Source organism: Sphingomonas sp. EU05-FHT14C10 (assembly GCF_058790595.1).
In genome coordinates this window covers 1-56,878 of the sequence record NZ_JBYTEN010000001.1, presented here as the reverse complement: position 1 = coordinate 56,878, position 56,878 = coordinate 1, and the positions used below count along the sequence as shown (strand labels likewise).

The 56,878-nt window shown below is 67.2% G+C and carries 49 protein-coding genes and 1 riboswitch (1 of these 50 cut by a window edge); of the genes, 12 read left to right on the top strand and 37 right to left on the bottom strand.

Annotation, left to right across the window (positions count from 1 at the left end; all coding sequences use genetic code 11):
* Nucleotides 1-18, top strand: partial view of a YbaY family lipoprotein gene (locus AC3WT0_RS00245; RefSeq protein WP_492750502.1) — the 3' end only. The gene continues 381 nt to the left of window position 1, outside the view; only the last 18 of its 399 coding nucleotides appear in the window; the start codon falls outside the window, past its left edge; its stop codon occupies nt 16-18.
* Between the two features lie 108 nt (nt 19-126).
* Here AC3WT0_RS00245 and secA read toward each other — a convergent pair whose 3' ends face one another.
* The 3 genes from secA to AC3WT0_RS00230 all read right to left on the bottom strand — a co-directional run bounded on the left by secA (nt 127) and on the right by AC3WT0_RS00230 (nt 3,852).
* The gene (gene secA, locus AC3WT0_RS00240) at nt 127-2,856 is read right to left on the bottom strand and encodes a preprotein translocase subunit SecA (protein WP_492750500.1); all 2,730 of its coding nucleotides are present in this window, start codon (nt 2,854-2,856) and stop codon (nt 127-129) included.
* A gap of 95 nt (nt 2,857-2,951) precedes the next feature.
* The gene (locus tag AC3WT0_RS00235) at nt 2,952-3,221 is read right to left on the bottom strand and encodes a hypothetical protein (protein WP_492750499.1); all 270 of its coding nucleotides are present in this window, start codon (nt 3,219-3,221) and stop codon (nt 2,952-2,954) included.
* A 64-nt stretch (nt 3,222-3,285) separates the two neighbouring features.
* Entirely contained in the window at nt 3,286-3,852 is a 567-nt protein-coding gene (locus AC3WT0_RS00230) for a TonB family protein (RefSeq protein WP_492750498.1), read from the bottom strand.
* A gap of 79 nt (nt 3,853-3,931) precedes the next feature.
* Between AC3WT0_RS00230 and argJ the strand changes: the two genes are divergently transcribed.
* Nucleotides 3,932-5,158, top strand: a complete 1,227-nt coding sequence (gene argJ / locus AC3WT0_RS00225) for a bifunctional glutamate N-acetyltransferase/amino-acid acetyltransferase ArgJ (RefSeq protein WP_492750497.1) — start codon at nt 3,932-3,934, stop codon at nt 5,156-5,158.
* A 115-nt stretch (nt 5,159-5,273) separates the two neighbouring features.
* On the opposite strand, the gene trxA is transcribed toward argJ, so the two are convergent.
* The 11 genes from trxA to AC3WT0_RS00170 all read right to left on the bottom strand — a co-directional run bounded on the left by trxA (nt 5,274) and on the right by AC3WT0_RS00170 (nt 22,823).
* The gene (trxA, locus tag AC3WT0_RS00220) at nt 5,274-5,597 is read right to left on the bottom strand and encodes a thioredoxin TrxA (RefSeq protein ID WP_492750496.1); all 324 of its coding nucleotides are present in this window, start codon (nt 5,595-5,597) and stop codon (nt 5,274-5,276) included.
* A gap of 57 nt (nt 5,598-5,654) precedes the next feature.
* Nucleotides 5,655-9,104 carry a double-strand break repair helicase AddA gene (gene addA, locus AC3WT0_RS00215; protein WP_492750493.1) on the bottom strand — a complete coding sequence of 1,150 codons (3,450 nt, stop codon included), beginning with the start codon at nt 9,102-9,104 and terminating at the stop codon, nt 5,655-5,657.
* Nucleotides 9,088-12,042, bottom strand: coding sequence for a double-strand break repair protein AddB (addB, locus tag AC3WT0_RS00210; RefSeq protein WP_492750491.1), 2,955 nt, complete (start codon nt 12,040-12,042; stop codon nt 9,088-9,090). Before addB ends, addA begins: the two co-directional genes overlap by 17 nt.
* A gap of 89 nt (nt 12,043-12,131) precedes the next feature.
* Nucleotides 12,132-12,896 carry a nucleotidyltransferase family protein gene (locus AC3WT0_RS00205; RefSeq protein ID WP_492750489.1) on the bottom strand — a complete coding sequence of 255 codons (765 nt, stop codon included), beginning with the start codon at nt 12,894-12,896 and terminating at the stop codon, nt 12,132-12,134.
* Nucleotides 12,893-13,870, bottom strand: coding sequence for an aminoglycoside phosphotransferase family protein (locus AC3WT0_RS00200; protein ID WP_492751171.1), 978 nt, complete (start codon nt 13,868-13,870; stop codon nt 12,893-12,895). The genes AC3WT0_RS00205 and AC3WT0_RS00200 overlap by 4 nt, the downstream gene beginning before the upstream one ends.
* Complete coding sequence (tsaE, locus tag AC3WT0_RS00195) at nt 13,867-14,310, bottom strand: tRNA (adenosine(37)-N6)-threonylcarbamoyltransferase complex ATPase subunit type 1 TsaE (RefSeq protein WP_492750487.1); 444 nt, start codon at nt 14,308-14,310, stop codon at nt 13,867-13,869. The genes AC3WT0_RS00200 and tsaE overlap by 4 nt, the downstream gene beginning before the upstream one ends.
* A complete protein-coding gene (locus AC3WT0_RS00190; protein WP_492750485.1) occupies nt 14,307-16,655 on the bottom strand; it encodes a PAS domain-containing sensor histidine kinase in 2,349 nt (782 codons plus the stop codon). Before AC3WT0_RS00190 ends, tsaE begins: the two co-directional genes overlap by 4 nt.
* Before the next feature lie 61 nt (nt 16,656-16,716).
* Nucleotides 16,717-19,992 carry an amidohydrolase family protein gene (locus tag AC3WT0_RS00185; RefSeq protein ID WP_492750484.1) on the bottom strand — a complete coding sequence of 1,092 codons (3,276 nt, stop codon included), beginning with the start codon at nt 19,990-19,992 and terminating at the stop codon, nt 16,717-16,719.
* Between the two features lie 151 nt (nt 19,993-20,143).
* Entirely contained in the window at nt 20,144-21,589 is a 1,446-nt protein-coding gene (gene ahcY, locus AC3WT0_RS00180; RefSeq protein ID WP_492750483.1) for an adenosylhomocysteinase, read from the bottom strand.
* A 95-nt stretch (nt 21,590-21,684) separates the two neighbouring features.
* Complete coding sequence (locus AC3WT0_RS00175; RefSeq protein ID WP_492750482.1) at nt 21,685-22,188, bottom strand: hypothetical protein; 504 nt, start codon at nt 22,186-22,188, stop codon at nt 21,685-21,687.
* A 74-nt stretch (nt 22,189-22,262) separates the two neighbouring features.
* Nucleotides 22,263-22,823, bottom strand: coding sequence for a YqgE/AlgH family protein (locus tag AC3WT0_RS00170; RefSeq protein ID WP_492750481.1), 561 nt, complete (start codon nt 22,821-22,823; stop codon nt 22,263-22,265).
* A gap of 104 nt (nt 22,824-22,927) precedes the next feature.
* Between AC3WT0_RS00170 and AC3WT0_RS00165 the strand changes: the two genes are divergently transcribed.
* The 3 genes from AC3WT0_RS00165 (at nt 22,928) to AC3WT0_RS00155 (ending at nt 25,325) form a co-directional block, all read left to right on the top strand.
* On the top strand, nt 22,928-23,410 hold the full coding sequence (locus AC3WT0_RS00165) for a peroxiredoxin (protein ID WP_492750479.1): 483 nt from the start codon (nt 22,928-22,930) through the stop codon (nt 23,408-23,410).
* A gap of 108 nt (nt 23,411-23,518) precedes the next feature.
* Nucleotides 23,519-23,830, top strand: coding sequence for a hypothetical protein (locus AC3WT0_RS00160; RefSeq protein WP_492750478.1), 312 nt, complete (start codon nt 23,519-23,521; stop codon nt 23,828-23,830).
* A gap of 40 nt (nt 23,831-23,870) precedes the next feature.
* Complete coding sequence (locus AC3WT0_RS00155; RefSeq protein ID WP_492750476.1) at nt 23,871-25,325, top strand: AMP nucleosidase; 1,455 nt, start codon at nt 23,871-23,873, stop codon at nt 25,323-25,325.
* A gap of 201 nt (nt 25,326-25,526) precedes the next feature.
* Here the strand turns inward: AC3WT0_RS00155 and AC3WT0_RS00150 are convergent, their stop codons facing one another.
* From AC3WT0_RS00150 to AC3WT0_RS00140, 3 genes are read right to left on the bottom strand one after another with little or no spacing between them, the layout of a single operon-like run.
* Entirely contained in the window at nt 25,527-27,365 is a 1,839-nt protein-coding gene (locus AC3WT0_RS00150; RefSeq protein WP_492750475.1) for a M2 family metallopeptidase, read from the bottom strand.
* Between the two features lie 60 nt (nt 27,366-27,425).
* Nucleotides 27,426-28,169 carry an alpha/beta fold hydrolase gene (locus AC3WT0_RS00145; RefSeq protein WP_492750473.1) on the bottom strand — a complete coding sequence of 248 codons (744 nt, stop codon included), beginning with the start codon at nt 28,167-28,169 and terminating at the stop codon, nt 27,426-27,428.
* Nucleotides 28,166-28,603 carry a GFA family protein gene (locus AC3WT0_RS00140; protein WP_492751170.1) on the bottom strand — a complete coding sequence of 146 codons (438 nt, stop codon included), beginning with the start codon at nt 28,601-28,603 and terminating at the stop codon, nt 28,166-28,168. The genes AC3WT0_RS00145 and AC3WT0_RS00140 overlap by 4 nt, the downstream gene beginning before the upstream one ends.
* Nucleotides 28,604-28,715: 112 nt before the next feature.
* Between AC3WT0_RS00140 and AC3WT0_RS00135 the strand changes: the two genes are divergently transcribed.
* From AC3WT0_RS00135 to AC3WT0_RS00125, 3 genes are read left to right on the top strand one after another with little or no spacing between them, the layout of a single operon-like run.
* Entirely contained in the window at nt 28,716-29,177 is a 462-nt protein-coding gene (locus AC3WT0_RS00135) for a MarR family winged helix-turn-helix transcriptional regulator (RefSeq protein ID WP_492750471.1), read from the top strand.
* On the top strand, nt 29,170-30,240 hold the full coding sequence (locus tag AC3WT0_RS00130; RefSeq protein ID WP_492750470.1) for an HlyD family secretion protein: 1,071 nt from the start codon (nt 29,170-29,172) through the stop codon (nt 30,238-30,240). The genes AC3WT0_RS00135 and AC3WT0_RS00130 overlap by 8 nt, the downstream gene beginning before the upstream one ends.
* Nucleotides 30,230-31,780, top strand: coding sequence for a DHA2 family efflux MFS transporter permease subunit (locus AC3WT0_RS00125; protein ID WP_492750469.1), 1,551 nt, complete (start codon nt 30,230-30,232; stop codon nt 31,778-31,780). The genes AC3WT0_RS00130 and AC3WT0_RS00125 overlap by 11 nt, the downstream gene beginning before the upstream one ends.
* Before the next feature lie 107 nt (nt 31,781-31,887).
* On the opposite strand, the gene AC3WT0_RS00120 is transcribed toward AC3WT0_RS00125, so the two are convergent.
* From AC3WT0_RS00120 to AC3WT0_RS00090, 7 genes are all read right to left on the bottom strand, one after another.
* Nucleotides 31,888-32,916 carry an aspartate-semialdehyde dehydrogenase gene (locus AC3WT0_RS00120; RefSeq protein ID WP_492750466.1) on the bottom strand — a complete coding sequence of 343 codons (1,029 nt, stop codon included), beginning with the start codon at nt 32,914-32,916 and terminating at the stop codon, nt 31,888-31,890.
* Nucleotides 32,917-33,000: 84 nt separating this feature from the next.
* Nucleotides 33,001-34,587 (bottom strand): aminomethyl-transferring glycine dehydrogenase subunit GcvPB, encoded by a 1,587-nt coding sequence (gene gcvPB / locus AC3WT0_RS00115; RefSeq protein WP_492750463.1) that lies wholly within the window; start codon nt 34,585-34,587, stop codon nt 33,001-33,003.
* Nucleotides 34,584-35,942 (bottom strand): aminomethyl-transferring glycine dehydrogenase subunit GcvPA, encoded by a 1,359-nt coding sequence (gcvPA, locus tag AC3WT0_RS00110; protein WP_492750461.1) that lies wholly within the window; start codon nt 35,940-35,942, stop codon nt 34,584-34,586. Before gcvPA ends, gcvPB begins: the two co-directional genes overlap by 4 nt.
* 2 nt (nt 35,943-35,944) lie before the next feature.
* The gene (locus AC3WT0_RS00105; protein ID WP_492750459.1) at nt 35,945-36,706 is read right to left on the bottom strand and encodes a class I SAM-dependent methyltransferase; all 762 of its coding nucleotides are present in this window, start codon (nt 36,704-36,706) and stop codon (nt 35,945-35,947) included.
* Between the two features lie 20 nt (nt 36,707-36,726).
* A complete protein-coding gene (gene gcvH / locus AC3WT0_RS00100) occupies nt 36,727-37,110 on the bottom strand; it encodes a glycine cleavage system protein GcvH (RefSeq protein ID WP_492750457.1) in 384 nt (127 codons plus the stop codon).
* Complete coding sequence (gene gcvT, locus AC3WT0_RS00095; RefSeq protein WP_492750454.1) at nt 37,110-38,237, bottom strand: glycine cleavage system aminomethyltransferase GcvT; 1,128 nt, start codon at nt 38,235-38,237, stop codon at nt 37,110-37,112. The genes gcvH and gcvT overlap by 1 nt, the downstream gene beginning before the upstream one ends.
* 166 nt (nt 38,238-38,403) lie before the next feature.
* Nucleotides 38,404-38,506: riboswitch (glycine riboswitch) on the bottom strand.
* Between the two features lie 87 nt (nt 38,507-38,593).
* Nucleotides 38,594-39,253, bottom strand: a complete 660-nt coding sequence (locus AC3WT0_RS00090; RefSeq protein ID WP_492750452.1) for a hypothetical protein — start codon at nt 39,251-39,253, stop codon at nt 38,594-38,596.
* 94 nt (nt 39,254-39,347) lie between these two features.
* Here AC3WT0_RS00090 and ispH point away from each other — a divergent pair, with 94 nt between their 5' ends.
* From ispH to AC3WT0_RS00070, 4 genes are all read left to right on the top strand, one after another.
* Complete coding sequence (ispH, locus tag AC3WT0_RS00085; protein WP_492751168.1) at nt 39,348-40,304, top strand: 4-hydroxy-3-methylbut-2-enyl diphosphate reductase; 957 nt, start codon at nt 39,348-39,350, stop codon at nt 40,302-40,304.
* A gap of 15 nt (nt 40,305-40,319) precedes the next feature.
* Entirely contained in the window at nt 40,320-41,276 is a 957-nt protein-coding gene (gene thrB, locus AC3WT0_RS00080; RefSeq protein WP_492750451.1) for a homoserine kinase, read from the top strand.
* Entirely contained in the window at nt 41,273-41,725 is a 453-nt protein-coding gene (rnhA, locus tag AC3WT0_RS00075) for a ribonuclease HI (protein WP_492750449.1), read from the top strand. Before thrB ends, rnhA begins: the two co-directional genes overlap by 4 nt.
* Nucleotides 41,726-41,826: 101 nt before the next feature.
* Nucleotides 41,827-43,668, top strand: a complete 1,842-nt coding sequence (locus tag AC3WT0_RS00070) for a CHASE3 domain-containing protein (protein WP_492750447.1) — start codon at nt 41,827-41,829, stop codon at nt 43,666-43,668.
* On the opposite strand, the gene mobA is transcribed toward AC3WT0_RS00070, so the two are convergent.
* The 13 genes from mobA to pyrH all read right to left on the bottom strand — a co-directional run bounded on the left by mobA (nt 43,665) and on the right by pyrH (nt 56,714).
* Nucleotides 43,665-44,186, bottom strand: a complete 522-nt coding sequence (gene mobA, locus AC3WT0_RS00065; RefSeq protein ID WP_492750445.1) for a molybdenum cofactor guanylyltransferase — start codon at nt 44,184-44,186, stop codon at nt 43,665-43,667. The genes AC3WT0_RS00070 and mobA overlap by 4 nt on opposite strands.
* Nucleotides 44,183-44,965: a formate dehydrogenase accessory sulfurtransferase FdhD gene (fdhD, locus tag AC3WT0_RS00060; protein WP_492751167.1), complete on the bottom strand. Its 783-nt coding sequence runs from the start codon at nt 44,963-44,965 to the stop codon at nt 44,183-44,185. Before fdhD ends, mobA begins: the two co-directional genes overlap by 4 nt.
* A 10-nt stretch (nt 44,966-44,975) precedes the next feature.
* Nucleotides 44,976-47,261, bottom strand: a complete 2,286-nt coding sequence (locus tag AC3WT0_RS00055; protein ID WP_492750444.1) for an FdhF/YdeP family oxidoreductase — start codon at nt 47,259-47,261, stop codon at nt 44,976-44,978.
* A gap of 215 nt (nt 47,262-47,476) precedes the next feature.
* A complete protein-coding gene (gene rpmE, locus AC3WT0_RS00050) occupies nt 47,477-47,707 on the bottom strand; it encodes a 50S ribosomal protein L31 (RefSeq protein WP_492750443.1) in 231 nt (76 codons plus the stop codon).
* A gap of 90 nt (nt 47,708-47,797) precedes the next feature.
* Nucleotides 47,798-48,277, bottom strand: coding sequence for a 3-hydroxyacyl-ACP dehydratase FabZ (fabZ, locus tag AC3WT0_RS00045; protein WP_492750441.1), 480 nt, complete (start codon nt 48,275-48,277; stop codon nt 47,798-47,800).
* Nucleotides 48,274-48,882 carry an OmpH family outer membrane protein gene (locus AC3WT0_RS00040; protein WP_492750439.1) on the bottom strand — a complete coding sequence of 203 codons (609 nt, stop codon included), beginning with the start codon at nt 48,880-48,882 and terminating at the stop codon, nt 48,274-48,276. The genes fabZ and AC3WT0_RS00040 overlap by 4 nt, the downstream gene beginning before the upstream one ends.
* Complete coding sequence (bamA, locus tag AC3WT0_RS00035) at nt 48,882-51,527, bottom strand: outer membrane protein assembly factor BamA (RefSeq protein WP_492750438.1); 2,646 nt, start codon at nt 51,525-51,527, stop codon at nt 48,882-48,884. Before bamA ends, AC3WT0_RS00040 begins: the two co-directional genes overlap by 1 nt.
* A 77-nt stretch (nt 51,528-51,604) precedes the next feature.
* Entirely contained in the window at nt 51,605-52,738 is a 1,134-nt protein-coding gene (rseP, locus tag AC3WT0_RS00030; RefSeq protein WP_492750436.1) for an RIP metalloprotease RseP, read from the bottom strand.
* Complete coding sequence (locus AC3WT0_RS00025; protein WP_492750435.1) at nt 52,735-53,898, bottom strand: 1-deoxy-D-xylulose-5-phosphate reductoisomerase; 1,164 nt, start codon at nt 53,896-53,898, stop codon at nt 52,735-52,737. The genes rseP and AC3WT0_RS00025 overlap by 4 nt, the downstream gene beginning before the upstream one ends.
* Entirely contained in the window at nt 53,895-54,686 is a 792-nt protein-coding gene (locus AC3WT0_RS00020; protein ID WP_492750433.1) for a phosphatidate cytidylyltransferase, read from the bottom strand. The genes AC3WT0_RS00025 and AC3WT0_RS00020 overlap by 4 nt, the downstream gene beginning before the upstream one ends.
* Nucleotides 54,683-55,429, bottom strand: coding sequence for an isoprenyl transferase (locus AC3WT0_RS00015; protein WP_492750432.1), 747 nt, complete (start codon nt 55,427-55,429; stop codon nt 54,683-54,685). The genes AC3WT0_RS00020 and AC3WT0_RS00015 overlap by 4 nt, the downstream gene beginning before the upstream one ends.
* Entirely contained in the window at nt 55,426-55,983 is a 558-nt protein-coding gene (frr, locus tag AC3WT0_RS00010; RefSeq protein WP_492750431.1) for a ribosome recycling factor, read from the bottom strand. The genes AC3WT0_RS00015 and frr overlap by 4 nt, the downstream gene beginning before the upstream one ends.
* A gap of 2 nt (nt 55,984-55,985) precedes the next feature.
* Nucleotides 55,986-56,714 (bottom strand): UMP kinase, encoded by a 729-nt coding sequence (pyrH, locus tag AC3WT0_RS00005; RefSeq protein ID WP_492750429.1) that lies wholly within the window; start codon nt 56,712-56,714, stop codon nt 55,986-55,988.
* Nucleotides 56,715-56,878: the final 164 nt, after the last annotated feature.

The following is a 56,878-nucleotide window of genomic DNA, read 5'->3' as shown; positions in this document are numbered from 1 at the left end:
GTCCGCGCGGGGGGCTAGCCCACCGCCTTCGACGTCATTGCGAGCGGCGCGAAGCAATTCAGGCCGGTGACCGGCACCTGCTGGATTGGTTCGTCGCTGCGCGCCTCGCAATGACGGGGGCAGGCCTCAGAGCGCGCCGTGGCAGTGCTTGTATTTCTGGCCCGAGCCGCAAGGGCAAGGCTGGTTGCGGCCGACGCGGCCGACCCATTCGGCGGGATCGCTGCCGAAATCGTCGGGCATCGCCGGCTGCGCGATCTGCAGCGGCGGCAGGCGCGTGGTAATGAAGCCCGACCCGGCATCGATGTCGTTGGTGTTGTCCTCGCCCGTCAGCGGATCGAAATGCGTGGTGAAGATATCGGGCATCTCGGGCAGCGGCGGGGGCGCCATAAACTGCGCATTGGCGACGACGCGCGTCACATCCTCGCGGATCGCCTCGATCATGCGCTCGAACAGCGCGAAGGCTTCCTGCTTATACTCGTTGATCGGCGTCTTCTGCGCATAGGCGCGCAGATGGATGACCTGACGCAGCGCATCGAGCGTCGACAGATGTTCCTTCCAGTGATGGTCGAGATTCTGGAGCAGGATGCTCTTTTCGACCTGGAGCCAGGTGTCCGGATCGAGCGAATCCGCCTTTTCCTTGATGAGCGCGTCGGCGGCGGCGGACAGGCGCTCGTCGAGAATCTCGGGCGAGACCTGATCCTCCTGCACCCAATCCTCGATCGGCGCATCGACGCCGAGGACATCCTTCGCACGCTGCTTGAGGCCGGCGACGTTCCACTGCTCGGGATAGCTGTTGGGCGGGCAGGCCTCGCCGACCAGCGCGTTCACCGTCTCGAGACGCATGTCGCTGACGACATCGTCGATCACGTCGGCATCCATGATGTCGGCGCGCTGCTCGTAGATCACCTTGCGCTGATCGTTCATCACGTCGTCATATTCGACGACCTGCTTGCGGATGTCGTAGTTGCGCGCCTCGACCTTCTTCTGCGCGGTCTCGATCGCCTTGGAGAGCCAGCGCGAGCCGATCGCCTCGCCGTCCGCAAGGTTCTTGTTCATCATCTTGGCGAACATCGTGTCCGGCCCGAAGATGCGCAGCAGATCGTCGTCGAGCGACAGGTAGAAGCGGCTGAGGCCGGGATCGCCCTGGCGGCCCGAACGGCCGCGCAGCTGGTTGTCGATGCGGCGGCTCTCGTGGCGTTCGGTCGCCAGCACAAACAGGCCGCCGGCGGCGCGGACTTGTTCGCGTTCGGCGCTGACCTCGGCCTCGATGCGCGCGATCGCGGCCTCGCGCTCGGGGCCTTCAGGCATGTCGCGAAGCTCGTCGGAGACGCGGAACTCGACATTGCCGCCAAGTTGGATGTCGGTGCCGCGGCCCGCCATGTTGGTGGCGATCGTCACCGCGCCGAGGCGGCCGGCCTGCGCCACGATATGCGCTTCCTTTTCATGGAAGCGGGCGTTGAGCACTTCGTGGCGGACGTTGAGCTGGCGAAGGAACTGCGACAGAAGCTCGGATTTCTCGATCGAGACGGTGCCGACCAGCACGGGCTGGCCCTTGGCCGAATGTTCTTCGATCGACTTCGCAATAGCGCCGAACTTGTCATTGATATTCTTGTAGAACTGATCTTCCTCGTCCACGCGCTGCACGGGCAGGTTGGTGGGAATGGTGACCACGTTCATCTTGTAGATGTCAAAGAATTCCGCCGCCTCGGTCGCCGCGGTGCCGGTCATGCCGCCGAGCTTGGGATACATGCGGAAATAATTCTGGAAGGTGATCGAGGCGAGCGTCTGGTTCTCCGGCTCGATATTCACCGCTTCCTTGGCCTCGACGGCCTGGTGCAGGCCGTCGGACCAACGACGCCCGTCCATCATGCGGCCGGTGAACTCGTCGATGATGACGACCTTACCTTCCTTCACGATATAATCGATGTCGCGCTTGAACATCACGTTCGCGCGGAGCGCCTGATTGAGGTGGTGGACCACCTGCGTATTCTCGAAATCGTAGAGATTGGCGCCTTCGAGCAACCCCGCGCCTTCGAGCAGGCGCTCGGCCTTTTCGGTGCCGTCCTCGGTCAGCGTCACGCTGCGCTGCTTTTCGTCCACCTCATAATCGACGGGGACGAGCTGCTTCACGATCGCGTCGACCTGCTTGTACAGCTCGGACTTGTCGTCGGTCGGACCCGAGATGATCAGCGGGGTGCGCGCCTCGTCGATCAGAATCGAATCGACCTCGTCGACGATCGCATAGGCGAAGGGGCGCTGCACCATCTGGGCGCGGTCATATTTCATGTTGTCGCGCAGATAGTCGAAGCCGAACTCGTTGTTCGTGCCGTAGGTGATGTCGGCGGCATAGGCCGCGCGGCGCTGATCGTCGGTGAGGTTGGGGACGATCACGCCCGTGGTGAGGCCGAGGAAGCGATAGACCTGACCCATCCAGTCGGCGTCGCGGCGGGCGAGATAGTCGTTCACGGTGACGACATGGACGCCAGTGCCGGGCAGCGCGTTGAGATAGGTGGCGAGCGTGGCGACCAGCGTCTTGCCTTCACCCGTGCGCATCTCGGCGATCTCGCCGCGATGGAGCACGATGCCGCCGATCATCTGGACGTCGTAATGGCGCTGGCCGAGCACGCGCCTGGCGGCTTCGCGCACGGTCGCGAAGGCCTCGGGAAGGAGGCTGTCGAGCTTCTCGCCGGCCGCGAGGCGTTCACGGAACAGCACCGTCTGGTTGACGAGCTGAGCGTCGTCCATCGCCGAGAGGGTCGGCTCGAAGCCGGCGATCTTGCTGACGATCGAGTTGAGCGATTTGACGTAACGGTCGTTGGACGAACCGAAAATGGCCTTGGCAATGCCGCCGAGCATGGGATTTTCCTGAAGATTATGGTTGCGCGCCCGGATGCCGGGCGCCGGATATGGGTCAGCTGGCCCAGCGCACCGCCGGGCGGAGAAACGCGATCCTATTCGCGGCGACGGCCGGCGAAGATCGGTTCAGCGGACGCGAGGACGAACCCGCGCGCCTCGCCCATCGCGGCAAGCGCGGCAAGCGCGGCGAGCGCAGGCAGGCCCTGCGCGGGCCGTGCGGTGACGAGCGTGACGACCTGTTCGGCAACGGCGACGGCCTGTTGCCCCGCCGCGACCTGCTGCGCCGGTGCCTCTACCGCGCGCACGCTGGAAATCGCGCCGGTCAGCGCGCTCAGCAGGGCGGAGAGGAAAAGCAGCATGTTCATCGTCGCACCGCATTTAGTAACGCCCGCGCGCCGCGTCCATCCAGAACCGACATCGGCAACGGCGTTAACGACCAAATGGCCAGACTTCGGGCAATTGCCAGCGGATACGGCGCGTCGAATAGCTCGGCACCGGGCAGCCGCGTGCGTCGCGCGCGGGCGTGAAGCGAGCGCGCTCGCGAAGGATGTTGCAGCTCGCGGCGTTGAGCGAGGCCGAGGCGCTTGGGGTGACCACGGTGCATTGATCGACATGGCCATCGAGGGCGACCCGATAGCGAATGACAACCAGCCCCTGTTCGTTCTTGCGAAGCGCCTCGGCAGGATAATCGTCTGTGGTGAACCAGGTTGCCGCATCGCCCTCTGCCGCCGCGGCCACCACTTCCGGACCTGGCGTGCGGCATGCCGGATCGAGGCTTGCGGTATCGAACGCGGGTGCAGCGGCGGGCGAAGGCTTAACCGACGGCGCAGCGGTGGGCATCGGGTCCATTTTCGGCGCTGCAGGCGCGCGGCGGAAATCGGGAATCGCGATATCCGGGACGGAGATATGCGACGACCAGATGAGGATGAGGCCGAGCGCGAAAAGCAGCGCGGCGACCAGCAATGTGCGCCAGGATTCAAGTAAATAGCCCCACATGGCGGCGAACCTCGCACGCCCACTGGAATGTGCAACGAAAATACGCACCCGTGGAGGAAAAGCGGCTATAGCGCCGCGCATGTCGACCAGCATTTCCCCCCTCGCCCGCCCCTTTCCCGCACTGCCCGCCATCGACGGCGTGACCGCGCATGTGGCGCGGGCGCGCTACAAGCCCTGGGATCGATGCGACCTGACCTATGTCACGCTCGATCCGGGCACGGCGGTGGCGGGCGTGCTGACGCGAAGCGCCTGCCCCTCGCCCGAGGTCGAATGGTGCCGCCAGGCGCTGGTGCTCGGCCGTGCCCGTGCGCTGGTGGTCAACGCGGGCAACAGCAACGCCTTCACCGGGCATCGCGGGCGCGCGGCGGTCGAGGCGATCGCGGCGCGCACGGCGGCGCATCTCGATTGCGAGCCTTCGGACATCTTCGTCGCCTCGACGGGCGTGATCGGCGTGCCGCTGCCCATCGACAAGGCCGAGGCGGGGCTGGATGCGGCCTTCGCCGCGCCGAGCTGTAGCTGGGAAGATGCGGCGGCGACGATCATGACCACCGACACCTTCGCCAAGGGCGCGGCCGCGACGGCGATCGTCGGCGGCAAGACGGTGACGATCGCCGGGATCATCAAGGGTTCGGGGATGATCGCGCCTGATATGGCGACGATGCTGGGCTTCATTTTCACCGATGCGGCGGTGGAGCCGGGCTTCCTCCAGCAAGTGCTGGCGGCCGCGAACCGGCGCAGCTTTTCGTGCATCACGGTGGACGGCGACACATCGACATCGGACACGGTGCTGGCCTTCGCGACCGGCAAGGCGGGCAACAGTCCCCTCGCCTCGCATGACGATGCCGGGGCGGATGCCTTTGCGGCGGCGCTCGGGCAGGTCTGCCTCGAGCTGGCCCAGCTTGTCGTGCGCGACGGCGAAGGGGCGACCAAGTTCATCGAGATCGCCGTGACCGGCGCAGCATCGGACGGCAGCGCGCACCGCGTCGCCATGTCGATCGCCAATTCACCGCTGGTGAAGACCGCCATCGCCGGCGAGGACGCCAATTGGGGCCGCGTGGTGATGGCAGTGGGCAAGGCCGGCGAGCCGGCGGACCGCGACCGGCTGTCGATCCGCTTCGGCGCGACGCAGGTGGCGCGCGACGGGCTTGCGGTCGAGGGCTATGACGAGGCGCCGGTCGCGGCGCATCTGAAGGGCCAGGATATCGAGGTCGGCGCCGACCTGGGGATTGGCGAGGGCCGCGCCACGGTTTGGACGTGCGATCTGACGCACGGCTATATCTCGATCAACGCCGACTATCGGAGCTGATCGGGCGCTTTTCCGATATCTTCATTGCGAGGAGGCGGAGCCGACGAAGCAATCCAGCCCGATGCCGGGCATTCTGGATTGCTTCGCTGCGCTCGCAATGACGGCGGGCCGGCGCTTAGGCCAGTTCGCCTTCCAGCCAGCCCTTGAGCTGGCTCTTGGGGGCTGCGCCGACCTTGGTGGCGGCGGGGCTGCCATTCTTGAACAGGATCATCGTCGGGATGCCGCGCACGCCATAGCGCGCCGGGGCATCGGGATTGTCGTCGATGTTGAGCTTGGCGATCGTCACCTTCTCGCCCAGTTCCTCCGACAGCTCCTCGAGCGACGGGCCGATCATCTTGCACGGGCCGCACCATTCCGCCCAGAAATCGACGAGAACGGGGCCTTCCGATGCGATCACGTCATCGTGAAAGCTGGTGTCGGTGATTTTCTTGGTCGCCATGTGTCTGCACTCCAGAATCAACTTTGATCGTGAACGTAGGATCGACGGGCGCGTTCCTCAACTCCCTGTCGCATAGCTTTGCTCGCGCGCCGGCAAGTCGGGCTTGTGGCGCGCCAATGTCCCGGCATCGAGCACGATGAGGCGCGGGCCGGAGGTGTAGAGCAAGCCGGCCTCGACCGCGCGATCGGGGAAGATGACGCGCAGCGCGGCGGCATAAGCCCCCATCTGCTTCAGATGGTAAGGCGGAACGGCATCCACCGATGCGGGTACGCGCCGGCCGGTCTTGAAATCGATGATCGTCACCTTGCCCGGCTCGATCAGCAGGCGATCGACGGTGCCGGCGACGACCGCGCCACCCACGACCGCCGCGATCGGCGCCTCGGCAAGCGCATCGGGGCCGAATATCCGGGCGTGAGCGGGATCGGCGATGACGGCGATGGCGGCATCGACGATTGCGGCGCGATCGGCAGGATCGCCGACGCCGCCGCTTGTCTCCAGCCAGCGCAGCGCGGCTTCGCGCCGTCGGTCAGGCGCGATCGCGGGCAGGCGTTCGAACAGCGCGTGGAGCAGCTTGCCGCGTTCGGCGGCAGCGCGCATCGCCGGGCCGGGCGGCGGCTCCGCGACCAGATCCTCGCCGATCGCCGAGGGGGCAAGCGGGCGCGGCGGGCGCGATTCCTGCGGCGCGGGCGCATGAAGCCAGTCCGGGATCGCCGCATCGTCGATGCTCGCCGTCGCAGCGCTGCGGCGCGGCGCTTTCCGGCCGGGCGGACCGGTGCCGGTGAAATGGCGAACGCTCGTCCAGTCGGGGTCGGCTTCCTGCCCGGCATCGAGGCGGATCAGCGCGCGCTCGACGGCGGCATACCAGCTCTTCTGAGGCGCCACGCCTTTGGCGCGCGGGCCGAGCGCGCCGCCGATGACCAGCCTCTCCTCGGCGCGGGTGAGCGCGACGTAGAGCAGCCGCCAATGCTCGGCGAGTTCGCGCGCCTCGGCCTCGGCCATGACATCGGCGAGGCTGCCCGTCGCCTCGGCCTTGCGCGGGCGGATGATGGGAACGGCATCGCCTTCGGGATCGGGCGCCCAGCGCAGGCCACGCGGCGGGCTGTTCGCCGGATCGACCGTCGCGTCGGCGAGGATGACGAGGGGAGCCTGCAGCCCCTTGGCCCCGTGCGCGGTCATCACGCGCACCGAATCGAGCGGGCGCGAGGAATCGCGCACGACCTCGACATCGCCGCGATCGAACCAGTCGACGAAGCGCTGGAGCGTCGCACTCGATTCGCCTTCGAACTGGAGCGCGACGTTGAGCAGTTCCTCGATCGGGTCGCGCGCTTCCTCGCCCAGCCGGCGGAGCAGCTTGCGCCGCCCGTCGAGCGCGCCGGAAAGCAGGCCTTCGAGGAAGCGGTAAGGCGCGACGAGATCGGCAGCGGCGAGGATTGCGCGCAGTTCGGCCAGCGTGGCATCGATGCCCGGGCGGCGGCGGATATGCTCCCACAACCCGACATGCTCGTCGCGCAGGCCATGTTCGAGCAACTGATCCTGCGTCCAGCCGATGAGCGGCGAGACGAGCAGCGCCGCAAGATTGAGGTCGTCGCCGGGCTGGAGCGCGAAGCGCGCGGCGGCGAGGAGATCCTGCACCGCCAGCGGCTTGCCGAGCAGCAGCCGATCGACGCCCGCGACGGGAACCCCCTCGGCATGGAGGCGCGCGACGAGCAGCGCGGCGAGATCGCCGCGGCGGCGGACGAGGATCATCACATCCTGCGGCTCAAGCGGGCGGCCCTTGCTTTCGAGCCAGAGCGGGGCATCGAGCCAGGCGCGGATCTGCCTGGCGAGCCGGGCCGCGAAGGCGCGCGTGGCGTCGTCGAGCCATTCCTCCTCGCCTTCCTCCGCGCCTTCGGAATTGGCGGCGGAGACGGGCGCCCAGAGCGTCACCGAACCCGGACCGTCGAGCGCGCTGCTGTGCGGCTCGACGGCGATCGCCTCACCCAGCGCCTCGTCGCCAAGCTCGCCGATCAGCGTATCGACCAGTTCGAGCACCGGGCGCGTCGAGCGGAAGGAACGATTGAGCGACAGGCTGTTGAGCGGGCGTTCCTCGGCGGCGAGCGCGGCGAAGCGCGCGCGGGCGGCGGCGAAGAAGATCGGATCGGTGCCCTGAAAGCCGAAGATCGCCTGCTTGTAATCGCCGACCGAGAAGAGCGTGCGGTTGCGATCGCCCTTCGCGCCGGAGCCGGCGAAGAATTCGTCGGCGAGCGCCGCGACGATCGCCCATTGCTGGGCGTTGGTATCCTGCGCCTCATCGACGAGGATATGATCGGTCGCGCGATCGAGCTTGTAGCGGATCCACTCGCTGATGCCGGGCTGGCCGAGCAGCGCGACGGTGGCGCGGATCAGATCGTCGAAATCGACGACGCCGGCGCGGCGCTTCGCCTCGGCATAATCGGCGGCGAAACGGCGGCCGACGGTGAGCGCGGCGGCGAAGAGATCGGCGAGCCGGGCGCGGGCGCGCCAGCCGAGCAGGTCGCGCGCGCGTTCGCCGACGCGCATCACGGCATCGGCATAGCCGGGGTCGATGGCTTCGAGCTTGGGTGAAATCTTGCGCGGATCGCCGGTCGCGGTGAAGGCGAGCGCGGCGATTATGTCGAGATCGGCGGCGCGTCGGGCGACATCGCCGATGATCCAGCATGCGACCTTGTCGGCCGAATCCAGCCCGGTCTTCGTCGCCCATTCGGCATTGGTGGCGGCGGCGCGGCGGAGCGAGGCGATGTCGAAGCGGTCGTCGGCGCATTCGCGCGCGATCGCAGCCTCGATATCGCCTTCGGGCAGATCGAGTGCGGTGCCGAGCGTGGCCCGGAGATCGGTGGGGAGCGTCGCCATCGCCTCGGGCGCGCGGGCGCAGCGCATCAGATAGCTTTCTGCGCCGTCCTCGCCGAGACGCAGGCTGAGCGCCTGGAAGGCGGCGACCAGTTCGGCGTCGCTCCGCTCTTCCGCCCCGGCGGCGAGATCGGCGAGGACGCGACGGGCGAGCAAGGCCTCCTCGCGCGCTTCCATCGGGCGGAAGCCGGGGATCAGCCCCGCCTCGATCGGGAAGCCGGCCAGCAATGTCTGGCAGAAGGCGTGGATCGTCTGGATGCGCAGGCCGCCGCCCGCCGCGTCGAGCACGCGCGCGAACAGGGTGCGCGCGCGCGCCAGCGTGTCGGGATCGTCATGCTCCTCGCCGAGTGCGAGCAGTTCCTTCCTGAGCGCGGGTTCGTCGAGGCGGACCCACTGGGCGAGCCGGGCATGGACGCGATCGGCCATTTCGGCCGCGCCCGCCTTGGTGAAGGTGAGGCAGAGGATCGTCGCGGGATCGAAGCCGGGGCGGAGCAGCAGGCGCAGCACGCGCGCGGTGAGCACATGCGTCTTGCCCGTGCCCGCGGAAGCCGAGAGCCAGACATGCGCGCCGGGATCGGACGCCGAAAGCTGCTCGTCGGCGAGGCGCTCGAGCGGCCTGAAACCCTCAGTCGCCACGGCCATACCATTCGCCAAGGCGCATCAGCTGATCGTAATCGGCATAAGGCGCATATTCGGGATTGAGCTTTGCAATGAAGGGCGCTTCGCCGGTCAGCCATTTCGCAGCGGCCTCGGCGAAGACATCGCCTGCGATGCGGGTGAAATCATCGGTGACGATCCGCCCGCGCGCGCCTGCGGGGTCGGTCGGCCTCGCCACCAGCCCGAAGCCGCCGTCACGGTTGCGGCCGAGCGACCAATATTCGAACTCGCCCGCCCTGCCGCTGACGCCCTTGAAGCCGCCGCGTTCGGCGATCAGGCCGAGCAGGCCGAGCTGCTGCGCATAGCCGCCCGCAACCTGCGCGGCGCTTGGCGCCTTTCCGGTCTTGTAGTCGACGATGACGAGGGCGCCGCCGGCGAGGCGATCGATCCGGTCGGCGCGGCCGCCGAGCGTGACGCCGGCGATTTCGGCGCTGCCCCAGGCCTCGACGGCGACGGGGCGGCGGCCGGCGGCCATGCCTTCGGCTATCGTCGCCGCGATCCAGTCGATGGCTTCGAGCAGGCGCGGCCCCCAGAGCGCGCGCATCATCGGATGCGTGCCGGGCTGGCGCAGCATCTCCTCGGCGCGCGGGCGGAGCTTTGCGGGATCGAAACCGTCGTCGCGCGCCCATGCCTCAAGCACCGCGTGGACAGCGGTGCCGCGCCAGGCGGCGGTGGGATCCTCGTCGATCGCCGAGAACTGCGACAGCTTCAGCACCGAGCGCGCGTAGAAGGCATAGGGATCGGCCTTGAGGCGATCGACTTCGGTGACCGAGATCGACCGGGGGCGGACGGCGACGGGCGGGACCGGCGCGGGGCGCGGTGCGGGAGCATAATCGGCGGGCCGATCGATCATGCGCGCCCAGTTTGCGAGATGCGTGGCGCTCATCCGCCGCCACTGCGCATCGCCGATCATCGCCTGCAGGCGGAGCCACAGGCGCGAGGCGATCGCGGGCGCGCTGGCGTCGCGCCGCGCGCGGGTGATGAGCACCTGCGGCGCGCCGAGCGCACTGGCGAAATCATGCGCGGCAAGCCCGATCCGCGTTTCCAGCCCCGGCAGGCCGAGCGCGGCGCGGATGCTGGGCGCGAGCCAGGGATCGGGTGCAGGCAACCCCGGCCAGACGCCTTCGTTGAGGCCGCCGAGGATCATCAGATCGGCCTGCTGGAGACGCGCCTCGAGCAGACCGAGGATCGTAACGCGCGGATGGCCGCCCTGCGGCGGTCGCACCGGGATTTCGCGCGCGAGGCTGGCGATGAGCGTCGGCAGCCCTTCAAGGTCGGAATTGCCCGGCCCTTCCCCGGCATTGGCCTCGACGGCCGCGAGAAGATCGGCGGCGGCGCGGCCCGAGGCGCGCGCCCAGCCTTCGTCGCCGGCAAGCGCAGTCACCGCCTCGCGGATCGCGGCGATCTGGCCGCCAAGCGCTGCGGGCGCGGTTTCGAGCGGGGCGAGCAGCGGGCGGACGCCCTGCCACCAGCGTTCGGCCCTGGCGCGGTGCGGGCGTTCGCGCTTGTCGCCGCCGGCGAGATAGGCGTCGATCCCGGCCAGCCCCGGCGCGGGGCGCGGGCCGCGCAAGGCGCGATCGAGCAGGCGGGCGCCCTCGAGCCAGTCGAGCCGTTCGGCGCCGGCGCGGACAAGCGGATGTTTGAGGAGCGCGAGCAGCGGCACCGGCGCGAAACGTTCGGCCATCGCCTCGGCGACGGCGATGAGCAGCGCCCCGGGGGGCGTGAGCGACAGCGGCTCGCCCGCGCTGTCGTCGGCCGCGATGCCCCAACGCATCAGGTGCGCGGAGACGCGGCGCGCGAGACCGCGATCGGGGGTGACGAGCGCGGCGGTGCGGGCGGGCGTCTCGACCGCCTCGCGCAGCGCAATGGCGATCGCCTGCGCTTCTTCGGCCGGGGTCGCGACTTCGAGCGTGGCGACGCCGGCGAGGCTGCGCTCGGATGCATCGAGGCCGGCCCAGCGCTTCGTGCTTTCGGCAGGGGCAAGCGCGTTGCCGATCGCCCGGCTGCGCGCGGCGGCGGCGTCATGCCCCCCGCCCCAGCGCCAGCGCTCGACCTCGCCGCGTGCGATCCCCATGCGATTCAGCAGCAGCTTCAGATGATATTGGGGGTGGCTTTCGATCGCGCGCTCGCGCCGGCCGCTCCCATCGGGCTCGTGCGGACCGAGCGCTGCCCAGTCCTCATCGGGCATGTCGAGATCGAGCGCGGAGAAGACGACCAGCCCCTGCGGCAGATCGGCGATCGTGCGCAGCAGCCCGGCAACGGCAGGCGCCGTGGTGGCAACGCCGGCGGCGACGACGAATCCGGCGGGCGGCTCGGCCTTCCAGCGCGCGGCGGCGCGATCCAGCAGGCGGTTGCGGCGGTCGCTGAGATCGATCCGGCCCAATGCGGCCAGCTCCGCCGGCCAGTCCTCGATGATCAGCTTGAGCTCGTCGAGCGAGCGCCGCCAGTGGGCGGAGAGTTCGTCGGCCACCGGCAGATCGCGCAGGCGATGCGGCGCGACCTGTTCGACATTGAGCTGATCGAGCACGCGCGCGAGATCGGCGGCGAGACGGACGGCCTCCGCCGCATCGATCGGCGAACCCGCGCGCACACGGCGTTGCTGGATTGCGCGCGCAAGCCGCATCCGCCGCGCCATCGGATCGATCGCCGGGGCGATCGGCGCCTGATCGATGGGATCGAGCGCGACGCCGAGCCGGTCATCGAGCTCGACATCGCCGATGGGCACGAGGCGCGGGAGCAGCAACCCGCCCTCGGCGCGGCGCACGAAAGCCTCGGTGATCGCGCGCACCGCACGGTTGGTGGGGAGCAGCACGGTGCCGCGCGCCATCTCCATCGCATCGGGAAAGCGCGCGAGCAGCCCGGCGACGAGCGCATCCGCGAAGGCGCGGTGCGGCGGTATCGTGAAGACGGCGGGAGACGGCACGGGCGCAGTCTAGAGTTTGATTCACCGGCGTGGAAGCGGCACGGGCCGAACCTGATCCAGTTTAGCCGGATCAAGCCCTGACCCGGCAGCTATTCGTTCGCCAGGATCGCCTCGGTCTTGCGCACCGCGGGCGGCGTGCCGACGTCGAACCACAGGCCCTGATGGACGAAGCCGTAGGCGCGGCCCGCTTCGATCGCCTTGTTCCACAAGATGTTGGTCGAGAAAGCGCCGTCGGGCGCATCGGCGAACAGGCGGTGCGAGATGAGCTGGATGCCGGTATAGACGAAAGGCGCGACCTTGCCGGCCCGCCGCCGGCTCAGCCGCCCCAGCGCATCCATGTGGAAATCGCCGCGCCCGTCATGGCAATTGGCGCGCGCCAGCGGGACGAGGAGAAGCAGCGCGTCCATCGTCGCATCGTCCCAGCGCGCGGCGAGCATGCGCAGCGTGTCGCCCGGGCCGTCGACCCACAGATTGTCGCTGTTGACGACGAGGATCGGATCCTCGTCGAGCAGCGGCAGCGCCTTCCTGAGCCCGCCGCCGGTTTCGAGCAGCGCAGCGCGTTCGTCGGAAATGTCGATCTGCAGACCGTCGGTGCGTTTGCGCAGATGCGCCTCGATCGCGTCGGCCAGATAATGGACATTGACCACGGCGCGGCTCACGCCGGCCGCGCGCAGGCGATCGAGCGCATGATCGATGAGCGGCTTGCCCGCCACCTCGACCATCGGCTTGGGGCGCGTCGCGGTGAGCGGGCGCATCCGCTTGCCCAGCCCCGCCGCCATCACCATCGCCACGTTAAGCGGCGGGCAAACGGTATCGAGCCGGATTTCGAGCGGCTTGCGTATCCCGCCAATCATGTCAGGCGGGCGCCCGCGCGCTTTCCGTCCGGAATGTTGGCGTCGAACCACGCTCTGACCGGCGCGAGCGCCGGATGCGCCAGATCGCGTTCCAGATAGGTCCAGACGCGCGGCAGGAAGGACAGATAGCGTTCCTTGCCGTCGCGCTTCCAGAGGCGGGTGAAGATGCCGACGATCTTGGCGTTGCGCTGCGCACCGAGCAGCGCATAGGCGGCCTCGAAATCGCCGGTGGGCTGCGCCTTCTCGACATAGCGGGCGAGCATTTCCGCCTCGATCGCCTGCGGCACGTCGCGCCGCGCATCCTGCAGCAGCGAGACGAGGTCGTAGGCCGGGTGGCCGGCGAGCGCGTCCTGAAAATCGAGCAGGCCGAGCGCCGCCGATCCTTCGCGGCCGGGGATCAGCATGATATTCTCGGCATGATAGTCGCGCAGCACCGTCACGCTCCGCGCGCTTTCGGGATAGAGCGGCGCCAGCACGTCGTCCCACGCCGCTTCGTAGCCTGCCGCGTCGACGTCGAGCCCGGCGGCGGGGGCGAACCATTCGGTCAGCAGCTTCGCCTCGCGCAGATATTCGGAACGGCCATAGGGCGGCAGATCGGCGGCATGATGGCGGTGGAGCGCGACGAGCAGATCGACGGCGGCAGCGTAGATGTCATGCTCGCGCGCCGGCGTCTCGTCGACGGTCTCGCGCATCCGCGCGTCCCCGAAATCCTCGATCAGCACCAGCCCGTTGACCAGATCGGCGGCAAGCGTGCGCGGCGCGGAAAAGCCGATCTCGTCGAGATGCTTCGCGATCTTGAGGAACGGCCGGGGATCCTCGTGCGGCGGCGGCGCATCCATCAGCACGGCGCGGCGATCGCCATCGACGATGCGGAAATAGCGGCGGAAGCTCGCATCGCCGGCAAGCGGGAGAATACGGGCGTCTGGCCAGCCGGCGGCGGCGAGGAAATCGGCCGCGGCGGCTGGAGGAATCATTTGGGCGGCCATCGATCCCCCCAAGCCGCCGGCACCGCCGCTGTCAAGCGCCGGCCGCCCGAGGCGTCGGGTTCGAGCGTCAGGATGAGCGCGTCCGCCCAGAGCTGATCACCCATGCGTTCAGGCCATTCGATCAGCAGCGCGCTGTCGGTCCGCGCTTCGTCGAGCCCCAGCTCGTAAAGCTCGTCGGGATCCTCGATCCGGTAGAGATCGGCGTGGAGGACGGGCAGGCGCACCATCGGTGGATCATAGGGTTGGACGATCGCGAAAGTGGGGCTCGGCGCCTCGCCTTCGAGGCCGAGCGCGGCAAGGATGCCACGCGCCAGCGTCGTCTTGCCCGCGCCGAGATCGCCCTTGAGCGCGATAACGTCGCCGATGCGGAGCAGCCCCGCGATCCGCTGCCCCAGCGCGCGCGCCTCGGCTTCATCGGCGAGGATCATCGCGGCAGCTCGACGGAGACCGCCGTCCCCTGCCCCGGTTCGGACAGCAGGCTGAGCGTGCCGCCATGCGCCTCGACGAACTGGCGCGCGAGCGGGAGACCGAGCCCGAGCGACGGCGATTCGTCGCGATCGCCGTCGGCGCGCGAGAAGCGATCGAAGGCGCGCGCCTGCGCCTTGGCGTCCATGCCCGGGCCATTGTCCGACACGACAAGCCGCGCCGCACCATCCTCGCCGTCGGCGAAGAGGAGCACGCGCCCTTCGACCGGCGTATAGCCGATCGCATTGCGCAGCAGATGATCGAGCACCTGCCGCAGGCGGCGCGCGTCCCCCTGCACGCTGCCGACCGATGGCGCGATCTGGACGTCGAAATCGATGCGCTTCTCTGCGACCAGCGTCGCAACCCCCGCCGCTGCGTCAGCCGCGAGCTTGGCGAGATCGACGGCCTTGCGCTCCAGCGGCAGCCCGCTCACCTCGCTCTGGGTGAGGTCGAGCACGTCGTCGATCAGGGTGCCGAGACGCGCGACCGATTCGAGGATCGCGCCGACATAGTCCTTTGCCGTCGGCTCGAGCTTGCCGGCATAGCCGCCCGCCAGCATCTCGGCGAAACCGCCGATCGAGGTGAGCGGCGTGCGCAGCTCGTAGCTCATATTCGCGACGAAGGCGGTCTTGACGCGGTCGGCGGCCTCGAGCGCCTCGTTGCGGTCGCGCAGCGCGCTTTCGATGCGCCGGCTGTCGCTGATGTCGAGCATCGTGAACAGCGCGTTGCCATCGGGCAGCGGCACCGCCGCGAACTCGAAATGCCGCCCGTCCTTGAGCGCGACGCGGCCGCTGCGCTGCTTGCGCTCGACCGTCGCGACGCGGACGAGCTCGCGGATCATGCCGCCGCGCGCGGGATTGGTGAGCTTGCGCGCCGCCGCCTCGGCGAGTTGATCGACGCGCGGGTGCGCGTTGAGCAGCGCCTCGTCGAAATCCCAGACCTCGCGGAACTTGTTGTTCCAGATGTGGAGCTTGCCGTCGGCGGCGAACACGCCGATCGCCTCGAACAGATTGTCGAAGGTCGCGGTGCGGACCTGGAGCAGCGTGTCGCGCGCGCTCGACAGCGCAACCTGCTCGGTGCGGTCCTCGAAGATGACGAGCAGGCCGCCATCGGGCAGCGGCTGTGCGACGACGCGGAGATGGACGCCGCCGGCGAGCAGCCAGTTTTCCTCCTGCCCATTGGCATCGGTGAACCAGCCGCGCCGTTCCTCGCGCCAGGCGCGATAGTCGCGCGCCTCGGGCAGGCGCCCGGCCTCGCGCATCCGATCGAGCAGGCGATCGAATTCGGGGCGCTCGGCGAGCCATTCGGCCTTCAGTCCGAACAGGCGCTGGAAAGGCTGGTTGGAGAAGATCAGATTGCGATCGGGACCGAACTGCGCGACCCCGGCCGACAGGCGATCGAGCGTCTCGCGCTGCGCCTCGGCGAAGCGACGGAAGGCGACGCGCGCCTGTTCGAGCTCGTCGACGTCGATCGCAAAGCCCGCAACGCCGGCATCGCCCAGCGGCACGTCGACGACCTTGAGCATCCGCCGCTCGCCGCCGATCGTCGCGGGGACCATGCGCGTCACCGGCTCGCCCGCGTCGCGCGCCGCCGCCGCCATGGCGAGCGGGCTGCGGCCGCCGGTCATCTCGACAAGCTCGAGCCCGCGCGCGACGACCTCGTCGGCATCATTCGCCTCGACCGCCTTCACATAGGCGCCGTTGACCAGCGTCAGGCGGAGGTCGGGGGCACGGTGCCACATCGGCACGGGCGAAGCCTCGATCAGCCCCGAAAGCGCCCCGAAGGCGCGCGACAGGCGCTTGGCCTCCTCGCCCAGCCGGCCGATCTCGGCCTGGCTCTCGGTCGCGTCGAAGAACCAGATGATGACCGATCCCGGCGCGCCGAGCCCGGCGGGTGCGGGCGCGCCGCGCAGCAGCAGGGTGCGCGCCGATTTCTGGGCGCGGACGCCGCGCGTGAAGGGCTTGCCCGATTTCTGCGCCGCGCCGACATCACGTGCCAGCGCGGCGGCATCCTCGGGATTGAGGCCGCCATCCGTCGAGGAAAGGTCGCTGAGGAAATTGGGCAGGCGCGCGAGACCGAGCCAGTCGCCGAGCCGCTCGGGCGCCTCGATCCGCCCGTCGGCGCGCACGACGAGGGGCAAGGCGGGCGCTGAATCGACGAGTTGGGCCAGCCGATCGGCGCGGCGCGATGCCTCATGCGCGCCACGGCGCAGGCGCAGGCCGGCGAGCAGCATCCAGCCCGCGCCGATCAGCCACAGCGCCAGCACGATGCCGACGATCAATTCTACCGAGGAAGCCGCGCCCGCCATCGGGTCAAGTGTCTAGAGCCCCACGCCCGCATATCGCAAGCGCGGGGCTTTGAATGGCCCGTCAGTCAACGTCGCGCGAGACCGGCCTGGCGACCGGCGCGGCGCCCCCGGCAGCGCCGAGTTCCCACCAATAGGGCTTGCGCTTCCAGTTGCCGGTATCGACCTCGTTCATCGTCGCGCTGTCGTAGAGGCGACCACCCAGCATCACCCGGCTGATCTTGTCCGAGTTGCGGATATCGACCGTGGGATCGGCATCGAGGACGACGAGATCGGCGAGCTTGCCGGGTTCGAGCGAGCCGACATCCTTCTCGTAGCCCAGCGAGATCGCCGATTCGATCGTGCCGGCGCGGAGCGCTTCCACTGGCGTCATGCCGCCGCGCACGAAGGACCAGAGCTCCCAGTGCGAGCCGATCCCCGATTCCTGGCCATGCGCGCCGATCGATACGGGAACGCCCGCCAGCGCCAGCTTGTGCGCTTCGCGCGCGTTGATCTGATCGACATAGTCGTCCTCGGGCGCGATCATGCGGCGCACGCTGCCCGGATCGAGGATCGAGGGCGGCTCGTGCCTGGTCAGCAGCGGATGCTTCCACACATCGGTATGCGCGCGCCAATAGGGATCGCCGGCCGGGCCACCGAAGGTGACGACCAGCGTCGGCGTGTAGGCGACCTTGCTCTGCGAGAAGAGCTCGACCACGTCCTTGTAGAGCACGCTCTGCGGGAAATTATGCTCCAGCTTGGTGTTGCCGTCGACGATGTGGGTGATGTCGAGGTTGAACAGCGAACCGCCCTCGGCGACCACCATCATATTCTCCTCGCGCGCGACGGCGAGGATCTGCTGGCGTTGGTCGCGGCGCGGCTGGTTGTAATTCTTGACGCTGTATCCGCCCTCCTGCTTCAGCCGGCGGACATGGTTGCGCGCATCGTCGATGCTGTCGATCTGCGCATAGACGCCCGGCGCCTTCGCGCCATAGACGACCTCCGCCGTCGAGAAGATGCGCGGCGCGAGGTTGAGCCCCGCCTTCTGCATGTCCGACGCGACGAAGATCTCGCCCGCGCGCGCCGAGGGGTTGTGGATGGTCGTGGTGCCGAGCGCGAGGTTTACGATCGACGACCAGTTCTGTTCGGGAACCAGCTCGTCCTCACCCTGCGGACCGTGGGCGTGGGCGTCGATCAGGCCGGGGATGATCGTCTTGCCCGCCATATCGATCGACTTGGCGCCGCCGGGAATCTCGACCTCGCCGCGCTTGCCCACCGCGATGATGCGATCGCCGCGCACCACGACGACGCCGTCGTCGATGATCCCGCCATCGGCCGACTTCATCGTGACGACGCGCGCGCCGACGAGCGCAAAGGTGCCTTTGGGCTTGTCCGCCTCGACCGTGCGTTCGAGCGAAACGCCGGTCTTCGGCGCGACGAACTTGGGCGATGCGGCGCCGTCAGCAGCCGGCGCATTGGCGAACATCGTCGCGACATCGGCGCTGTAGACGATCGGGCCGAGGCTCCAGTTGAGCGTCTTGCCGCCGTTCGACCAGTTGAAATAGTCCGCGCCGTCGCCGCTGACCCGCGTGACGGGCAGGCCGCTGCCGCGCGCGCCGGCGCCGACATCCTGCGTGCCCGGAAGCAGCGGCATCACGAAGGCTTCGTAATTCTCGCGGAAGGCGACGAAATCGCCGCGCGGCGAAACGGTGTAGCTCGTCACCAGATCGCCATTGGCATGGACGCGCTCGGCCTGGCCATTGAGATCGGTGCTGACGAGCTTGCGCCCGCCGCGGCCGCCCTTGCCCATGAACAGGCGGTCATTGTCCGCGCCGAACTGCGGATCTGACCCGCCTTTGGCGACGAGGGCGGGAGCGCCGCCGCTTGCCGCGACCTTGTAGACGCCCGGTTCGTCCTGCCATTTGCTCGTCGTCAGGCCTTCGCTCTGGCGCGCTTCGAAGACGATCGTCTTGCCGTCGGGCGAGAAGCGCGGGACGGCATAATGGCCCGGCCGGGTGGTGACCGCCTTGGCGGTGCCCCCCGTCGCCGAGACCGTCTTGACCAGCCCCGCCCCCGCATCGGTCCATTCGACGAAGACGAGCTGCTTGCCGTCGCGCGACCAGGACGGCCAGAGCTCGCGCCCTTCGCCCTTGGTCAGCCGGCGCGGCTTTCCGCTCGCCATGTCCTTCACATAAAGCTTGCCCAGGCTTTCGAAGACGACCTGCGAGCCATCGGGCGCGACGCTTGCCCAACGCGGCATCTTCGCCTCGAAACTATCGGTGCCGATCGGCGTCTTGGGCTGGGGCGGATCGATGAGCCCGCGCGTGTCGCTGACATGGAAGGGGATTTCGGCGGCGCCGGTGCCGTCGGCATTCACACGACGGATCTTGCCGCCCGCCCAGAAGACGATGCTGCGCGAATCGGGCGTCCACGACATGTTGGGATAGACGCCCTGGACCGCCCAGGTTTCCTGCATGTCCTGATCGAGCGCGTCATAGACCTTGCGCTCCTCGCCGCTCGCCAGATCCTTCACATAGAGCTTGGACTTGGCGCGTTCGCGGCGAACGAAGGCGATCTTCCTGCCGTCGGGCGACGGCGCGGGGCGCACAGCTCCGCCCGGGCCGTCGGCGATCGTCGCGACTTCGCCGGTATCGATGTCATAGCTTTCGATCGCGAACAGCGCGGTGTTGGAATCCTGCGCATATTCAAAGATCGGACCGGGCGTGATGTTGCGCGTGTAATAGATATGCTTGCCGTCGGGCGCGAAGGTCGGCTCGCCAAGCTCCTTCTGGTTCTGCTCGCTGGCGCGCTTGACCAGTACGACGCCGCCGCCGCCCGAGACGTGATAGAGCCACACCTCGCCGGTGCCGAGCGAACGGCCCGTGGTGAAATGCTTCTTGGCGACGATGTAACGGCCATCGGGGCTCCAGCTCGGCTGGTTGAGGAGGCGGAAATCCTCCTTGGTCACCTGCCGCTTGTCGGTGCCGTCGGCGTTCATGATCCAGATATTGTCGCCGCCGCCGCGATCCGAAGTGAAGGCAATCCGCCTGCCGTCAGGCGACCAGCGCGGGTGCGTGTCGAACTCGAGCCCGTCGGCGATGCGCGTGGGCGTGCCGCCCGCGATCGGCATGGTGTAGATGTCGCCGAGCAGATCGAAGACGATGGTCTTGCCGTCGGGGCTGACGTCGACATCCATCCAGGTGCCTTCGTCGGTGTCGATCTTCACGTCGCGGATGGTCTGGCCGGGAGGCGCGTTGACGTCCCACCTAGCGGATTTGGCGTCCTTCGCGGGCGCGGTCTGCGCGCCAGCCCCCGTCGCCCCGAGCACCGCCGCCAAAACCGCCGTCACCGCATAACGCATGATTGTCGCCCCTTTACCGCCCCGAGTCCGGGTTGCGACGAAAGAGCGCGCGCGGCGGGCGGCGTCAATCCTGCGCGGCGGCGACCCCAAGAAAAATGGCGCGCACCCCAAAGGGCGCGCGCCACATTTCGTTCAGAGCCGAAAAGGCCGATCAGTAGCGATAATGATCGGGCTTGAACGGGCCTTCGACCGGCACGCCGATATAGTCGGCCTGCTTCTGGGTCAGCGTGGTCAGCTTCACGCCCAGCTTCTCGAGGTGGAGCGCCGCCACCTTCTCGTCGAGATGCTTCGGGAGGACATAGACCTCGTTCTTATATTCGCCGCTCTTGGTCCACAGCTCGATCTGCGCGAGCACCTGGTTGGTGAAGCTCGACGACATCACGAACGACGGGTGGCCCGTGGCGTTGCCCAGGTTCACCAGACGGCCCTTCGACAGGATGATGATCTTCTTGCCATCGGGGAACTCGACCTCGTCGACCTGCGGCTTGATCTCGGTCCACTTGAAGTTGGACAGGGCGCCGATCTGGATCTCGCTGTCGAAGTGGCCGATGTTGCAGACGATCGCCATGTTCTTCATCGCGCGCATGTGATCGACGGTGATGATGTCGGCATTGCCCGTCGCGGTGACGAAGATGTCGGCGCGCAGCGCGGCCTCTTCCATCGTCACGACTTCATAGCCTTCCATCGCCGCCTGCAGCGCGCAGATCGGATCGACTTCGGTGACCAGCACGCGCGCCCCGCCATTGCGGAGCGAAGCGGCCGAACCCTTGCCGACATCGCCGAACCCCGCGACGACCGCGACCTTGCCGGCCAGCATCACGTCGGTGCCGCGACGGATCGCGTCGACCAGCGATTCCTTACAACCATAGAGGTTGTCGAACTTCGACTTGGTGACGCTGTCGTTCACGTTGATCGCCGGGAAAGGCAGCTTGCCCTTCTTGGCGAGCTCGTAAAGACGGTGGACGCCGGTGGTGGTCTCTTCCGACACGCCCTTGATCGCCGCGACGGTCTTGGTGAGGTAGCCCGGACGCTCTGCGAGGAACTTCTTCAGCGTCGCGGCGAAGATTTCCTCTTCCTCGTTCGACGGCGTGAACAGCGCTTCGCCAGCCTCGACGCGCGCGCCCCACAGCGCGAACATGGTGGCGTCGCCACCGTCGTCGAGGATCATGTTGCAGACCGTGTCCTGGCCCCAGTCGAAGATGCGGACGACATAGTCCCAATATTCCTCGAGCGTCTCGCCCTTGATCGCGAAGACCGGGGTGCCGCCGGCCGCGATCGCAGCAGCAGCGTGATCCTGCGTCGAGAAGATGTTGCACGAGGCCCAGCGGACTTCGGCGCCGAGCGCGGTCAGCGTCTCGATCAGCACCGCCGTCTGGATCGTCATGTGGAGCGAACCGGTGATGCGCGCGCCCTTGAGGGGCTGGGCGGCGCCATATTCGGCGCGCAGCGCCATCAGGCCGGGCATCTCGGTCTCGGCGATCTCGATTTCCTTGCGGCCGAAATCGGCGAGGTTGATGTCCTTCACGACATAGTCGTCGAACGACGCGGCGGGGGCGGTAGCCACTAGCGGTCTCCTTGGAATCCTGACCGCGATCATGGCGGCCGTTGCGCCGGCCCCTTAACCGCCCCGGCGCGCCAAGGCAAATATAAAGATATCCTTATATGTAATTTCGTGCCGGCAACGACGCTGCGTCAGCGCCGCGCGGCGATCGTCAGGCTCGATCCCCGATCACTGCAGCGGCCCTCGGGCAGCACCGGTTCGATCCGCGAGATTTCGGCGATTTCGGCGAGGCGCGCCGCCGATCCCGCCGCGCCGACCGCAGCCTTGGCGATCCAGCCGAAATCCTCGCAGGACAGCCCGTCGCTGCCCGCGCCATAGCGGTTGGCGACCGCCGTGATGTAGGAATCGAACGCATCGAGGGTCGCGCGCTGGCCACGGCCCTCGTCGAAATGCGCTTTCAGCTTGGCGTTGATCTCGAGCAGCGCGGGGCGGCTGGTCCGCACGAAATGATTATAGTCGGCAAGGAAGCTGGCGGCGTCCTTGCGACAGCGCAGCGCTGAAACCATCAACATGGTGTCCAGTTCGCGCGTCTTGGCGGCCACGACGGACGCCTCGTCCCAGCAGCGCGCCTGAAGCGGCGTCGCCGCCATCGCCAGCGCTGCGCCAGCCGCCACGAATCCCGAAAAAGTCCGCATTGCCCCACCCCCCGGCCGGATGACTCCAGCTGGCCGATGGTGCGCCGCATTCGTCTATAATCGGTTAATGGCGCTCAGGCCGCGCCCGGGCTGGCGACGAGCATGCGGCTGTCGATCCCGGCGGCGAGAAAGGCCTGCCGCCAGCGGCTCTCGACCTTCGCCTCGAACAGCAGCGCGTCGCTGGCGGGCGCGACGAACCAGCCATGGCGCGTCAGCTCCTCGTCGAGCTGGCCGGGCGACCAGCCGGCATAGCCGAGCGTGGCCAGCCAGCGCTCAGGCCCCGTTCCCTCGGCGATCGCGCGCAGCACGTCGATCGTCCCGGTCAGCGCCCATCCGCCCTCGATCCTGATCGTATCCTCGCCTTCCCAGCCATCATTATGCAGGACGAAGCCCCGCTGCGGATCGACGGGGCCGCCGAGCAGCACCGGACGATCGGGCGCGACGCCGACCGGAATCTCGAACTGCTCGAGCAGATCGTGGAAGCTGACGCGCGCGGCGAGCCTGCCGATCCCGATACCCAGCGCCCCGCCTTCGTCATGCGCGCACATCATCATCACCGAGCGCTCGAAACGCGGATCGCCGATTCCCGGCATGGCGAGCAACAGCTTGCCTACGGTTGACATGAAAGCGTCCATCGCAGCGATCATAGACCGAAGCGGCGGCGCGCGTCATGCCCGACTTGACGCGGCGCGCGCACCGCACGACCTAAGCCAGCGCAGATTTTTCAAGGAGAGACGCTATGACCATCCAGACCGGCGACCAGCTTCCCCAGACCAGCTTCGTGAAGGCGGGCGAATCCGGCCCCGAGCAGGTCGATTCGGCTGACTTCTTCAAGGGCCGCAAGGTCGCGCTCTTCTCGGTGCCCGGCGCCTTCACGCCCACCTGCTCGGCGCGCCACCTGCCGGGCTTCGTCGACAAGGCCGAGGAGCTGAAGGCCAAGGGCATCGACGAGATCGCCTGCACCGCCGTCAACGACGCTTTCGTGATGGGCGCGTGGGGCAAGAGCGCGGGCACCGAAGGCAAGGTGACGATGCTCGCCGACGGCAACGGCGCCTTCGCCAAGGCCGTGGGGCTGGAGATGGACGGATCGAAGTTCGGCCTCGGCACGCGCGGCCAGCGCTTCTCGATGATCATCGACGACGGCGTGGTGACCGCGCTCAACGTCGAAGCGCCGGGCGACTTCAACGTCAGCTCGGCCGAACATATGCTGACGCAGCTTTGATGATTTAACCGGCAGCGCGGATCGCACATTTCGTCGCGCGGGCGGGAAAGATCGGACGATATGCTCGTTGGGCCCTTGTCATGTTCGCGTGAAAGGAGAGCCCAGACCATGAACGAGGATCCGATCATTCCCGCCGCCAACCGCAGCGTGATGACCCCGCAGGAAAAGGGCGCGGCTCTGCGCGCCGACATCGTCGATCGCGCCGGCGAGCTGCGCGAACAGGCGAACGAACTGCTCCATCAGGCAGTCGATTTTGCCAGGCAGCGCCCCTATGCGACGGCCGCGATCGTCGGCGGCGTGGCGGCGACGGCGGCGGCCGCAGTCTATGGCGGAACCCGCCTCGCCGCCCACCGCACCACCGAGTTCGAGGATGACGAGCCAGACCTTGCCCAGGCGCCCGCGACTACGCCGACCGCATAGCGATCTTGTGGCTGTCATGGACGGGGGCTAGACCTCGTCCATGACAGAACAAAGCGCGGAAGCGATCCTCAACCAGCTCAACCACATCTATTCGGAGGCCGTCGCCGCGCTCCGCTCGGCGATCGAGGACTTCGTTGCGCGCGGGATCAAGCCCGATCCGGCGGCGCGGGCCAACGGCATCTTCGCCTATCCCGAGTTGCGGCTGACCTATCATGGCGATGACGGCCCCGCCCTGCCCCCGCCGCTGCGCTCCTTCGGCCGCCTGACCGCACCGGGCCGCTATGCGACGACGGTGACGCGACCCGAAATCTTCCGCGACTATCTGGTCGAGCAGCTCGACCTGCTGATCAACGATTATGGCGTGACGATCGAGGTCGGGCGCAGCCGGCAGGAAATCCCCTTCCCCTATGTGCTCGATCCCGGCCACGAGATCGCGCTGGAAAGCGTCGCGCCGACCGAGCTGGCGCGCTGGTTCCCCGCGACCGAGCTTGCCCATATCGGCGACGAGATCGCCGACGGCCTGCCCGCCGCCGACGACGCCGCCCCGCGTCCGCTCGCGCTGTTCGACGCGCTGAGGACCGATTTCTCGCTCGCCCGGCTGCGCCATTATACCGGCACCCCGCCCGAGCATGTGCAGCGCTATGTGCTGTTCACCAACTATCACCGCTATGTCGACGAATTCGTGCGCTGGGCGTGCAACGAGGTGAAGGCGGACAAGGGCTATACCGCGCTGTCGGGCGCTGGCGGGCTGTTCGTCACCGCCGATGACGCCGATCCCGATCGGGTCATCACCGACAGCGCATGGCGGCGGCACCAGATGCCCGCCTATCACCTGATCGCCCCCGGCCGCGGCGGCATCACGCTGGTCAACATCGGCGTCGGCCCGTCCAACGCCAAGACGATCACCGATCACCTCGCCGTGGTACGGCCCGAGGCGTGGCTGATGATCGGCCATTGCGGCGGGCTGCGCCCCAGCCAGCGCATCGGCGACTATGTGCTGGCCCACGCCTATCTGCGCGACGACCATATCCTCGACGACGTGCTGCCGCCCGAGATTCCGGTGCCGGCGATCGCCGAGGTCCAGCAGGCGCTGGCGCGCGCGGCGGAAACGGTTTCGGGCGAGACGCCCGACGCGCTCAAGCGCCGGCTGCGCACGGGGACGATCGTGACCACCGACGACCGCAACTGGGAACTGCGCTTCACCAAATCGGCGCTGCGCTTCTCGCTGTCGCGCGCGGTCGGCATCGACATGGAATCGGCGACGATCGCGGCGCAGGGCTATCGCTTCCGCGTGCCCTACGGCACCCTGCTCTGCGTGTCGGACAAGCCGCTCCACGGCGAGCTGAAGCTGCCCGGACAGGCCAACCGCTTCTACGAACGCGCGATCAGCGAGCATATCCGCATCGGCATCGAAGCCTGCGAGGAACTGCGCCGCGAAGGCGCCAAGCTCCACAGCCGCAAGCTCCGCGCCTTCAACGAGCCGCCGTTCAGATAAGGGCGGGCCTGCTATCTCTAAGCCGGTCTGGCGGAGAGGAAGGAAAGGGCTTCGACAGGCTCAGCCCGAACGGAGGATGGCGGGCGGTCCTGCGTTTTCTCCGTCATTGCGAGCGTAGCGAAGCAATCCAGCCGCGCGATGCCCGGGGCATCGTCTGGATTGCTTCGTCGGCTTCGCCTCCTCGCAATGACGGGCGGTCGATCAGTCGGCGGCGCTGCTGACCCAGCCGCACTGCTGCCCTTTATTCTGTTCCTTCAGCCAGGCGACAAGCGGCTGGAAGTAAGCAAGCATCGCCTTGCCGCTCATCTCGCGCGATCCGGTGAACTTCTCGAGCGCGTCGGGCCAGGGTTTTGACATGCCCATTTCCAGCATGGCGTTCAGGCGCTGGCCGACTTCCTTGTTGCCGTAGAAGGAGCAGCGGTGGAGCGGGCCCTTCCATCCCGCCTGCCGGCACGCCGCCTCGTAGAACTGGAACTGGAGGATGCGGGCGAGGAAATAGCGCGTGTAGGGCGTGTTGCCCGGAACGTGGAACTTGGCGCCCGGATCGAAGGCGGTCGCGTCGTCGCGCGGCGACGGCGGCACGATGCCCTGATATTTGAGGCGCATCGCCGTCCACGCCTTGTTGTAGTCGGCGGGCTGGATGTTGCCCGCAAACACATCCCACCGCCATTTGTCGACGAGCAGGCCGAAGGGCAGGAAGGCGACCTTGTCCATCGCCTGGCGCAGCAGCAGGCCGATATCCTTGTCGGCGCTCGGCACCCTGGCGGGATCGAGCAGGCCGATCTTCACCAGATAGTCGGGCGTGATCGACAGCGCGACGAAATCGCCGATGGCTTCGTGGAAACCATCGTTGGCGCCGCCGAGGTAGAGCGGCGGCTGCTTGTTGTAGGCGCGCTGATAATAATTGTGGCCAAGCTCGTGGTGGATGGTCGTGAAGTCGTCGGCATTGACCTTGATGCACATCTTGATGCGCAGATCGTCCTTGTTGTCGACGTCCCACGCCGAGGCATGGCAGATCACTTCGCGGTCGGCGGGCTTCAGGAACATCGAATGCTTCCAGAAGCTGTCGGGCAGCGGCGCGAAGCCGAGCGAGGAATAGAAGCCCTCGCCGGTGCGGACCATCTTCAGCGCGTCGTAATTCTTCGCCTTGAGGAGGTCGCCGACATCATAACCGATGTCGCCGGCCCCCGGCGGCGCGACGATGGGGTAGATGTTGCCCCATTCCTGCGCCCACATGTTGCCGAGCAGGTCGGCGCGGATCGGCCCGGTCCTGGGCTGGACGGCATCGCCATATTTCGCGTTGAGCCTGGCGCGCGTGTAGCAGTGGAGCTGATCGTAGAGCGGCTTCACCTCGGCCCACAGCTTGTCGGTGAGCTTCGCGAACTCCTCAGGCGACATGTCATATTGCCCGCGCCACATCGCGCCGACATCGCTGTAACCAAGTTCCTTCGCGCCCTGATTGGCGATGACGACCATGCGCGCATAATCCTGCCGCATCGGCTTGCCGACATTGTCGTGCCAGCTCGTCCACATCTCCTTCAGGTCGTCGGGATCGCGATCGGTGCCCATGGCGGCCTCGATGTCGCTGCCGCTAATCTCCTTGCCTTTGAGCGTGCCGCGGCCCTTGCCGTAGGTCGAGGCGAGGCGCGTCGTGATCTCGGCCAGTTCCTTCGCGGCGCCGGGCGTGGTCGGCGCGGGCAGCACGAGCCCGCCGCGCAGGATGTCCAGTTTGCGCTTGGTATCGAAGGACAGGCCGGGGAGCGCCTGATATTCGGCCGCCTGCTTGGCGAGACGCACCGACATGTCGGTGCCCTTTTCCGAATAGATGGCATTGATCGCGTCGGTATCGTCGGTGATGTAGGTGGAATTGATCCAGGCGACGCGGCCCGCATCGACCGAGAAATCGAACAATTCCTTTTCCGCCGAAGCGACGAAGGCATCGGCCTGGGCAACGGTAGGCGCTGCCTGCTGCTGCGCCGGCGACGAGGTGGCGAGCGCCAGCGACGCGGCGAGCGCGAGCGTCGAGATCATGGCTTTCATCTTGTTCCCCTGAAGAGTCCTTATCGTTGCGCCGGAGACTGATCGCCCCCGGCGCGACGGTCAAGCCGCGAGGAAGTCGGCGATCGCCTGTCCAAGCTCGGGCTTGACGACGGCGCTCATATGGCCGCCGGGGACGACCTGAAGCTCGGCATGGGGGAGCGCTGCGGCAAGATCGGCGGAGGAGCCGTTGTCATAATCCTCGTCGCCGGTGAGGACGAGCGTGCGCGTCTGGATCGCGCTGATTTCCTCCACGCGCGTATCGGTGAAAGTCTCGATCACGTTGAGCAGCGCGATCGGATCGCCTTTGGTCGCCTTCAGGAAATTGTCGGCATTCCATTCGGGCGTGCCGCGCTCGAACGTGCCGGGATTGCGCAGGACATGCTCGAAATGGGCGCGGCGCCGGGTCGCGCCGGTCAGCCCCTGCAGCCCCATGCCGGCGACCACGGCGCGGCGCGGCTTCGCGCCCCGGATCAGCATCCGCACCACGGTGCGGCCGCCGAGCGAATAGCCGCCGAGATCATAGTCGGTGAGGCCGAGATGCTCGATCAGCGCGAAGCCGTCGTCGGCGAGGACGTCGGGCGGGTAATGCGCGGGATCGTGCGGCTTGTCGCTATCACCATGCGCGCGGAGATCGGGCATGATCACGCGGAAGCCCCGGTCGGCGATGGCGGCGGCATGGCCGTAGCGCACCCAGTTGGTCATCGCATTCGACATGAAGCCGTGGATGAGGACGACGGGTCGGCCTTCGCCGCGTTCGTGCCAGGCCAGGCGGACGCCATCGGACGCAGTGAAATACTCGGTCACGCGGGCATCGCCCCTGTCGCCTTGACCCAGCGATCGACGAGCGCCTGATATTCGTCGCAGCGCGTGCGACCGAGGCCGCCGGTGTCGAGCCAGGCTTCGTACAGGCTTTCCGCGCCGAAATGGTGGCGCGGCACGAAACGCGACGGATCGTCGAAACTGCCGACGGTCAGGTCCATTTTGTCTCCCTCGTCATATTCGAAGGTCAGGGGCGTGCCGCAGGCGGAACAGAAGCCGCGCCGGGCGATGGGCGAGGAGGCATAGCGCTCCGGCTCCTGCGTCGTCCAGCGCAGCGATGCGCGCGCGACGTTGCGAAAGGCGATCGACACGCCCCCGGTCGCGCGCTGGCACATCCGGCAATGGCACAGATAGGCGTCGTCGCCGTCGATCTCTGCTTCGTAGCGGATGCGGCCGCACTGGCAGCCGCCGGTCATCATGGACATGCGCGTTCTCCTTGCCTGCCAGCTTATCAGGGGAAGAACGCATTTGGCGACGCCGTTACACAACCTTCACTTGATATAATATATATAGCTTATTATATTCGTCCTTGTGGGTGACAGCTTCACGTTCCTGATCGGCGACGTATCGCGCCTGATGCGGCGGCGCTTCGACGAGCGCGCACGCGCCATCGGCGTCACGCGCGCGCAGTGGAAGCTGATCTTCACCCTCTCGCGCAACGAAGGCGCCAACCAGGGAACGCTTGCCGAGCTGATCGACGTCGAGCCGATCACCATCGGCCGCATGGTCGACCGGCTTGAGGAAGCCGGCATGGTCGAGCGCCGCCCCGACCCGCGCGACCGTCGCGCCTGGCTGCTCTACCTGACCGACAAGGCCCAGCCGCTGCTGACCGAGTTGCGCCTGCTGGGCGACGCGCTGGTCGACGAGGTGATGGCCGGGATCAGCGACGAGGAGCGCGACCGCGCCACCGCCATTCTCGAAATCATGCGCGCGCGACTGACCGCAGGCGGCGACGCGCCCGACAGTTCAACGAAAGTCGCAAAACATGGCTGACGCCGATCGCCCCATCGTCGCCGATTCCAAGGCCGACGCGCCCGCCGAGCTGAAGCCGCGCCGCCGCGTGCCGCGCGCCGCGATCATGCTGGCGCTGCCGCTGCTGCTGCTCGCCGTGGGCGGTTATATCTGGCTGACCTCGGGCCGCTACGTCTCGACCGACAATGCCTATGTCCAGCAGGACAAGGTCTCGGTCAGCGCCGACGTCGGCGGGCGGATCGTGGCGGTCAACGTGCGCGAGAACCAGATGGTCAAGCAGGGCGACCTGCTATTCCGCATCGATCCCGAACCCTATCGCATCGCGCTGGAGCAGGCGAACGCCGCCATCGCCACCGCGCAGGTCGACGTGACCAGCCTCAGGTCGAGCTACGACGCCAAGCAGGGCGATATCCTGGGTGCGCGCGACGCGATCCAGAATGCGCAGGAAGACTATGACCGGCAGGTCGCGCTGAAGAAGCAGGGCTTCACCACCCTTGCCCGCCTCCAGCAGTCGCAGCACGCGCTGGAGCAGGCGCGCGTCCAGTTGCAGAACGCCGTATCGGCCGCCGCCGAAGCGAAGGCCAAGCTGGCGACAGGATCGGCGGTGCCCGGCGTGAACCCGCAGATCGCCGCCGCGATCGCACAGCGCGACAAGGCTGCGCTGGACCTTGTGCGCACCGACATGCGCGCGCCGGTTTCGGGGCAGGTCAGCCAGTCCGAACGGCTGCAGGTCGGCCAGATGATGATCACGGGCCTGCCCGCCGTCAGCATCGTCATCAGCGGCAATTCCTGGGTCGAGGCGAACTTCAAGGAAACCCAGCTTGCCCATATGCGCGTCGGCCAGCCCGCCGAGGTCGAGGTCGATTCCTATCCCGGCCTCAAGCTGAAGGGCCATGTTATGAGCATCGGCGCCGGCACCGGCTCCGAATTCTCGGTACTCCCCGCTCAGAACGCCAATGGCAACTGGGTGAAGGTGACGCAGCGTGTGCCCGTGCGCATCGCGATCGACGATGCCTCCAGGCGCCAGCTGATCGCCGGCCAGAGCGCGCATGTGAAGGTCGACACCGGCGACCATGGCCGCTGAGCCCGAGCACGGCGCGGCGCTTCAGACGAAGCATCGCGGCATCCTGACCGTCGCCGTGATGATGGCGACGGTGATGCAGATCCTGGACACCACCATCGCCAACGTCGCCCTGCCCCACATGCAGGCGAGCCTGAACGCGACGACCGACACGATCACCTGGGTGCTGACGAGCTACATCGTCGCCTCGGCGATCGCGATGCCGGTGACGGGCTGGCTGTCCGACCGGGTGGGGTCGCGCAACCTGTTCATCTTCTCGGCCATCGGCTTCGTCATCGCATCGATGCTGTGCGGCATCGCGACCAGCCTTGAGGAAATGGTGCTGTTCCGCGCGCTGCAGGGCATATCGGCGGCGTTCATCAACCCGCTGTCGCAGACGGTGATGCTCGACATCAATCCACCGCACCGGCAGGCGTCCGCCATGGCGGTGTGGGGCATGGGCGTGATGATCGGCCCGATCATGGGGCCGGTGCTCGGCGGCTGGCTGACCGACAATTTCGACTGGCGCTGGTGCTTCTACGTCAACGTGCCCGTCGGTATCGTGACCGTGGCGCTGATGTGGTGGCTGTTGCCGTCGCGGCCGCTGGTCAAGCGACGATTCGACCTGATCGGCTTCTCGTTGCTGGGGCTTGCGCTGTCGGCGTTCCAGATCATGCTCGATCGCGGGCAGCAGCAGGACTGGTTCTCGTCGTGGGAGATCATCGTCGAGGCCGGCGTCGCCGCGGCGGCCGCGTGGATGTTCGTCGTCCACCTGCTGACCGCGCCGCACCCGATGTTCGATCGCGCGATGCTCGCCAACCGCAACCTGCTGACCGCGATGTTCTTCATGCTCGTCACCGGGCTGATGATGTATGCGACGATGGCGTTGTTGCCGCCGATGCTGCAGACTTTATGGGGCTACCCGGTGATCGACACCGGCGTGCTGCTCGCGCCGCGCGGCGTGGGCGTGCTGATGAGCATGTGGGTGGCGGGGCGGCTGACCGGCAAGGTCGATCCGCGCATCCTGATCGGCACGGGGATGACCGTCGCGGCCGCATCGCTGTGGCAGATGACGACATGGTCGCTGGGCATGGACTGGCACCTGATCGTCGCCAGCGGCTTCATCCAGGGGCTGGGCATGGGGCTGGTGTTCATGCCGCTCAACATGAGCGCCTTTGCCACGCTGAACCCTCGCTACCGCCCCGAAGGCGCGAGCCTGCTCAACCTGTTGCGCAGCATCGGATCGTCGGCGGGCATCTCGATCGTCACTTTCATGCTGACGCGCAATGTGCAGACCAGCCATCAGGATCTGGCCGGGCATATCACCGCCTTCAGCCTGCCCTCGATCGACCCGACCGACGCACTGGCGATGGGCAGCGCAGGCGATTCGATGATGGCGATGATCGACGCCGAGGTGAACCGGCAGGCGTTGATGATCGCCTATCTCGACGACTTCAAGATGATGGCGATCGTGACGCTGGTGACCATCCCGCTGGTGATGCTGCTGCGCAGGCCCAAGGGCCCGGCCGCCAAGCCAGACCCGGCGCATGCGGTGATGGAGTAAGGGGAAAGCGGCGGGATTGCAGCCCGCTGCTCTCACGCGCGACGGGGCCTTTCCTTTACCAGAAGGGCAAGGTGGGAGCCGCCGAGGTCGACGACTCCCCTTCCCGCCTAGGCCGCCTTCTTGAGGTGGCGGCGGCCGAGCAGTTCGGCGATCTGGACGGCGTTGAGCGCCGCGCCCTTGCGCAGATTGTCGCTGACGCACCAGAGCACGAGGCCGCTGTCGACCGTCGGGTCCTCGCGCACGCGGCTGACGAAGGTCGCGAAATCGCCGACGCATTCGATCGGGGTGACGTAGCCGCCATCCTCGCGCTTGTCGACGAGCATGACGCCCGGCGCCTCGCGGAGGATCTTCTGCGCGTCCTCGGCCGAAATCTCTTCCTCGAACTCGATGTTGATCGCTTCCGAGTGGCCGACGAAGACCGGCACGCGCACGCAGGTGGCGACCACCTTCACCTTGGGATCGAGGATCTTCTTGGTCTCGACGACCATCTTCCACTCTTCCTTGGTGAAGCCGTCATCGAGGAACTTGTCGATGTGCGGGATCACGTTGAAGGCGATCTGCTTGGTGAACTTGTGCGGCTCGACCTGGTCGCCGACGAAGATGTTGCGCGACTGTTCGAACAGTTCGTCCATCCCCGCCTTGCCCGCGCCCGAGACCGACTGGTAGGTCGAGACGACGACGCGCTTGATCTTCGCCGCATCGTGAAGCGGCTTCAGCGCGACGACCATCTGCGCGGTCGAGCAGTTGGGGTTGGCGATGATGTTCTTCTTCCGATAGCCGTCGATCGCCTCGGGATTCACCTCGGGCACGATCAGCGGCACGTCCGGGTCCATGCGATAGAGCGACGAATTGTCGATCACCGTGCAGCCGGCGGCGGCAGCGACGGGCGCATAGATCGCCGTCGCTTCCGACCCGATCGCGAAGAGCGCGATGTCCCAGCCTTTCCAGTCAAAATGCTCGATATTTTTGACCTTGAGCATTTTTCCGGTCTCGCCGAACTCGATCTCGTCGCCGGTCGAGCGGGCGGATGCGAGCACCGCAATATCGTCGAGCGGAAATTCACGCTCGGCGAGGATGTTCAGCATTTCGCGCCCGACATTGCCGGTGGCGCCCGCGACTACGACACGATAACCCATCGTCCACTCCATCATTTGCGCGCGCGTCATTACGCTTGCTGGACCAGATGTCCAGCAAGCTCCGCTATCAGCGCATGAAGGCGGCTACTCGGCCGCCTGGGGCAGATCCGCTTCCTTCCAGACGAGCACCGGCTTGCGCGCGGCGAGCGTTTCGTCGAGCCGACGGCGCGGCGCGAAGTGCGGCGCGGCCTTGAGCGCGGGATCGGCGGCCTTGGCGCGAACCGCCACCGCGCGCAGCGCGCCGATGAACTGATCGAGCGCGGCCTTGCTCTCGGTCTCGGTCGGCTCGACCAGCATCGATCCGTGGACGACGAGGGGGAAATAGACCGTCATCGGGTGGAATCCCTCGTCGATCAGCCCCTTCGCCACGTCGAGCGTGGAGAAGCCCTCCGGGAAACCTTCGTCGCTGAACAGCGCTTCGTGCATGCACGGGCCCGAGGCGGCGAAAGGCGCATCGAGCACATCCTCGAGCGAACGGAGGATGTAGTTGGCGTTGAGCACCGCATCGCCGCTTGCCTGGCGCAGCCCGTCGGCGCCGTGGCTGAGGATATAGGCGAGCGCGCGGGTGAACATGCCCATCTGGCCGTGGAAGGCCGTCATGCGGCCGAAGCTGTGGGGATGGCGATCGCCCACCGTCTCCTCCTCGACCAGCGTGATATGGTCGTCGGCGTGGCGTTCGGTGAAAGGCAGCGGGCCATAGGGCGACAGCGCCTCCGAGAGCACGACCGGGCCGGAGCCGGGGCCGCCGCCGCCATGCGGGGTCGAGAAGGTCTTGTGCAGGTTGATGTGCATCGCATCGATGCCGAGATCGCCGGGGCGGACGCGCCCGACGATCGCGTTGAAATTGGCGCCGTCGCAATAGACATAGCCGCCCGCCGCATGGACCGCGTCCGAGATCGCCTTCATGTCGCGCTCGAACAGGCCGCAGGTATTGGGATTGGTGATCATCACGCCGGCGATGTCCGGCCCGAGGCGCGCCTTGATCGCTTCCAGATCGACGCGGCCTTCGGGCGTGGCGGGGATCGCCTCGACCGTATAGCCGGCGAAGGCGGCGGTGGCGGGATTGGTGCCGTGCGCGCTTTCGGGGACGAGCAGGACCTTGCGATGCCCCTCGCCCTTCGCCTCGAGCGCGGCCTTGATGCACAGGATGCCGCACAACTCGCCATGCGCGCCGGCCTTGGGCGTCATCGCGACGCCGTGCATGCCGGTGAGCCTGATCAGCCACATGGCGAGCTCGTTGATCACCGCGAGCGCGCCCTGCACCGTATCGACGGGCTGGAGCGGGTGGATGTCGGCGAAGCCCGGCAAGCGCGCCATCTTCTCGTTGAGGCGCGGGTTGTGCTTCATCGTGCACGAGCCGAGCGGGAAGAGGCCGAGATCGATCGCGTAATTCTGGCGCGACAGGCGGGTATAATGGCGGATCGTCTCGGGCTCCGACAGGCCGGGCAGGCCGATCGGCGTGCTGCGCGCGAGATAGCCGAGGCGGTTCGCGCCTTCGTCCAGCGCCGGGAGATGCGGGAAATCGACGCCCGTCGTCTCGCTGTCTCCGATCTCGAAGATCAGCGCTTCCTCAAGCATCAGCGCGCGATTGCCGGTGAAGGTGGCTGCGGCGGACGCGGTGGTCTCGCCTTCGGGGCGCTCGGGGCGCCATCCGCTCTGGTTGATCGTCATGCCAGGATCTCCTCAAGCGCGGTGGCAAGCGTTTCGATGTCGACCTTCGTCGTGGTCTCGGTGACGGCGACGACCAGCCCGTTGGCGAGCGCATCGGCGCCCGGATAGAGGCGGCCGAGCGACACGCCGGCAAGGATGCCGCGATCGGCGAGCGCGCGGACGACGGGGCGCGCCTCCTTCGGCAGGCGCAGGGTGAATTCGTTGAAGAAGCCCTCGTTGATCAGCTCGACGCCCGGCACCTTGACCAGCCGGTCCGCCGCCATGACGGCGAGCGTATGGTTGAGCATGGCAAGCTCGCGCAGCCCCTTCTCGCCAAGCAGGGTCATGTGGATCGAGAAGGCGAGCGCGCAGAGGCCCGAATTGGTGCAGATGTTCGACGTCGCCTTTTCGCGGCGGATATGCTGCTCGCGCGTCGAGAGGGTAAGGACGAAGCCGCGCTTGCCTTCCGCGTCCACCGTCTCGCCGCAGAGGCGACCGGGCATCTGGCGGACGAACTTCTCCTTGCAGGCGAACAGGCCGACATAAGGGCCGCCGAACTGGAGGCCGACGCCGAGCGACTGGCCTTCGCCGACGACGATGTCCGCGCCCATCTCGCCGGGCGAGCGGATCGCGCCGAGCGCCACCGGCTCGGTGACGACGGCGATGAGCAGCGCGCCTTTCTCATGCACGCGCGCGGCGAGATCGGACAGATCGGTGATCCGGCCGAGAATGTCGGGATACTGGACGACGACGCAGCTCGTCTCGCCATCGACCGCCTCGAGCAGATCGGGGATGTCCGTCGCGGGTTCGAGCGACGGCGCGCCGACGCGCAGATCGTCGCCGGTAAACTTGGCCATCGTCTCGGCGACGCTGACATAATGGGGATGAAGCCCCGTCGAGATCAGCGCCTTGGCACGGCGCGTGATGCGGCGCGCCATGGTGATCGCTTCCCAGCACGCGGTCGAGCCGTCGTACATCGAGGCGTTCGCCACGTCGCAGCCGAACAGGCGCGCGACCTGCGTCTGGAACTCGAACAGCATCTGGAGCGTGCCCTGCGCGATTTCGGGCTGATAGGGCGTGTAGGCGGTGAGGAATTCGCCGCGCTGGATGATGTGATCAACTGTCGCGGGGACATGATGGCGATAGGCGCCGGCGCCGAGGAAGAAGGGCACTTCGCCCGCGACGGTGTTGCGGCGCGCCATCGCGGTCAGATGGCGTTCGACCTCAAGCTCGGTCGCGCGCAGCGGCAGGCCTTCGATGGGAATGGCCAGATGCGCCCCGGCGGGCACGTCGACGAACAGATCGTCGATCGAACGGGCGCCGATGGTCTGCAGCATCGCGCCGCGATCGGTGTCGGTAAGAGGCAAGTAGCGCATGGTCAGAGCGGCTTTCTCATCGTGAATCTCAGGCGGACATAATCGGCGATCCAGCTTCCGTCGGGCTGGCGAAGCTCGGGCTCGAGGCGGCGTTCTACGGCGTCGGCGATCTCGGCCTGCTCCTGCGGATCGATGCCGTCGGCGTCCATCAGCCCGGTGCGGAAGGTACGCACCCATCCGGCGATGCCGGTGGGAAGCGGGGTCGGGCGCGGAATGAGCTGCGCGGCTATGTCGACGAAGCCCGCCTCGGCATAGACGGCGGTGAAATCGGCGACCGAGGGATACCAGTGCGTGTCCTGCGGGCGGACGGGATGGCCGCGCTCGGTAAGCTCGGCACGGACAGCCCGCCAGATGGCGGCGACGTTACCCTCCCCGCCCATCTCGCCGACGAAGCGCCCGCCAGGCTTCAATGCCGCAAACACGCCGCGCGCCACGCCGTGGGTGTCGAGCATCCAGTGAAGCACGGCATTGGTGAACACCGCATCGAAGATCGGGCCGAAGGCGAGCGCCTGGCCGTCGGCGACGCGCGCATCGATCCCCCTCGCCTTTGCCGCCGCGGCCATTTCGGGCGAGGCGTCGACACCGATGACCGACGCGCCGGCCGCAACGATCTTTTCGGTCAACACGCCGTCGCCGCAGCCGAGATCGAGGATAATCTCCCCCGGCCGGGGCGCGAGCAGCGCGAGCACGGGCGCGCCCATGGCCGGCACGAATGCCGCATTTTGCGCATAGTCCCGAGGGTCCCAGCGCGATGCGCTATTCACGCCATCGGGCGCGCCTTTGCTCACAGCGTTTCGAGGAACGCCTGATAGGCGGCCTTGTCCATCAGCCCGTCGAGCTCGCTGCTGGAGGCGAGGCGCAGCTTGAAGAACCAGCCGTCATGCTCGGGCGAGCTGTTGACCAGCGAGGGATCGGCCTCGAGCGCGGCATTGCCTTCGACGACTTCGCCCGAAACCGGGGCATAGACGTCCGACGCGGCCTTGACCGATTCGACTACCGCAGCGTCGCCGCCCTTGGTGACGTGCGTGCCGACCGAGGGCAGCTCCACGAACACGATGTCGCCGAGCTGGGCCTGCGCATAATCGGTGATACCGACGGTCGCGATCGTGTCGTGAGTCGTCGAATTGACGCTGATCCACTCATGATCGCGCGTGAAATAATAGCTCATCAGGCTGCTCCCTTGCGGTGATATCGATGGGGGACGAATGGCATCGGCGTGACCGTGCAGTCGAAAATCTTGCCGCGCTGGGCGACCTTGATCGTTCCGCCGGGCGTGGCGCTGGCCGTCGGCACATAGGCCATGGCGATCGGGCGCTCGAGGCTTGGCGAATGGCCGCCGCTGGTGACGCGGCCGACTTCGTTGCCCTCGCCATCAACCACCATCGCGCCTTCGCGCACCGGCTGGCGTCCCTCGACGAAAAGGCCGACGCGCTTGAGGATTGCGCCGTCGGCGCGCTCCTGCAGGATGCGTTCGGCGCCGGGAAAACCGCCTTCCTCGCGCCGGCGCTTCGACAGTGCGAAGCCGAGATCGGCGGCAATCGGCGTCGTCGTCTCGTCCAGATCATGGCCGTAGAGCGGGAGCCCCGCCTCGAGCCGCAGCGAATCGCGCGCGCCAAGGCCGATCGGCTTCACCTCGGGCTGGTTGCAGAGCAGGCTGGTGATCGCCACGGCGGCGTCCGCGGGGATCGAAATCTCGAACCCGTCCTCGCCGGTATAGCCCGAGCGGCTGATCCAGGCGTCGACCCCGGCGATCGTGAAGGCGCCTGCCTCCATGAAATAGAGCGCAGCGACGCCCGGGACGAGGCGCGACAGCGCGTCGACCGCCTTCGGTCCCTGCAGCGCGAGCAGCGCCTGATCTTCCATATGGTTGATCGTGATCTCGTCGGGCAGGAGATCGCGGAAGACGCCGATATCCTCTTCCTTGGTCGCGCCGTTGACCACCATGTAAAGCCCGTCGGCGCGGCGCGTGACCATCAGGTCGTCGAGGATGCCGCCATTGTCGGCGAGCAGCAGCGAATAGCGCGGGCGCGCCTCGGCCAGCCCCTTGATGTCGCCGGGGAGCAGCGCCTCAAGCGCCTCGGCAGCGCCTTCGCCGGTGAAGAGCAACTGGCCCATATGGCTGACGTCGAACAGCCCGGCGCTGGTGCGCGTCCACAGATGCTCGGCAATGATGCCTTCGTACTGGATGGGCATCGCATAGCCCGCGAACGAGACCATGCGCGCGCCCTGCGCGCGGTGCCATCCGTCGAGCGGCAGCAGACGGTCTTCGATCTCGATTGTCGGTTCTTCGCTCAACGCCCGGCTCCCTCATGACTGGTGACAGCACCGCCAACCGCCAAAGCGGTCATCGGTTGCTGCCCCCTCTGTCACGGAACCTGAGAGCTTTCCCCCATGCCGTTGAAAGCGTGAGGTTACCCCTTCGGCGGCGCCCGCCGAAGCGGTCGCACTTTCCAGAGTGTCAATGGTCCGCGCGGTCCCTTGGCCTGAGAGATTCCGGGGCGGTTGCTCCTTCGGCGGCGGCGAAAACCGGATCGGCTTCCGACGCACTCTCCCGCGCGGCCCCCGGCGGTTGCCCGCCGATGACCCGACGAGCCTTGGCTGCGGCGGTGGCGCGAGTCAATTGCCGATCGCGCAACCGGCTTGCGTCGAGGTCAGCGCGTGGCGTTGTAGCGGAGCTGGTCCGGGTTGAGCTGAAAGCCGATCAGCACTTCGAAAGTCGCGCGCTGGACGGCGTCGCGCACCGAGGGCTCGGCGAGCGGATCGAGCGACGCATCCTGATCGGTCGCCTTGCGCTTGCGAAGGATGCGCTGGCGAATATCGGGCGCCAGCGTGGCGGCGGAGCGGGTGATGACCGCGCTGCCCGTGCCCGACGCCGTCGTCGTCGCCTGCCCGTCCGCGAAGTGCAGCGTCACCGTGCCGATGCGCTTGGAAACAACGACGCCGCCGCCGCGCAGCACCGCCGTGAAATAGGGAAGGACGACGTCGCGCGCGCCCTGCGTGGTCGCGCGCCGCGCCTGGACCTCAAAGGTCGAGGTGCTGATGACCTGCGGATTCTGCTTGTCCGCATCGTTGCAGCTGGTGCGGACGTTGGTGAGCGTCGCGACCATGTCGATCGCCGTCGCTTCGCGCGACTGGGGCGGATTGAAGTAGGTGATGTCGCCCGTATAGTCTGGGATGCCCACCGCCGGGCACGACGAACGCACGACGTTGACGCCGATTCCGCCTTCGCCGGAAAGCTCGCCGCGCTGGCTGCAGCCCGCGAGCGCAAGCGTGAGAATCGAGGCGGACAGCGCGATTTTACGAGACGACATAGGCATCCTTAGAACGATCCGGCTGCGAACGAGCCTTGCCCCAAGCATAGGAAGGCGCTTTCACGCAGGCAAGCAATGGCGTAGGGCGATGTCCATGTCGCTTTTCCAGAGCCGCCCGCCCCTCAAGCTCCTGATCGCTGCGCCGCGCGGTTTCTGCGCCGGCGTCGATCGCGCGATCCGCATCGTCGAACTCGCGATCGAGAAATATGGCGCGCCGGTCTATGTCCGGCACGAAATCGTCCACAACAAATATGTGGTCGATACGCTGAAGGCGCAGGGCGCGATCTTCGTCGAGGAACTGGACGAGGTGCCCGACGATGCGCCGGTGGTCTTTTCGGCGCATGGCGTGCCCAAGGCGGTGCCGCGCAAGGCCGAGGAACGCGGCCTCACCTATCTGGATGCCACCTGTCCGCTCGTCTCCAAGGTTCACCGCCAGGCCGAACGGCTGATCGAGGCCGGGCGCCATATCGTCTTCATCGGCCATCGCGGCCATCCCGAGGTGATCGGCACGCTGGGCCAGGTCCCCGAAGGCGCGATGACGCTGGTCGAGACCGAGGAGGATGTGGCGACGCTGGCCCCCGCCGATCCGGACGGCCTCGCCTTCCTGACCCAGACGACGCTTTCGGTCGACGACACCGCATCGATCGTCGAGGCGTTGCGCAAGCGCTTCCCCAATATTGTCGGGCCGCGCGGCGAGGATATCTGCTACGCGACCTCGAACCGACAGACGGCGGTGAAGGCGATCGCTGCGCGGTGCGACGCCATGCTGGTGGTCGGCGCGCAATACAGCTCCAACTCGGTCCGCCTCGTCGAAGTCGCCGAGCGCGAGGGCACGCGCGCCAAGCTGATCGCGCGCGCCGACGAACTCGATTTCGACTGGCTAGACGGGGTCGCGACGCTGGGGCTGACCGCCGGCGCATCGGCCCCCGAAGTACTGGTGCGCGAAGTGATCGACCTGCTCGCGACGCGCTATGCGATCAGCGAGGAAGAGGTCGAGACCACGATCGAGAATATGCAGTTCAAGCTGCCGCGCGGCCTGCAGGCCGCCTGAAGGCGCGACACCGGGGTGGCTGTCTATACGCATGTCTCGGCCGAGGCGCTCGGCGCGCTGCTCGCGCGCTACGATGCGGGCACGCTGGTTTCGGCCAAGGGGATCGCCGAGGGCGTCGAGAACAGCAATTATCTGGTCGAGACGAGCACGGGCCGCTTCATCCTGACGCTCTACGAAAAGCGCGTCGATGCGAGTGACCTGCCCTTCTTCCTCGCGCTGCTCGATCATCTCGCCGCCGCCGGCAGCCCGGTGCCGCGCGCCATTGCCGACAGGGACGGCGTGCAGATCCAGAGCGTGGCGGGCCGGCCGGCCTGCCTGATCGAGTATCTGCCCGGCGTATCGCTGAGCCACCCGACCCCTGCGCAGGCGCGCGCCGCGGGCGAGGCGATGGGCGACATGCACCGCGCACTCGCCGATTTCGGGCAGGTGCGCGCCAATTCGATGGGCGTCGCCATGTGGCGCGACCTGTTCGAGCGGTGCGGGCGCGACCTCGATTCGATCGAGGCGGGGCTTTTCGATCGGGTGCGGCCGCATGTCGACGCCGTGCTGTCGGCCTGGCCGGAGGGCCTGCCCGTCAGCGCGATTCACGCCGATCTGTTCCCCGACAACGTCCTGATGCTCGGCGACAGGGTAACGGGGCTGATCGATTTCTACTTCGCCTGCACCGATATCCGCGCCTACGATCTGGCCGTGATGCACGGCGCCTGGGCGTTCGACGCCGACGGACGCAATTATGACGCGGCGGTCGGCGGCGCGCTGATCGCGGGCTATGCGGCGCGCTTCGGGCTGAGCGAAGCCGAGCGGGCGGCGCTGCCGGTGCTGGCGCGCGGGGCGGCGCTGCGCTTCTTCCTGACGCGGGCGTGGGACTGGCTCAATACGCCGGCGGATGCGCTGGTCACGCGCAAGGATCCGCTCGCCTATCTCCGCCGGCTCGAACGATATGCCGCCGGGGGCGAGGCGATCTTCGCATGAGCGAGTTGACGCATGTCGAGATCGCGACCGACGGAGCGTGCAAAGGCAATCCCGGCCCCGGCGGCTGGGGTGCGATCATCCGTTCGGGTGCGCGCGAGAAGGAGCTTTCGGGCGGCGAGCCGCTGACCACCAACAACCGCATGGAAATGACGGCGGTGATCGAGGGGCTGAACGCGCTTACCCGGCCCTGTCAGGTCACGCTGTCGACCGACAGCCGCTATGTGATGGACGGGCTGACCAAGTGGATCAAGGGCTGGCAGCGCAACGGCTGGAAGACGGCGGACCGGAAGCCGGTCAAGAATGCCGATCTGTGGCAGGCGCTGATCGCCGCCGCCGAGCCGCATCGGATCAAATGGGTATGGGTGAAGGGTCATGCCGGCCATCCCGACAACGAGCGCGCCGACCGGCTGGCAAGCGACGCAGCGCTGGCGGCCCGCGCCGCACTGTAAATTGTTGCAGGGACCGGCGCACCGCGATAGCCAAGGGTCCATCGGGCGCAGTGGGGCGCCTGCGCCGCGCCTGAAGGCCGGCAACCCTGTCCGGTGGCGCCATGTTGACCTTGTCTCGGTCCAATCGGGCGCTCGTCCCGCTGATCGCCGGCTTCATCCTGCTCATTGCGGCCGTGGCGAGCGCCATCTGGCTGTCCTTCCGGCAGGAGGAGCAGGCCGCATGGGTCCGCCATACGCTGGAAGTCGAAGGCCGGATCAATCTCGTCGAGCTGCTCGTGACGCGCGCCGAAACGGGCTATCGCGGTTTCCTGCTGACGGGCAACAGCGATTATCTGAGCGCCTATAGCTCGGCCGCCGCCGAACTGCCCGACGAGATGAACGGGCTCGCCAAGGCGACCGCCGACAATCCCGAGCATCGCGCGGCGATGCCGGCGCTGCGCGATGCGATCGGCGCGAAGATGGCGCGGCTGGAGACGGGAATCGGCCATATCCGCGTCGGCGATGTGCAGGTCGCGCAGGCGCTGATGCGCGACGGCGGCGGGCTGCGGCTGATGCAGCGCGCGCAGACCCTGCTCGAACGGATGAGCGAGACCGAACAGCAACTGCTCGAACGGCGGACGAGCCGCGCGGCGGCGACCAACTGGATCGTCCGCGCCGTGCTGGTCGGAAGCGGGGTGGTGGTCGTCTTCCTCGCCTTCATCGTGGTCGGCGAGGCGCAGCGGCGCATCTGGGCGCTGCGGGCCGCCAATCGCGAGCTGGAAGCCGAGATGGCCGAGCGCAGCCGCGCGCAAAGCCAGGTCCGCCAGCTCCAGAAGATGGAATCGCTGGGCAAGCTGACCGGCGGGATCGCGCACGATTTCAACAATATGCTGGCGATCGTCATCGGCAGCCTCGACATCGCGAAGCGCCGGCTGACGGGCGCCGAGAATCCGAAAGTCGTCACCGCCATCGCCAATGCCCGCGACGGCGCCGAACGCGCAGCGACGCTGACCGCGCGCCTCCTCGCCTTCTCGCGACAGCAGCCTCTGGAACCCAGGGTGCTGGACGCCAACAAGCTGGTCGCCGGCATGTCCGAGATGCTTCGCCGCACGCTGGGCGAGACGATCGGGGTCGAGACGGTGCTGGCGGGCGGGCTGTGGAAAGTCCATGCCGACGCGACGCAGATCGAAAGCGCGCTGGTCAATCTGGCGGTCAACGCCCGCGACGCGATGGCCGAGGGCGGCAAGCTGACGATCGAGACGGCGAACAGCGAGCTCGACGACCGCTATGCGCGCGCGCATGACGACGTGCGCGCCGGCCAATATGTGATGATATCGATCACCGACACCGGGTCCGGAATGAGCGAAGAGGTGATCGAACGCGCCTTCGAGCCTTTCTTCACCACCAAGGAGATCGGCAAGGGCACCGGGCTGGGGCTGAGCCAGGTGTTCGGCTTCGTCAAGCAATCGCGCGGGCATCTGAAAATCTATTCGGAGATCGGGCGCGGTACGACGATCAAGATCTACCTGCCGCGCTATACCGGCGGCGAGCGCGAGCAGGCGCCCGGCGAAGCCGGCGGCGATCTGCCGCTCGGCAGCCGCGAGGAAGTGATCCTGGTCGTCGAGGACGCGACCGAGGTGCGGCGCATGTCCGTCGATGCATTGCGCGAGCTGGGCTATACCGTGATCCATGCGGGCGACGGCCCACGCGCGATCGAGCAGTTCGAGGCGCTGCCGCGCATCGACCTGCTGTTCACCGACGTGGTGATGCCGGGAATGACCGGCCGCCAGCTCGCCGACGAATTGCGCCGGCGCGAGGCGGGACTGAAGGTGATCTACACCACCGGCTACACGCGCAACGCCATCGTCCATAACGGCGTGGTCGACGCCGACGTCGCCTTCATCGCCAAGCCATTCTCGATCGAGGCGCTGGCAAGGAAGGTGCGCGAAGTGCTCGACGGCTAGGCGGGCAGATCGTCGAGATCCTCGCGGCGATTGATGTTGAGCGGGCGCCCGAGCTCAAGCGGTACGGCACCTATGCTCTCCGCCCAGCGGCGGATCGAGCGGCTGCTTTCGCCGGCGAGCATCTCATCGAGCGCTTCGGCGTGGCGGCTTTCCCACAGGCCGATCACCGGCATGGCGGCGAGGAAGGCGGAGCTGCCCGCCCCGGCGAGGCTGGCCAGAAGTGCCTCGTCGATCAACGGCGTGTCGCAGGGAAGCGACAGCACGAAGGCGTGACCGTGCGCGCGGGCGTGGTGAAGCGCGGCGTTGATGCCGCCGAGCGGGCCGAGATCAGGCTGTGGTCGATCTGCGATCGCTGCTATGCCCGGATGCTCGCGTCCGCAGACCACGAGCGCATCGACATGCGGCGCAAGCGTGGCGGCGACATGATCGATCAGCGCCCTGCCCCGCCACTGCGCCAGCGCCTTGTCGCTGCCGAAGCGCCGGGCCTGACCGCCCGCCAGCACCGCGCCGAGGATCATGCGAGGCGGACGAGCGTGGCGTCGCGGCGCGTGAGGACGTGGAGCGCGAGGCCGGCCTCCGCCGCGCGCTCGACCGCCAGCGCCGTGGGTGCGGATATGGTCGCGAGCATCGCGCAGCCCGACAGCACGGCCTTCTCCACCAGTTCGTAGGAGCAGCGCGAGGACAGAAGCGCGAAGCCCCCTTCCCACGCTTGCCCGGCGCGGAGCATCGCGCCGATCAGCTTGTCGAAAGCGTTGTGGCGGCCGATATCCTCGCGCGCCGTCATGACGTCACCCGCCGCAGAACAGAAGGCAGCGGCGTGAACCGCGCCCGTGGTGCGGTTCAGGGCCTGATGCGCGTCGAGCGCGTCGAGCGCGCGAAAGACGGCTTCCGAGTTGCCGGTCCAACGCGGCGCGACCGGGGGAAGCGGGCGCAAGGCCTGTTCGAGATTCTCGATGCCGCACAGCCCGCAGGACGAATCCGAGGTGCGATGACGGACACGATTGAACAGGCGCGCGCCGACCGCCTCGATCACGGCAATGCGCAGCACCACGCCCTGTCCCGCGTCATGCGCATCGACTGCAATGATGTCGGCCGCACCGTCGATCAGCCTTTCGGTGAGGAGGAAGCCATAGGCGAGATCCTCGAGGTCGGCAGGCGTCGCCATGAGCACGGCATAGCCGATGCCGTTGATCTCGATCGCGACCGGGGTCTCGCGCGCCAGCAGGCGCTTGATCGGTTCAACGCCTCCATCGCGCGACAGGCGCGTGAAGCCGACGGCAATGGCGGGTTCGCCGATCACGGCCTGCTCAGGCGGCGTCGGCGCGCGCGGCGGCCCGCAGCCTGACGGCAACCGACTTGTAGGACGGCGTGCCGCTGCTCCGGTCATGATCGTCGAGCGCGATCAGGCAATTGGCCTCGGGATAATAAGCACCGATCGATCCGCGCGAGATGGTGTGCGCGACGACGGTCTGCCCCGCGAGCACGCGTCCCGGCCCCGCGATCACATCGACGAGATCGCCATGCGCGAGGCCGAGTTCGGTCAGATCGTCGACATTGGCGAAGATCACGTCGCGCCGCCCGGTGATGCCGCGATAACGATCGTTCAGGCCGTAAATGGTGGTGTTGTACTGATCGTGGCTGCGCAGTGTGGTGAGCGTCAGCATGCCATCGTCGCGGCCTTCATCCTCGTCCATCCCGGCGAAGACGAGGAAATGGGCCTTGCCGTCGGGCGTATCCCATTCGCGGTTCGAGGCGCCGACACGCAGGCGGAAGCCGCCCGGTGTGCGGATGCGCGCGTTGAAATCGAAAAAGTCGGGGAAGACCTGCTCGATCTTGTCGCGGATGCGGTCATAGTCGGCGACGAGACCGTCCCAGTCGACGACGGTCTTCGGTAGCGCCGCCTTGGCGATGCCGGCGATGATCGCGGGTTCGGAACGCAGATCGCCCGAGACGGGCTTCAGCTTGCCGCGCGAGGCGTGGACCATCGACATCGAATCCTCGACCGTCACCGCCTGCACCCCGCCCTGCTGGACATCCTGCTCGGTGCGGCCGAGGCACGGCAGGATGATGCTTTCCTTTGCGGTCAGCAAGCAGGTGCGATTGAGCTTGGTGACGATCTGGACGTTGAGGTCCAGCTTCCGGAAGGCAGGGAAGCAGGCTTCGGGATCGCTCATCGCGACGGCGAGATTGCCGCCGAGGCCGATGAAGCCCTTTGCCGTGCCGTCGCGCATCGCCGCCACCGCCTCGACCGCATTATGGCCGTGGGGACGCGGGCTGGTGATGCCGAACGCCTTGTCGAGCCGCGCCAGGAACGCCTCGGTCGGGATCTCGGTAATCCCGACGGTGCGGTCGCCCTGGACGTTGCTGTGGCCGCGCAGGGGGCAGATGCCTGCGCCGGGCTTGCCGATATTGCCGCGAAGCATCAGCAGATTGGCCATCTGCTGGACATTTTCGGTGCCGTGGCGGTGCTGGGTAAGCCCCATGCCGTAGCACATGATCACGCGTTCCGAGCGCCAATAGACCTCGGCCATGCTCTCGATCGCGGCGCGGGTGAGGCCGGAGCGCGCCTCGATCTTCGTCCACTCGGTCGCCTCGATGTCGGCCTTGAGCGCCTCGAAGCCGACGGTATGCTCGGCGATGAAGGCGTGGTCGAGCAGGCCGGTGCCGCCGGTGCCGAGATTCATCGCATCGGCGGCGAGCAGCGCCTTCATCATGCCCTTGAACATCGCCACGTCGCCCCCGACGCGGACGAGATGATAGGCCGAAGCGAGCGGGGTCGCGCTGTTGGTCGCCATCTCGACCGGAACCTGCGGATCCTGGAAACGCTCGAGCCCGCGCTCGCGCAGCGGATTGGCGACGACGATCGGCGCGCCACGCCGCGACACCTCACGCAGGGTCGCGAGCATGCGCGGGTGATTGGTGCCGGGATTGTGGCCGATGCAAAAGACGGCATCGGCATGCTCGAAGTCCTCGAGCGTCACCGTGCCCTTGCCGACGCCGATCGATCTGGGCAGGCCGACGCTGGTCGCCTCGTGGCACATGTTCGAGCAATCGGGAAAATTGTTGGTGCCATATTCGCGGGCAAGAAGCTGATAGACGAATGCGGCCTCGTTCGACGCGCGGCCCGAGGTGTAGAATTCCATCTTATTGGGATCGTCGATGGCCTGCATCACCGCGCCGATGCGCGCAAAGGCCTCGTCCCATTCAATCGGCACGAAATGATCGGTCTCGGCGTCGTAACGCAGCGGGTGCGTGAGCCGGCCGGCATCCTCGAGATGGAAGTCGGTCCATTCCCACAGCTCGCTGACGCTGTGCCGGGCGAAGAAGGCCGGATCGACGCGCTTGGCCGTCGCTTCCCAGGTAACGGCCTTCGCGCCATTCTCGCAGAATTCGAAGGACGAGGTATGCTTCGGGTCGGGCCAGGCGCAGCCGGGGCAGTCGAAGCCGTCGGGCTGGTTCATCTGGAGCAGCGCGCGACTGTTGGCGCTGGCGCCCATCTGGTCGCGGATCGCGATCGCGACCGCGCGCAAGGCGCCCCAGCCCGCCGCCGGGCCGCCGTAGGGCTTTACGCCATCGAGATTCTTGCCAGCCATACGCGCCTCCAGCCCCTTTTCCGGCGACACGCCGGCCGGTCACGATAGTGGCTCGAGACAGCCAAATCTATCACGCTGTTGCCATGACTAGCAGGGCGCTCACCCGCGCCGCGCCTATACCAAGGTAGCGGGGACGCACGAAAAGCCCGGCGGCCTGCGAGGGCAACCGGGCCTGTCGTCGATCGGGAAACGCGCCCTTGCCGGCGCGCCGCCGCTTACTTCTTGCCGAGCGTGAGCCCGCCGAAGCGCTTGTTGAAGCGGGCGACCTGGCCGCCGCTGTCGAGGAGCGAGGACTTGCCGCCGGTCCACGCCGGGTGGACGGTCGGGTCGATGTCGAGCTGCAGCGTGTCGCCTTCCTTGCCCCAGGTGGAGCGGGTTTCGTACACGGTGCCGTCGGTCATCTGCACCTTGATCATGTGATAGTCGGGGTGCGTGTCTTTCTTCATCGGTCAGGCTCCTTGGCGGCTGGTTTCCGACCAGCCAAATGAAAGGCGGCCGCATACAGGTGCGGCCGCCCTATTACAAGTGAAGGTTGATCAGGCCGCCGGCGGGTCCGCGATCATCGCGGTGAAGTTCGCCTGCGCGGCGACCTTGCCGTCGATCAGCGCGCGGCCGGCGAACTTGCTCACCGCCGCCCGCTTCTGGACGAACTCGACTTCGAGGCGAAGCAGAACGCCGGGTTCGACCGGGGTCCGGAACTTCGCGTCCTCGATCGCCATGAAATAGACGAGCTTGCCCGATCCCGCGAGCCCGAAGGACTCGACCGCGAGGACGCCCGCCGCCTGGGCGAGCGCCTCGACGATCAAGACGCCGGGCATGATCGGGCGGGTCGGGAAATGGCCCTGGAAGAAGGGCTCATTGACCGACACCGCCTTGATCGCCGCGATCGACTGGCCGGGGACGATTTCCTCGACCCGATCGACGAGCAGCATCGGGTAACGGTGCGGCAGCGCCGCCATGACCCGCCGGATATCCAGCGGGCCAATCGCGGCGCCGACGCCTTCGCCCTCGCTCATCGGCCCTGCGGCGCCGGGGTTGCCGGGGTCGCGCCGGCCGGCGCCTGACCCGGCTGCCAGTTGGCCGGCGGGGTGATGCTGGCGGTCGGCACGAGCTTGTTGAGCTCGGTCACGATCGCCGAGGTGATGTCGGCCGAAGGATCGTAGGCATAGGCGGCGTCCGGCTTCAGCAGCACCTTGACCTGGCGGGCGGTCATCGCGCTCTTGGTCGCCTGGTCGAGCTTCTGGACGATCTGGTCCTCGACATAAGCCTGAGCGCGGGCGAGCGGCTGATAAAGCGGCGCGAGCTGCTGCTGCATCGAAGCCTGCTTGGCCTGGATCGCGTCATATTGCGGCTTGAGCTGCGCGTCGGTGGCGCCCGGCTTGGCGCGCGCGGCCTGGAAGGCGTCGACCATCGGCTTGATCTCGGCGGCAAGCGAGGCCTGCTTCGCGTTGAATGCGTCGATCTGGGCCTTGTAGGTCGTCTTCATCTGCGTCGTCGCAGTCTGGAAAGCCGCAGTCTGCTGGACCGCAGACGGAATGTCGGCGACGCCCACCTGCGCCTGGGCAGCGGCGGGAATGGCGGTCGCAGCGAGAAGAGCCGCGGCAATGGCAAAGTTTTTCATCAGAATTGAGTTCCTACGTTGAAGGTTATCAGTTTTGGATCGTCGCCCCGTTCTTTCAGCAGCGCCTTCGCGATATCGATGCGGAACGGCCCGAAGGGCGAATTCCAGTTCACACCGAAGCCGACCGAAACGCGCGGCTTGGGCGTATTGCCCAAAAACTCTTCCTTGAACGGCGCGATCGTGTTGACCAGCGGCGTGTTGGCCGTGCCGTCCTGCCTGATCGGGTTGGTGGTCGTGTTCCCCGCCCCGTCGGTATAAAGCGGATTGCCGTTCACGTCACGCACCGGAATGGTCGTGCCGTTGGGATTGGCGATGAGGTTCGGCTTCACGACGCCCCAGACCGCGCCGGCATCGACATAGATCGACGGGCGCAGGCCCATGCTTTTCGCACCCGCGCCCAGCGGAAGCTGAAGCTCGGCACGCGACATATAGTAATAGCGCCCACCGATCGCGTCGTTGGTCGTCTGCTTGCGATCGGTGATCACGACGGGATTGTTCGGGTCGGTCGTGTCGATCGGATAGCGCACGACGCGCGGGCCGATGCCGCGAATGTCGAAGCCGCGAATCTGCGGATCGCCCAGATAGAAGCGGTCGACGAGGCGGACCGCGTCGACGCCCGGCCCCGGGCTCTTCTGCAGCGCGACGATATTGCCTGCCTCGCCCTGGATCGAAAAGATGAAGCCCCCGCCCAGTCCCCAATATTTCGCGCCGTCGACGCGCGTGCGGACATAGCGCACGCTGCCGCCGAGGCCTGCGACATCCTGGCTGATCGTGAAGCGGTGGCCGGCGGTCGGGCGCAGCGAGTTGTTGAGGTTGCTGAACGCCAGCGAGTAGCCGACCGACGAGGTGGTGCGCTTGCCGATCGCGTCGCAGAGATAGCGTCCGGCGAGCAGCGGGCTGCACTGGCCGTCGATATAATAAGTGTTCTTGTCGAGCGTGACGTCGTCGAAGCTGAGGCCGTAGCGCCCCTGCAGCTGCCAATATTCGGTCAGCGGCACGCCGACGCGGATCTGGAAGCCCGTCGTCACCTGCGAATAGGTGGTATTGCGGTTGCTGTTCAGATAGTTGAACGAATTGAGATCGCGGCGGAAGATATCGCCGCCGATCGCGATGTTCTTGTCGAACAGATAAGGCTCGGTGAAGCCCAGCGAGACCGACTTGGAATAGGCCGACCAGTCGACCGACGCGCGCGCCGTCTGTCCCTTGCCGCGGAAATTGTCCTGCGTGATCGAGGCGTTGACGATGAAGCGCTCGAGGCTCGAATAACCCGCCGAAAGCTGAAGCTGCCCGGTCGGCTTTTCCTCGAGATTGGTGGTCAGCACGACGCGGTCCGGCGACGCGCCCTGCGACTGCTTGATTTCCAGCTTGTCCTGGAAATAGCCGAGCGAATTGATGCGATCCTGCGAACGCTTGACCAGGAAACCGTTGAACGCGTCGCCTTCCTGCAGGCGGAACTCGCGGCGGACGACCTTGTCCTGCGTGTTGGTGTTGCCGTTGATGTCGATGCGCTCGACATAGACGCGCGGCGCTTCGGCGACCTGGAAGGTGATCGCCATCGTCTTGTCTTCGCCGTTACGCTCGAACTGCGGGTTCACGTCGGCGAAGGCGTAACCGAACACGCCGGCAGTCTCGGTGATCGAGTCCACCGTGTCCTCGACCTTCTTGGCGTTGTACCAGTCGCCCTTCTTCATCGGGATCAGGCGCTGGACCACCTCCGACTTGAAGTCGCGCAGGTCGCTTTCGGCCTTCACCTCGCCGAATTTGTAGCGGTCGCCTTCCTCCACCACATAAGTGATGATGAAATTCTTCTTGTCCGGCGTCAGCTCGGCGATGGCCGAGGTCACGCGGAAATCGGCATAGCCCTCGGTCAGGTAGAACTGGCGGAGCTTGCCCTGGTCATAGGCCAGGCGATCGGGGTCATAGGTGGTGTTCGACGAGAAGAAGCGGAAGAAGCGCGACTGCTTGGTCGCCATCTGCGCGCGCAGCTCGCTCGTCTTGAACTTGTGGTTGCCGATGATGTTGATCTGGCGGACCTTCGACTTGTCGCCTTCGGTGATCTCGAAGACGATGTCGACGCGGTTCTGGTCGAGCTGGACCATCTTCGGCTCGACGACAGCGGCGAAGCGGCCCTGGCGACGGTAAAGCTCGATGATGCGCGCGACATCGGCGCGGACCTTGGAGCGCGTGTAGATCTGGCGCGGCGCGAGCTTGATCTCGGGGCGGATCTTCTCGTCCTTCAGGCGCTTGTTGCCTTCCAGCACGATGCGGTTGATGACCGGGTTCTCGCGCACCTCGATGGTGATCACGCCGTTACCGTCGTCGCGGATCGTCGCGTCGGCGAACAACTCGGTTGCGAACAGGTCCTTCAGCGCCTGGTCCAGGCTGGCGCGGCTGTAGGTGCCGCCGGGCCGCAGCTTCACATAGGAACGCACCGTGTCCGGCTCGAGGCGCTGGGCACCGACGACGTTGACGCGCTGGATCGTCCCGATCGTCTGCGACGGCAGATTCAGCACGGGCGCGGTCGCAAGCGTAGGCGCCGGCGCGAGCGAAGGCTGCTCCTGGCCGCCGGCCTGGGCGAAAACCGGCGCCGCGCCGCCGGCAAGGATGGTGCCGATCAGCAGGACGGACCCATGCCGCCTGGCCATAGTCGTTACCTTAGTCGCCCTCACCCAATCCCACCTTGCACGAGAATCACTGAAACGGGGCGTCTGCCCCAGCCCGACTAACCGATCAACCCGGCCAGCCCCCGCCATAGCCCGAAGGATGACAGATCATTGAAGGTCACGAGGACCATGAGCGACAAAATCAACAACAGTCCAGAGCGGAACGCCCATTCCTGCACGCGCGCATCGACAGGCCTGCGCCTGACCGCTTCGAGCGCGTAGAAGAGCAGATGCCCGCCATCCAGCATAGGGACTGGCAACAGGTTGATGAATCCCAGATTAATCGAGATCAGCGCGACGAAGCCGATGAAATCGTCGATGCCGCCCGCCATCTGCTCGCCCGAGAGCTGGGCGATCTTGAGCGGTCCGCCCATCTCGCTCACCGGACGCCGCCCGGTGATGATCTGGCCCAGCCCGTCGACCATCATCGCAAGGATCGCGCCGGTGCGCCGCACTGCGACGGCCGGAGCCTCCGCCAGGCTGACCGGAACCACGACCTGGCCGGTCGCGCCGACGCCGAGCAGCCCGAACTTGTAGCTGTTGCCGAAACGGTCGCGCTGCTCGTTCACGCCGATGTCGATCGGAAGCGCGATCTTGTCGCCGCCGCGCACGACATCGAGCGAGGCGTGCTCGCCGGGCCGCGAAATCACGTAGCGCGCGAGATCGTCGAAGCGCTCGACCGAACGACCGTTGATGGCGGTGATCCGGTCGCCGGGCCGGAGTCCCGCCCTGGCGGCCGCCGACTTCTCCAGCACCGATCCGACCACGGGCGGGGTCCGCACCTCGCCATAGGCGAGCGCGAAGCCGGCAAGGATGACGACGGCAATCAGGAAATTGGTAAGCGGCCCGGCCGCGACGATGATCGCGCGCTGCCACACCGGTTTGGCCTGGAAGGTGCGATTGCGTTCATCCGCGGGGAGCGCCAGCCAGTCGGAGCTGGGCTGGCTCGCCGGGTTCATGTCGCCTGCAAAGCGGACATAGCCGCCAAGCGGCAGCCAGCCGAACTTCCAGCGCGTGCCGCGCCGGTCGGTCACGCCGAAAATCTCGCGCCCGAAACCGATGGAGAAGGCTTCCGCCTTCACGCCGAACCAGCGGCCGGCGAGATAATGGCCAAGCTCATGCAGGAAAATGAGCGGCCCCAGCGCCAGCAGGAAGGCGACGACAGTCATCAACAGGCCGGGACCATGGCTCACGCGGCAAACACCTCCATCACCGCGCAAGCACGCGCGCGGGCCTCACGGTCGATCGCGAACACATCGTCGAGGGACTGCGGGGCAGGCGGATCATAAGTCTCGAGTGTGTCGCGCACAATTGCGGCGATATCGAGGAAACCGATCCGCCCGGCAAGAAAGGCTGCAACGGCCTCTTCGTTAGCGGCGTTGAGCACAGCCGGACGCGCGCCACCGGCGCTAAGCGCCTCGCGTGCAAGGGCGATTGCGGGAAAGCGCGTCGTATCCGCAGGCTCGAAATCGAGCCGGCCAATCTTGGCAAGATCAAGGCGCTCGCACGGCGTCGACATGCGCGTCGGCCAGGCCAGCGTGTGCGCGATCGGGGTGCGCATGTCGGGCGTGCCGAGCTGGGCAAGCACCGATCCGTCGACATATTCGACCATCGAATGCACCACCGACTGGGGGTGGACGATGACGTCAAGCTGCTCCGCCGAGACGGGAAACAGATGAAACGCCTCGATCAGTTCGAGGCCCTTGTTCATCATCGTCGCCGAATCGACCGAGATCTTAGCGCCCATCGACCAGTTGGGATGCTTCACGGCTTGCGCCGGGGTGATCTGCCCCATCGCCGCATAGTCCCAGGTGCGGAACGGCCCGCCGCTCGCCGTCAGGATCACGCGCGAGACGCGGGCGGGCGCATCATGATCGAAGCACTGGAAGACGGCATTATGCTCGGAATCGACGGGGAGCAGCGTCGCTCCGGCCTTGCGCGTCACGCCGGTCATCACGTCGCCCGCCGAGACGAGCGATTCCTTGTTGGCGAGCGCAACGGTCGCCCCACCCTCGATCGCCGCCATGGTCGGCCGCAGCCCGGCGGTGCCGACGATCGCGGCCATCGTCCAGTCCGCGCCCATCGCGGCGGCCTCGACCACGGCATCGGCGCCGGCCGAAGCGTCCACGCCGCTGCCGTTCAGCCGGTCGCGCAATTCGCCCAGCAGCGCGTCGTCGCCGATCACTGCCTGCTTCGCGCCGAGCGCGATCGCGGCATCCGCCAGCCCCGCCACATCCTTGTTAGCGGTCAGCGCGACGACCTCGAACGCGTCGCGATCATGATGGATCAGGTCGAGCGTCGACTTGCCGATCGATCCCGTGGCGCCCAGCACCGTTACGGTCCGCCGGCTCATGCCGCCGCCCCCGCGACCAGCAGCAGCGCAACCGCAGGCGCGACCGTGATCACGCCATCCAACCTGTCCATTACGCCTCCGTGCCCGGGCAACATCGTTCCGCTATCCTTCACGCCCGCCGCGCGCTTGAGCGAGCTTTCGTAGAGATCGCCGATCTGCGCAAGCACCGCGAGCAAGGGGCTGGCGAGCGCAAGCCCGCGATCGAGCCCGCCCCACGCATGGAAACCCAGCCCGACGAGCAGCGCACAGACCATGCCGCCGATCAGCCCCGCCCAGGTCTTGCTGGGGCTGACGCGCGGCAGCAGCTTGGGCCCGCCGATCAGCCGCCCCGAGAAATAGGCCGCGATATCGGTCGCCCAAACCGTCGCGAGCGTCCAGCAGGCGAGCAACAGCCCGTTCGGCTGCGAGCGGATGAGGATGAGCGCAAAAGCCGGGATGCCGACATAAAGCATGCCGCCCGCCAGCCGGGGACTGCGCGTCACCATCAATATGAACAACGCCGTCGCCAGCACGATGCCGAAGGCGAAGGCATCCGCGCCCGCCGCAAGCGGCGACAGGATGGCGAGCGGCACGACAATCGCCATGCGCACCAGCTTGCGCCGTTCGGGACTGGCCTGGGCGAGATCGGCCCATTCGCCCGTCATGATCAGGCTGGCCGCGGCGACAAGCGCCCACATGGCGAAGCCGCCGAGATAAAGCGCCGCGAGCGCGACGATGATGAGAATCGCGCCGACCGCCACCCGTTTGGGAAGCTCGGCGCCCCATCCGCTGGGCGCGCTACCGGTCATAGCCCGCCGAAACGGCGCTCGCGCTGCATATAGTCGCCGATCGCACGCTCGAGCGCCGCCTTGTCGAAATCGGGCCAGAGCGTGTCGACGAACAGCAATTCGGCATAGGCCGCCTGCCAGAGCAGGAAATTGGACAGCCGCCGCTCGCCCGAGGTGCGGATCACCAGATCGGGCGGCGGCAGGTCGGCGGTGTCGAGTTCGGCGTCGATCGCCGCGATGTCGATCGCTGCGGGGTCCATCGCCCCCGCCCTTGCCCGCTCCGCCAGCGTGCGCGCGGCGCGAACAAGCTCGTCCTGCGCGCCATAGTTGAGCGCCATGACCAGCGTCTGCCGACGATTGTCCGCGGTGCGCGCGATCGCGCCGTCGATCATCGCGACCAGATCAGGATCGAGCGCGCGATAATCGCCGATTACCTTCAGCCGCACCCCGGCCTCGGCCAGTTCGTCGATATCGGCGAGGATGAAGCGGCGGAGCAGCCCCATCAGGTCTGCGATCTCGCTCGCGGGGCGGCGCCAGTTCTCCGACGAGAAGGCGTAGAGCGTCAACACCTCGATGCCGAGGTCGCCCGCCGCGCGCACGACATTGCGCGCCGCTTCCACGCCCTTGCGGTGCCCGGCGACGCGCGGCAGGTGCCGGGCCTTCGCCCAGCGTCCGTTGCCGTCCATGATGATCGCCACGTGGCGCGGCGCGCCGGCGCCCCCGCCCGTCGCCGCCGGCTCAAGGCTGGCGCGTGCGATCGTCACTTGTTGAGGATTTCCTTTTCCTTGGCCGCCGCCGCCGCATCGATGTCGGCGATCGTCGAATCGGTCAGCTTCTGGACCTCATTCTCGTGGCGCTTGCGTTCGTCCTCGCTCAGCAGGGCCTTCTTCTCGTCGGCCTTGAGCGCGTCATTGCCGTCGCGGCGGACGTTGCGCACCGCGATGCGCGCCTTTTCGGCATATTGATTGACGAGCTTGGCGAGCTCCTTGCGGCGCTCCTCGGTCAGATCGGGGATCGGCAGGCGGACATTCTGCCCGTCGACGATCGGATTGAGACCGAGGCCGGCCGAGCGGATCGCCTTGTCGACCGGGCCGACATTGGACTTGTCCCAAACCTGCACCGAAAGCATGCGCGGCTCGGGCGCCGACACGGTCGCGACCTGATTGAGCGGCATGTGCGCGCCGTAAACCTCGACGGTCACCGGATCGAGCAGCGAGGTGCTCGCGCGGCCCGTGCGCAGGCCACCCAGATCATGCTTCAGCGACTCCGTGGCGCCGGCCATGCGGCGCTCAAGATCGGCCTTATCGTAAGCGGCCATCCTTATCTCTCCTCGTTATTCTGAACGATCGTGGCGGTGCCGTCGCCTTTCAGCACGCGCAGCAGATTGCCCTGCTCGCGAATGTTGAAGACGACGATCGGGATGTCGTTGTCGCGGCAAAGCGCGACGGCGCTGGCATCCATCACCTTCAGATCGTCTGACAGAACCTTGTTGAAAGTGACTGTATCGTAACGCTTTGCGGTCTTCACCTTCTTCGGATCGGCATCATAGACGCCATCGACCGAAGTGCCCTTGAACAGCGCATCGCAGTTCATTTCGGCGGCGCGCAGCGCGGCGGCGCTGTCGGTGGTGAAATAGGGGTTGCCGGTGCCGGCGGCGAAAATCACGATCCGCCCCTTTTCCATGTGGCGCTCGGCGCGCCGACGGATGAAGGGTTCGCATACCGTGGACATCGGAATGGCGGACTGGACGCGCGTATCGACGCCGATCTGCTCGAGCGCATTCTGCACCGCCAGCGCATTCATCACCGTCGCGAGCATGCCCATATAGTCGGCGCTGGTGCGCTCGAAGCCCTTGGCCGCCGCCGCCAGCCCGCGGAAGATATTGCCGCCGCCGACGACGATGCAGAGTTCGTGCCCCGCCGCCTTGGCCTCGGCGATCTCGCCGGCCACGCGCGCCACCGTATCGGGATCGATGCCGAACTGCCCCGGCCCCATCAGCACTTCGCCCGACAGCTTCAGAAGGACACGGTTGAAGCGGGGCTTGCTCATGGTGGGGGAAGAATCCGATCGAAAAAATAGCGCGCGGACCTTAGTCAGCGCGCGCTTCACTGCCAAGGCTTTAAGAGGCGCAAGACAGCGCCTCTGGCGGCACCGACCCGCTCCCCCACCCGGCCTCCCATCCAGGATACGCTCAGTGGGAGGCCGGGTGGGGG

Excerpts from the sequence above, each read along its gene's own strand:
- AC3WT0_RS00165 (WP_492750479.1), top strand. The coding sequence starts at position 22,928 with ATGACCATCCAGACCGGCGACCAGCTTCCCCAGACCAGCTTCGTGAAG.
- AC3WT0_RS00120 (WP_492750466.1), bottom strand. The coding sequence starts at position 32,916 with ATGGGTTATCGTGTCGTAGTCGCGGGCGCCACCGGCAATGTCGGGCGC.
- AC3WT0_RS00090 (WP_492750452.1), bottom strand. The coding sequence starts at position 39,253 with ATGTCGTCTCGTAAAATCGCGCTGTCCGCCTCGATTCTCACGCTTGCG.
- gcvPB (WP_492750463.1), bottom strand. The coding sequence starts at position 34,587 with ATGACGATCAACCAGAGCGGATGGCGCCCCGAGCGCCCCGAAGGCGAG.
- AC3WT0_RS00140 (WP_492751170.1), bottom strand. The coding sequence starts at position 28,603 with ATGATGACCGGCGGCTGCCAGTGCGGCCGCATCCGCTACGAAGCAGAG.
- tsaE (WP_492750487.1), bottom strand. The coding sequence starts at position 14,310 with ATGATCCTCGCCGATGAAGCCGAGGCGCGCGCGCTGGGGCAGCGGATC.
- AC3WT0_RS00230 (WP_492750498.1), bottom strand. The coding sequence starts at position 3,852 with ATGTGGGGCTATTTACTTGAATCCTGGCGCACATTGCTGGTCGCCGCG.
- gcvH (WP_492750457.1), bottom strand. The coding sequence starts at position 37,110 with ATGAGCTATTATTTCACGCGCGATCATGAGTGGATCAGCGTCAATTCG.
- AC3WT0_RS00170 (WP_492750481.1), bottom strand. The coding sequence starts at position 22,823 with ATGGACGCTTTCATGTCAACCGTAGGCAAGCTGTTGCTCGCCATGCCG.
- bamA (WP_492750438.1), bottom strand. The coding sequence starts at position 51,527 with ATGGCCAGGCGGCATGGGTCCGTCCTGCTGATCGGCACCATCCTTGCC.
- frr (WP_492750431.1), bottom strand. The coding sequence starts at position 55,983 with ATGGCCGCTTACGATAAGGCCGATCTTGAGCGCCGCATGGCCGGCGCC.
- ispH (WP_492751168.1), top strand. The coding sequence starts at position 39,348 with ATGTCGCTTTTCCAGAGCCGCCCGCCCCTCAAGCTCCTGATCGCTGCG.
- AC3WT0_RS00025 (WP_492750435.1), bottom strand. The coding sequence starts at position 53,898 with ATGAGCCGGCGGACCGTAACGGTGCTGGGCGCCACGGGATCGATCGGC.
- secA (WP_492750500.1), bottom strand. The coding sequence starts at position 2,856 with ATGCTCGGCGGCATTGCCAAGGCCATTTTCGGTTCGTCCAACGACCGT.
- AC3WT0_RS00125 (WP_492750469.1), top strand. The coding sequence starts at position 30,230 with ATGGCCGCTGAGCCCGAGCACGGCGCGGCGCTTCAGACGAAGCATCGC.
- gcvPA (WP_492750461.1), bottom strand. The coding sequence starts at position 35,942 with ATGCGCTACTTGCCTCTTACCGACACCGATCGCGGCGCGATGCTGCAG.
- AC3WT0_RS00155 (WP_492750476.1), top strand. The coding sequence starts at position 23,871 with ATGACAGAACAAAGCGCGGAAGCGATCCTCAACCAGCTCAACCACATC.
- AC3WT0_RS00020 (WP_492750433.1), bottom strand. The coding sequence starts at position 54,686 with ATGACCGGTAGCGCGCCCAGCGGATGGGGCGCCGAGCTTCCCAAACGG.
- AC3WT0_RS00160 (WP_492750478.1), top strand. The coding sequence starts at position 23,519 with ATGAACGAGGATCCGATCATTCCCGCCGCCAACCGCAGCGTGATGACC.
- argJ (WP_492750497.1), top strand. The coding sequence starts at position 3,932 with ATGTCGACCAGCATTTCCCCCCTCGCCCGCCCCTTTCCCGCACTGCCC.
- AC3WT0_RS00175 (WP_492750482.1), bottom strand. The coding sequence starts at position 22,188 with ATGCGGACTTTTTCGGGATTCGTGGCGGCTGGCGCAGCGCTGGCGATG.
- fabZ (WP_492750441.1), bottom strand. The coding sequence starts at position 48,277 with ATGAGCGAGGGCGAAGGCGTCGGCGCCGCGATTGGCCCGCTGGATATC.
- trxA (WP_492750496.1), bottom strand. The coding sequence starts at position 5,597 with ATGGCGACCAAGAAAATCACCGACACCAGCTTTCACGATGACGTGATC.
- AC3WT0_RS00235 (WP_492750499.1), bottom strand. The coding sequence starts at position 3,221 with ATGAACATGCTGCTTTTCCTCTCCGCCCTGCTGAGCGCGCTGACCGGC.
- AC3WT0_RS00070 (WP_492750447.1), top strand. The coding sequence starts at position 41,827 with ATGTTGACCTTGTCTCGGTCCAATCGGGCGCTCGTCCCGCTGATCGCC.
- rnhA (WP_492750449.1), top strand. The coding sequence starts at position 41,273 with ATGAGCGAGTTGACGCATGTCGAGATCGCGACCGACGGAGCGTGCAAA.
- AC3WT0_RS00200 (WP_492751171.1), bottom strand. The coding sequence starts at position 13,870 with ATGATTCCTCCAGCCGCCGCGGCCGATTTCCTCGCCGCCGCCGGCTGG.
- AC3WT0_RS00190 (WP_492750485.1), bottom strand. The coding sequence starts at position 16,655 with ATGGCGGGCGCGGCTTCCTCGGTAGAATTGATCGTCGGCATCGTGCTG.
- AC3WT0_RS00055 (WP_492750444.1), bottom strand. The coding sequence starts at position 47,261 with ATGGCTGGCAAGAATCTCGATGGCGTAAAGCCCTACGGCGGCCCGGCG.
- AC3WT0_RS00040 (WP_492750439.1), bottom strand. The coding sequence starts at position 48,882 with ATGAAAAACTTTGCCATTGCCGCGGCTCTTCTCGCTGCGACCGCCATT.
- mobA (WP_492750445.1), bottom strand. The coding sequence starts at position 44,186 with ATGATCCTCGGCGCGGTGCTGGCGGGCGGTCAGGCCCGGCGCTTCGGC.
- AC3WT0_RS00150 (WP_492750475.1), bottom strand. The coding sequence starts at position 27,365 with ATGAAAGCCATGATCTCGACGCTCGCGCTCGCCGCGTCGCTGGCGCTC.
- addA (WP_492750493.1), bottom strand. The coding sequence starts at position 9,104 with ATGGCCGTGGCGACTGAGGGTTTCAGGCCGCTCGAGCGCCTCGCCGAC.
- AC3WT0_RS00185 (WP_492750484.1), bottom strand. The coding sequence starts at position 19,992 with ATGCGTTATGCGGTGACGGCGGTTTTGGCGGCGGTGCTCGGGGCGACG.
- pyrH (WP_492750429.1), bottom strand. The coding sequence starts at position 56,714 with ATGAGCAAGCCCCGCTTCAACCGTGTCCTTCTGAAGCTGTCGGGCGAA.
- rpmE (WP_492750443.1), bottom strand. The coding sequence starts at position 47,707 with ATGAAGAAAGACACGCACCCCGACTATCACATGATCAAGGTGCAGATG.
- AC3WT0_RS00130 (WP_492750470.1), top strand. The coding sequence starts at position 29,170 with ATGGCTGACGCCGATCGCCCCATCGTCGCCGATTCCAAGGCCGACGCG.
- ahcY (WP_492750483.1), bottom strand. The coding sequence starts at position 21,589 with ATGATCGCGGTCAGGATTCCAAGGAGACCGCTAGTGGCTACCGCCCCC.
- AC3WT0_RS00205 (WP_492750489.1), bottom strand. The coding sequence starts at position 12,896 with ATGATTGGCGGGATACGCAAGCCGCTCGAAATCCGGCTCGATACCGTT.